The 57671-nt window shown below is 56.9% G+C and carries 50 protein-coding genes (2 of these 50 only partly in view); 38 read left to right on the top strand and 12 right to left on the bottom strand.

Going from position 1 to position 57671, the window contains the following annotated elements; genetic code table 11:
* On the bottom strand, positions 1-321 hold the start of the coding sequence (locus M2407_RS08610; protein ID WP_259217633.1) for a siderophore-interacting protein. Its footprint begins 498 nt before the window's first position; the window shows 321 of its 819 coding nt (coding positions 1-321); the start codon lies at positions 319-321; the stop codon falls past the left edge of the window.
* 129 nt (positions 322-450) lie between these two features.
* Between M2407_RS08610 and chaB the strand changes: the two genes are divergently transcribed.
* From chaB to M2407_RS08555, 11 genes are all read left to right on the top strand, one after another.
* A complete protein-coding gene (chaB, locus tag M2407_RS08605; RefSeq protein ID WP_115060997.1) occupies positions 451-678 on the top strand; it encodes a putative cation transport regulator ChaB in 228 nt (75 codons plus the stop codon).
* Positions 679-934: 256 nt separating this feature from the next.
* Positions 935-1630: a gamma-glutamylcyclotransferase gene (locus M2407_RS08600; protein WP_020827469.1), complete on the top strand. Its 696-nt coding sequence runs from the start codon at positions 935-937 to the stop codon at positions 1628-1630.
* A 300-nt stretch (positions 1631-1930) separates the two neighbouring features.
* On the top strand, positions 1931-2884 hold the full coding sequence (cbl, locus tag M2407_RS08595; RefSeq protein WP_020827468.1) for an HTH-type transcriptional regulator Cbl: 954 nt from the start codon (positions 1931-1933) through the stop codon (positions 2882-2884).
* Positions 2885-2976: 92 nt separating this feature from the next.
* Complete coding sequence (locus M2407_RS08590; RefSeq protein ID WP_259217632.1) at positions 2977-3189, top strand: hypothetical protein; 213 nt, start codon at positions 2977-2979, stop codon at positions 3187-3189.
* Positions 3190-3371: 182 nt separating this feature from the next.
* Positions 3372-4157 carry an ATP-grasp domain-containing protein gene (locus M2407_RS08585; RefSeq protein WP_130016321.1) on the top strand — a complete coding sequence of 262 codons (786 nt, stop codon included), beginning with the start codon at positions 3372-3374 and terminating at the stop codon, positions 4155-4157.
* Positions 4158-4546: 389 nt separating this feature from the next.
* Entirely contained in the window at positions 4547-6115 is a 1569-nt protein-coding gene (locus tag M2407_RS08580; RefSeq protein WP_149572757.1) for an ABC transporter substrate-binding protein, read from the top strand.
* The gene (locus tag M2407_RS08575; protein WP_048760232.1) at positions 6115-7167 is read left to right on the top strand and encodes an ABC transporter permease; all 1053 of its coding nucleotides are present in this window, start codon (positions 6115-6117) and stop codon (positions 7165-7167) included. The genes M2407_RS08580 and M2407_RS08575 overlap by 1 nt, the downstream gene beginning before the upstream one ends.
* Positions 7164-8033, top strand: coding sequence for an ABC transporter permease (locus M2407_RS08570; RefSeq protein WP_020827463.1), 870 nt, complete (start codon positions 7164-7166; stop codon positions 8031-8033). Before M2407_RS08575 ends, M2407_RS08570 begins: the two co-directional genes overlap by 4 nt.
* Positions 8023-8859, top strand: a complete 837-nt coding sequence (locus tag M2407_RS08565; RefSeq protein WP_020827462.1) for an ABC transporter ATP-binding protein — start codon at positions 8023-8025, stop codon at positions 8857-8859. The genes M2407_RS08570 and M2407_RS08565 overlap by 11 nt, the downstream gene beginning before the upstream one ends.
* Positions 8856-9527, top strand: a complete 672-nt coding sequence (locus M2407_RS08560; protein ID WP_142815054.1) for an ABC transporter ATP-binding protein — start codon at positions 8856-8858, stop codon at positions 9525-9527. The genes M2407_RS08565 and M2407_RS08560 overlap by 4 nt, the downstream gene beginning before the upstream one ends.
* 134 nt (positions 9528-9661) lie before the next feature.
* Positions 9662-11236: an ABC transporter substrate-binding protein gene (locus tag M2407_RS08555; RefSeq protein ID WP_259217625.1), complete on the top strand. Its 1575-nt coding sequence runs from the start codon at positions 9662-9664 to the stop codon at positions 11234-11236.
* Positions 11237-11252: 16 nt separating this feature from the next.
* Here the strand turns inward: M2407_RS08555 and M2407_RS08550 are convergent, their stop codons facing one another.
* Both M2407_RS08550 and M2407_RS08545 read right to left on the bottom strand, forming a co-directional pair.
* The gene (locus M2407_RS08550; protein ID WP_020827459.1) at positions 11253-11819 is read right to left on the bottom strand and encodes a YbhB/YbcL family Raf kinase inhibitor-like protein; all 567 of its coding nucleotides are present in this window, start codon (positions 11817-11819) and stop codon (positions 11253-11255) included.
* A gap of 100 nt (positions 11820-11919) precedes the next feature.
* Positions 11920-12549 carry an A24 family peptidase gene (locus tag M2407_RS08545; protein WP_244995227.1) on the bottom strand — a complete coding sequence of 210 codons (630 nt, stop codon included), beginning with the start codon at positions 12547-12549 and terminating at the stop codon, positions 11920-11922.
* Between the two features lie 612 nt (positions 12550-13161).
* On the opposite strand from M2407_RS08545, the gene M2407_RS08540 reads away from it, so the two are divergent.
* Positions 13162-14667, top strand: coding sequence for a YchO/YchP family invasin (locus M2407_RS08540; protein ID WP_122079680.1), 1506 nt, complete (start codon positions 13162-13164; stop codon positions 14665-14667).
* Here M2407_RS08540 and narL read toward each other — a convergent pair.
* Positions 14664-15314: a two-component system response regulator NarL gene (gene narL / locus M2407_RS08535; protein ID WP_020827456.1), complete on the bottom strand. Its 651-nt coding sequence runs from the start codon at positions 15312-15314 to the stop codon at positions 14664-14666. The two genes, M2407_RS08540 and narL, sit on opposite strands and share 4 nt — an antisense overlap.
* An 11-nt stretch (positions 15315-15325) precedes the next feature.
* Positions 15326-17110 (bottom strand): nitrate/nitrite two-component system sensor histidine kinase NarX, encoded by a 1785-nt coding sequence (narX, locus tag M2407_RS08530; protein WP_259217618.1) that lies wholly within the window; start codon positions 17108-17110, stop codon positions 15326-15328.
* A gap of 363 nt (positions 17111-17473) precedes the next feature.
* On the opposite strand from narX, the gene M2407_RS08525 reads away from it, so the two are divergent.
* The 19 genes from M2407_RS08525 (at position 17474) to narI (ending at position 43791) form a co-directional block, all read left to right on the top strand.
* On the top strand, positions 17474-18868 hold the full coding sequence (locus tag M2407_RS08525) for a NarK family nitrate/nitrite MFS transporter (RefSeq protein WP_122079679.1): 1395 nt from the start codon (positions 17474-17476) through the stop codon (positions 18866-18868).
* A gap of 781 nt (positions 18869-19649) precedes the next feature.
* Positions 19650-20549, top strand: coding sequence for a winged helix-turn-helix domain-containing protein (locus M2407_RS08520; protein ID WP_142815058.1), 900 nt, complete (start codon positions 19650-19652; stop codon positions 20547-20549).
* A gap of 183 nt (positions 20550-20732) precedes the next feature.
* Positions 20733-21689 (top strand): NAD(P)-dependent oxidoreductase, encoded by a 957-nt coding sequence (locus tag M2407_RS08515; protein ID WP_122079677.1) that lies wholly within the window; start codon positions 20733-20735, stop codon positions 21687-21689.
* A 180-nt stretch (positions 21690-21869) separates the two neighbouring features.
* Positions 21870-22919, top strand: coding sequence for a UDP-N-acetylglucosamine--undecaprenyl-phosphate N-acetylglucosaminephosphotransferase (wecA, locus tag M2407_RS08510; protein ID WP_122079676.1), 1050 nt, complete (start codon positions 21870-21872; stop codon positions 22917-22919).
* Between the two features lie 45 nt (positions 22920-22964).
* Positions 22965-24098, top strand: a complete 1134-nt coding sequence (locus tag M2407_RS08505) for a polysaccharide export protein (RefSeq protein ID WP_122079675.1) — start codon at positions 22965-22967, stop codon at positions 24096-24098.
* A 28-nt stretch (positions 24099-24126) separates the two neighbouring features.
* Positions 24127-26307: a polysaccharide biosynthesis tyrosine autokinase gene (locus tag M2407_RS08500; RefSeq protein WP_259217613.1), complete on the top strand. Its 2181-nt coding sequence runs from the start codon at positions 24127-24129 to the stop codon at positions 26305-26307.
* 4 nt (positions 26308-26311) lie between these two features.
* Positions 26312-27601: a flippase gene (locus M2407_RS08495; RefSeq protein WP_259217611.1), complete on the top strand. Its 1290-nt coding sequence runs from the start codon at positions 26312-26314 to the stop codon at positions 27599-27601.
* Positions 27591-28439, top strand: coding sequence for an ATP-grasp fold amidoligase family protein (locus tag M2407_RS08490; protein ID WP_122079672.1), 849 nt, complete (start codon positions 27591-27593; stop codon positions 28437-28439). The genes M2407_RS08495 and M2407_RS08490 overlap by 11 nt, the downstream gene beginning before the upstream one ends.
* Before the next feature lie 139 nt (positions 28440-28578).
* Positions 28579-29484, top strand: coding sequence for a glycosyltransferase (locus M2407_RS08485; RefSeq protein WP_259217609.1), 906 nt, complete (start codon positions 28579-28581; stop codon positions 29482-29484).
* Between the two features lies 1 nt (position 29485).
* A complete protein-coding gene (locus M2407_RS08480; protein WP_259217607.1) occupies positions 29486-30547 on the top strand; it encodes a glycosyltransferase family 4 protein in 1062 nt (353 codons plus the stop codon).
* Position 30548: 1 nt separating this feature from the next.
* Positions 30549-31292 (top strand): glycosyltransferase family 2 protein, encoded by a 744-nt coding sequence (locus tag M2407_RS08475; protein ID WP_044551994.1) that lies wholly within the window; start codon positions 30549-30551, stop codon positions 31290-31292.
* Positions 31289-33175 carry a carbohydrate-binding protein CenC gene (locus tag M2407_RS08470; RefSeq protein ID WP_142815062.1) on the top strand — a complete coding sequence of 629 codons (1887 nt, stop codon included), beginning with the start codon at positions 31289-31291 and terminating at the stop codon, positions 33173-33175. The genes M2407_RS08475 and M2407_RS08470 overlap by 4 nt, the downstream gene beginning before the upstream one ends.
* Positions 33176-33181: 6 nt before the next feature.
* Entirely contained in the window at positions 33182-34168 is a 987-nt protein-coding gene (locus M2407_RS08465; protein ID WP_259217601.1) for a glycosyltransferase family A protein, read from the top strand.
* A gap of 103 nt (positions 34169-34271) precedes the next feature.
* Complete coding sequence (locus M2407_RS08460) at positions 34272-35174, top strand: glycosyltransferase family 2 protein (RefSeq protein WP_259217600.1); 903 nt, start codon at positions 34272-34274, stop codon at positions 35172-35174.
* Between the two features lie 56 nt (positions 35175-35230).
* Positions 35231-36484, top strand: a complete 1254-nt coding sequence (locus tag M2407_RS08455; RefSeq protein WP_048760199.1) for a hypothetical protein — start codon at positions 35231-35233, stop codon at positions 36482-36484.
* Between the two features lie 575 nt (positions 36485-37059).
* Positions 37060-40836, top strand: a complete 3777-nt coding sequence (locus tag M2407_RS08450; RefSeq protein WP_259217597.1) for a nitrate reductase subunit alpha — start codon at positions 37060-37062, stop codon at positions 40834-40836.
* A complete protein-coding gene (narH, locus tag M2407_RS08445) occupies positions 40833-42377 on the top strand; it encodes a nitrate reductase subunit beta (protein ID WP_259217596.1) in 1545 nt (514 codons plus the stop codon). The genes M2407_RS08450 and narH overlap by 4 nt, the downstream gene beginning before the upstream one ends.
* Complete coding sequence (narJ, locus tag M2407_RS08440; protein ID WP_187961563.1) at positions 42374-43111, top strand: nitrate reductase molybdenum cofactor assembly chaperone; 738 nt, start codon at positions 42374-42376, stop codon at positions 43109-43111. The genes narH and narJ overlap by 4 nt, the downstream gene beginning before the upstream one ends.
* Before the next feature lie 2 nt (positions 43112-43113).
* Complete coding sequence (narI, locus tag M2407_RS08435; protein ID WP_020827435.1) at positions 43114-43791, top strand: respiratory nitrate reductase subunit gamma; 678 nt, start codon at positions 43114-43116, stop codon at positions 43789-43791.
* 74 nt (positions 43792-43865) lie between these two features.
* On the opposite strand, the gene M2407_RS08430 is transcribed toward narI, so the two are convergent.
* The 7 genes from M2407_RS08430 to M2407_RS08400 form a co-directional block, all read right to left on the bottom strand.
* A complete protein-coding gene (locus M2407_RS08430) occupies positions 43866-44366 on the bottom strand; it encodes a fimbrial protein (RefSeq protein ID WP_259217594.1) in 501 nt (166 codons plus the stop codon).
* Between the two features lie 22 nt (positions 44367-44388).
* Positions 44389-44904, bottom strand: a complete 516-nt coding sequence (locus M2407_RS08425; RefSeq protein WP_259217593.1) for a fimbrial protein — start codon at positions 44902-44904, stop codon at positions 44389-44391.
* Between the two features lie 36 nt (positions 44905-44940).
* Positions 44941-45864: a fimbrial protein gene (locus M2407_RS08420; protein ID WP_259217592.1), complete on the bottom strand. Its 924-nt coding sequence runs from the start codon at positions 45862-45864 to the stop codon at positions 44941-44943.
* A gap of 98 nt (positions 45865-45962) precedes the next feature.
* On the bottom strand, positions 45963-48488 hold the full coding sequence (locus tag M2407_RS08415) for a fimbria/pilus outer membrane usher protein (protein WP_259217591.1): 2526 nt from the start codon (positions 48486-48488) through the stop codon (positions 45963-45965).
* Positions 48489-48545: 57 nt separating this feature from the next.
* Positions 48546-49220 carry a molecular chaperone gene (locus M2407_RS08410; protein ID WP_259217590.1) on the bottom strand — a complete coding sequence of 225 codons (675 nt, stop codon included), beginning with the start codon at positions 49218-49220 and terminating at the stop codon, positions 48546-48548.
* Between the two features lie 62 nt (positions 49221-49282).
* A complete protein-coding gene (locus M2407_RS08405; protein WP_259217589.1) occupies positions 49283-49825 on the bottom strand; it encodes a fimbrial protein in 543 nt (180 codons plus the stop codon).
* Positions 49826-50254: 429 nt separating this feature from the next.
* Positions 50255-50866 carry a tyrosine-type DNA invertase gene (locus M2407_RS08400; protein ID WP_259217588.1) on the bottom strand — a complete coding sequence of 204 codons (612 nt, stop codon included), beginning with the start codon at positions 50864-50866 and terminating at the stop codon, positions 50255-50257.
* A 444-nt stretch (positions 50867-51310) separates the two neighbouring features.
* On the opposite strand from M2407_RS08400, the gene M2407_RS08395 reads away from it, so the two are divergent.
* The 7 genes in view from M2407_RS08395 to M2407_RS08365 are tightly spaced (each overlapping or abutting the next) and all read left to right on the top strand, a layout consistent with a single transcriptional unit that may run on beyond the window.
* Positions 51311-52318 carry a 3-oxoacyl-[acyl-carrier-protein] synthase III C-terminal domain-containing protein gene (locus M2407_RS08395; RefSeq protein WP_217331356.1) on the top strand — a complete coding sequence of 336 codons (1008 nt, stop codon included), beginning with the start codon at positions 51311-51313 and terminating at the stop codon, positions 52316-52318.
* Positions 52315-53331 (top strand): NAD(P)-dependent oxidoreductase, encoded by a 1017-nt coding sequence (locus tag M2407_RS08390; RefSeq protein WP_259217584.1) that lies wholly within the window; start codon positions 52315-52317, stop codon positions 53329-53331. The genes M2407_RS08395 and M2407_RS08390 overlap by 4 nt, the downstream gene beginning before the upstream one ends.
* Positions 53324-54130 carry an MBL fold metallo-hydrolase gene (locus M2407_RS08385; protein WP_129940753.1) on the top strand — a complete coding sequence of 269 codons (807 nt, stop codon included), beginning with the start codon at positions 53324-53326 and terminating at the stop codon, positions 54128-54130. The genes M2407_RS08390 and M2407_RS08385 overlap by 8 nt, the downstream gene beginning before the upstream one ends.
* The gene (locus M2407_RS08380) at positions 54127-55413 is read left to right on the top strand and encodes a F390 synthetase-related protein (RefSeq protein ID WP_259217583.1); all 1287 of its coding nucleotides are present in this window, start codon (positions 54127-54129) and stop codon (positions 55411-55413) included. The genes M2407_RS08385 and M2407_RS08380 overlap by 4 nt, the downstream gene beginning before the upstream one ends.
* Positions 55410-56027: a phosphatase PAP2 family protein gene (locus M2407_RS08375; RefSeq protein WP_020827430.1), complete on the top strand. Its 618-nt coding sequence runs from the start codon at positions 55410-55412 to the stop codon at positions 56025-56027. The genes M2407_RS08380 and M2407_RS08375 overlap by 4 nt, the downstream gene beginning before the upstream one ends.
* Entirely contained in the window at positions 56024-57142 is a 1119-nt protein-coding gene (locus M2407_RS08370) for a sterol desaturase family protein (protein WP_259217582.1), read from the top strand. Before M2407_RS08375 ends, M2407_RS08370 begins: the two co-directional genes overlap by 4 nt.
* Positions 57135-57671, top strand: the 5' portion of a protein-coding gene (locus M2407_RS08365; protein ID WP_259217581.1) for an acyl-CoA desaturase. The gene runs 555 nt beyond the window's last position; only the first 537 of its 1092 coding nucleotides appear in the window; it begins with the start codon at positions 57135-57137; the stop codon falls past the right edge of the window. Before M2407_RS08370 ends, M2407_RS08365 begins: the two co-directional genes overlap by 8 nt.

The raw sequence follows: 57671 nt of genomic DNA, 5'->3' as shown, positions 1-57671 counted from the left end.
GCCGCTGTGATCGTGAATGGCGAATTCAATGTCGACTTCCGCCAGCTCCGGACGTACTGCGCGAATCGAATAGGTGCGGACAATCGGACGAACCGCATCGGCCGCCCAGCGAGGGCCGTTTTCGGTCAGCGTCGGCAGATCCGGCTGCGTCTGACCTTCGAGCGGCAGGAAAACCTTGATGTGCGCGGCGGCGGCGTTTGCCGGGTAATAACGCAGGTCCGGGGCGGTGAAAGTGATGCGGCGCAGGTGCGGGGTAACATCGCGAATCGCGCTGACAGCAATCAGGTAGGGTGCGCGTGAGCGTGGGGCTTCGGTAGTCACGGGGTTCTCCTTATGTTCGTTTGGCGAGGAGTATAACATGCCATGTGATAATGAGAATTGTTTGCTAATTGAGGCGGGCGGAGGTGTCATCTAAGCTTAAGGTTCACTGAATATCTGCGGGAGGAAATGATGCCCTACAACAGCACAAATGCCTTGCCGGACAACGTCAAACACGTGTTGCCGGCCCATGCGCAAGAGATCTATAAGGAAGCTTTTAACAGCGCCTGGGATCAATATAGCGATCCGGATGACCGGCGCGGCGACGATAGCCGAGAGGAAACCGCCCACAAGGTAGCTTGGGCGGCGGTGAAGCAAAGCTACCGCAAAGGTGATGACGACCGCTGGCACAAAAAGTAAGGCGCTCCCCGGCGCCTTTGTGCGTCGGTAAATCATGAAATCCGAACCTATTACGCGGGCAATTAATATTATTGCTGCTGAGTACAAATACTTTTTCACTTTAAAGCTCTTTTGAAACTTGATTGCTCACTGAGAAAAGAATAAGGTCATTATTATCGCGGGAAGATTATTGTATTAATATAATTCCGCACTTAATAAATAAGATTGAACAGTGGCGAGGGAGTATGGGCAATCCTATTCCCGGGAGGTTGTTAAGGTGTTAACGCGAGATTTTCTGCAAAATGCGGATTGCAAAACTGCATTCGGCACCATTGAGGAGTCGCTGTTACTGACATCAGAGCAGCGGGCGGCCTCGTTGGATTGTACTTTATCCCGTCGGCCGGATAACAGCCCGGTGTGGGTCTTCGGCTACGGTTCACTGATGTGGAATCCGGTGTTTGAATCCGAAGAGGTGCGGCCGGCCACGCTGCAAGGCTGGCACCGCGCCTTCTGTTTGCGGCTTACCGCCGGGCGCGGCACCTTGCACCAGCCGGGGCGGATGCTGGCGTTAAAAGAAGGCGGCCATACCACCGGTTTGGCGTTTCGCCTGCCGGAAGCCAAGCTGCGCGAAGAGCTGGAACTGCTGTGGAAACGCGAAATGGTCACCGGCTGTTATTTGCCGACCTGGTGCGATCTCACCTTGGCAGACGGCGAAGTGGTGACCGCGCTGGTGTTTGTCATGAACCCGCAGCACCCGCTGTTTGAAGAAGATACCAGCCATCAGGTGATAGCCCCCCTGATCGCCAGCGCCAGCGGGCCGCTGGGAACTAACGCCCAGTACCTGTTCTCGCTGGATAACGAGCTGAAAAACCACGGTATGCAGGACGACTGCATTGGCGATTTGGTCAGCTACGTGCAGCAATGGCTGCAGCAAAATACCTCCGGCCCTATCGGCGGAGAGGCAACTGCCTGATCCCGCTCATATGACGCTTTCGATAGGCTCAGCTTGCTGAGCCTTTTTTGGTTTATATATCTAATGCCTATATTTAATAACTTTATTTTGCATAAGCATTTAATCCACATTTTTAAAGTGGATATATATGTTGTTAATTTTAAAGCTATTCGATAATTTAAGATTAAAAAACAGCTAATTTGCAATGGTGAAAAATTCACTTAGCATGAAAATGCATAACTAAAGGTTATTTCTTATTTGTCCCCTCCCGCCAGACTCCGTATCACTGGTGTTAACAATATTGCTCGTCAGGGGGAGTGGATGAACTTTCAACAATTAAAAATTATTCGGGAATCGGCGCGTTGCAACTACAACCTGACCGAGGTGGCCAATACTTTATTTACCTCGCAGTCTGGGGTCAGTCGTCATATTCGGGAACTGGAAGAAGAACTGGGCATTGAGATATTTATCCGCCGCGGCAAGCGTTTATTGGGCATGACCGAACCGGGTAAAGAGCTGTTGGTGGTGGCGGAACGCATCCTGAACGATGCCAATAATATCCGCCGACTGGCGGATGTGTTCAGCAGCAACGACACCGGCCAGCTGCATATTGCGACCACCCATACGCAGGCGCGTTACAGCCTGCCGGGAGTGATTAAGGAGTTTCGTGCGCTGTACCCGCGGGTAAGGGTGGTGCTGAATCAGGGCAGTCCGGAAGAAATCGTCGCGATGTTGGCCTCGGGCGAAGCCGATATCGGTATTGCCAGTGAACGGCTGATGAGCGATGAATCTCTTGCGGCGTTCCCTTACTACCGCTGGCATCACACCATCCTGGTACCGGAAGGGCACGAACTGACCCGGCAACCGCAGGTGACGCTGGAAATGCTCAGTACCTTACCGTTGATAACCTATCGCCAGGGCATTACCGGTCGCTCACGGCTGGATAGCGCCTTCAAAGCCGCCGGGCTGACGCCGGACATTGCCTTAAGCGCTCAGGATTCCGACGTAATAAAAACCTATGTCGAGCTGGGGTTGGGGGTCGGCGTACTGGCGGACATGTCATATGAGAAAGAGCGCGATCATGGGCTGGTCAGCCTTAACGCCGAGCACCTGTTCGAGCCCAATACCGTGTGGTTAGGTTTGAAACGCAGTCAGTTACAACGTAACTATGCCTGGCAGTTTATCCAGCTGTGCAACCCGACGCTGTCACTGACGGAAATCAAAGACAAGGTGTTCTCTTCACAGCTGGAAACGGTGATCGATTATCAGATTTGAGCATTGCGGCGACGGAAACAGCAGCGCAGATAGCAGGCGGGATACACGTTACGTATTTGCGCTGACCTGTTCTACAGGGGCAGGAGTCTGGCGTGCAGAAGTCAATCGCTGATGGAGGTTCTGCTGTTGTACAGGCCTTTATTTTCGAACCCTTTACTGACACTGCCAATCGCTACTTTCGTCTTTTCATTGATATCAACGCCAGGGATGGCTTGTCCTTTGGCCCTTTCTGGGCGCTGAAAGATTATTTTGTTACCGGGAAAGTACCTACTCTGCATTTTGAGCCTTGCAAGGTGAGGCTCTGACCCCAAACCAGGTGTCTGGATCGTAAAACACTCGGACTTTCACGCTTGATGTCACCGTATGAAAATTTGCTGGTGCCTTCGTCGAAAAATTTATGTTCTACTCATTGGCGTCACCACCATTTTATTCCATAAAATCAGCGTGATTCAGACTGACTGGATTTATTATTCCTATGGGGCCATACATGCAAATTATCTATCCTGATGATTATTCGAATTTGTGCAAACCGGATGAAACTTTTGAACTGGAGTATCTTTGTGCCCGGCAACGTGGGATACATTGCCTGTTACTTGCCTCAGAAGCGGCAGCGATGGGTAAATATCAGTTTTCGGCTCCCTTTGAGTCCGGTAGTCCCGTGGTCTGGCGAGGATGGATGCTGAACGCCGATGAATATCGTCAATTGTACGGTGCTGTGGCTGCACGGGGAGGGAAGATGCTCGAGTCCCCTGAAGAATATATCAGTAATCACTATATAACGGGTTGGTATGACCGCTGTAAGGCCTATACACCGGAAACTATTATAACCACAGCTGATGCTGATTTTGGGCGTCTCGTCAGCCAGCTTCAATGGCCCGCTTATTTTGTTAAGGACTACGTGAAATCCTTGACGACGTCCCGGGGCTCTGTGGCTAAGGATGCTCAGGAAGTCGCAGAAATTCTCAGCCTTATTGCGCATTTTCGAGGGAGTGTAGAAGGAGGGGTTAGCCTGAGGCGCGTTGAGGAATTTGTTAATAACACTGAGCGTCGCTATTTTTCGCTTAACGGGAGAGTGTTTTCATCCGACGATCAAATACCTGAATTTGTTTATGAGATTGCACGCTGCGTGGAGACTCCGTTTTATTCAATAGATATTGTAGAAAATACCCAGGGAGAATTGCGCCTGGTAGAGATTGGAGACGGGCAGGTATCAGATATTAAGGAGTGGGAAGCTGAAAAATTGATTGAGGCATTTTGCTTATCAGGTATTTAATGTATTGAAATGTAATAATTATCTACTCCACTGATACTGTGGCGACGGTGATTTCATTCAACCTGATTGTCGGGGCATGTCCGCTCGCCAACACCTGTAAGGCTCTTGGTTCGTCGTCTGTTACAACCTCAGATTGACGTTGTCAGTAGAATAGTAAGCCTGCCAAACGTGATGGCGCTTTATGAGGAGTGGTTACCGCCTGCATCGAAAAGATATATTTTGCCATAGTCCTTGCACAACTGACGGTATCCTCCCGCCTGCTTAATAATCAAAATCTCAGCTATAGACAGAAAAAGAATATCTATAGTTATTTAAGTACCTTCGCCTGCCGAGAGCTCTCACATACACTCGCGAAATTACTATAAATTCCATCCGCTTGGAGAGTTTTGATGAAAGCGTTCGTTCCCTCTTTGGTGTTTTTGGCCGTGGCGGCCAGTTTCAACGCACAGGCAGCAACCCCGGCAAACACGTTGGTGATTGCCCAGTCCATCGATGACGTGGTCAGTTTTGATCCGGCCCAGGGTTTTGAGTTAACCACGGTGCAGTCGTTCAACAGCCTCTACCAGCGGCTGATCCAGTCCGATCCCAAAAATCCTATCGAACTCAAACCGACGCTGGCCAGCGAATGGCAGGCGGGCAGCGATAACCGCAGCCTGACCTTCACTCTGCGGCCGGATGCCAAATTTTCCAGCGGCAATCCGCTGCGCCCGGAAGACGTGATTTTCTCACTGTCGCGGGTAGTGAAACTGAATCTGGAACCCTCGTTTATCCTCACCCAGTTGGGCTGGGACGCCAAGAACGTCGACCAGCACCTGACCAAGGTGGATGACAGGCGGGTCAAAATAAGCTGGAGCGAAAACGTCAGCCCAGCCTTTGTGCTTAGCCTGCTTTCGGCGCCGGTGTCTTCTATTGTCGATGCCAAAGAAGCCTTGTCGCATCAGCAGGGGGATGACCTGGGTCACCAATGGCTGAACAGCCATTCCGCAGGTAGCGGCCCGTATAAAATTCGCACCTACGTACCGCACGAAGTTGTAGTGCTCGACGCCAACCCAAGTTCACCGGAAGGCGCCCCGACGCTGAAGACTATCCTGATCAAGAACGTGCCGGATCCGGCCGCGCGTCGGTTGCTGATCGAACAGGGCGACGCCGATATCGCGCGTAATCTGGGTGCAGATCAGATGGCGGCGCTGAAAGGCAAGCCGGGCGTCAAGCCGTTGGCCATCCCTTACGCCTCACTTTATTTCCTGCAGTTCAACGCCAAGGCGTCACCGGCGCTGGGCAATCCGGCGTTCTGGGAAGCCGCGCGTTGGTTGTTCGACTATAAAGGCATTGCTGACGATCTGCTGAAGGGCCAGTTCCAGACCCATCAGGCGTTTCTGCCGGAAGGTTATCTGGGCGCACTGAAAGATCGCCCATACAGTTTTAACCCGCAAAAGGCCAAAGAGATCCTGGCGAAGGCCGGCCTGACCAACGTCAGCTTCAAGCTGGACGTCAACAATCAGCCGCCGTACCTGGATATCGCGCAGGCCTTGCAAGCCAGCTTTGCCCAGGGTGGGGTGAAGGTGGAACTGGTGCCGGGCCTCAGCGCGCAGGTTTCCACCAAGGTGAAATCCCTGAACTATGACGCGACCCTGACCTCCTGGGGGCCAGATTATTTTGACCCGAACACCAACGCCGCCGCCTTTGCCTATAACCCGGAAGACGGCAGCAAAACGCTGGCCTGGCGCGCCAACTGGCAGATCCCTGCGCTAAGCAAGCTGACGCTGGCAGCCACGGCGGAAAACGACACCGCCAAACGGGTTGCGGATTATCAACAGCTACAGCAGGCCGTGCAGCAGAGTTCGCCGTTTGTCATCGGCCTGCAGGCTCGCAGCCTGATTGCGGTACGTGACAACCTGAAAGGCTACGAGCAGGGCATCAACCCTGACATGGTGTTCTACAGCAAGGTCAGCAAGTAATGATAAGCCGTACCGCTTCCGCCGGGTTCGCCCGGCGCAGTTGGCGTTGGGGACGCCGGCTGCTTACCGGCTTGCTGTCATTGGCGCTGACGCTGCTTGGGCTACTGCTGTTCACCTTTATGCTCTCGCATCTGGCGCCGATCGATCCTACGTTGCAGATCGCCGGCGATCATGCCAGCGAGGCCACCTACGCACAGGTCCGTCACGACCTGGGGCTGGATCAGCCGTTGCCGGTGCAGTTCTGGCGCTATCTGGTGCACCTGGCGCACGGGGATATGGGGATATCGCGCATTACCGCCCAGCCGGTGCTGAGCGATCTGTTACGTACCTTCCCGGCCACGGTGGAACTGGCGACCTGCGCCATTATCCTCGGTGCGTTCGGCGGCATTACGCTGGCGTTTTTGGCGGTGATAAAACCGGGCAGTTGGCTGGATAACGCCGCGCGCCTGCTGTCGCTGATCGGCTATTCGGTGCCGATTTTCTGGCTCAGTCTGCTGGGGCTGCTGCTGTTTTACGCCACGCTGCACTGGTCGGCGGGGCCGGGGCGGCTGGACGATATCTACCTTTACAGCATGGAACCGCGCAGTGGATTTGTGCTGATCGACACCTGGCTGTCCGGCGATCGCGACATGTTCTACAACGCCATCAGTCACCTGTGGTTACCGGTGGTGGCGTTGGCGCTGTTGTCGATGGCGGGTATCACCCGCTTGCTGCGGGCGGCGATGCTGGAAGAGTGCAATAAAGAGTACGTCACCCTGGCACGATCCAAGGGGGCCAGCCGTACGCGTATTTTGGTGCGACACGTATTTCCCAACGTGCTCGGCACGCTGATCACCGTTCTCTCCCTGTCCTATGCCAGCCTGCTGGAAGGGGCGGTGCTGACCGAAACGGTGTTTGCCTGGCCGGGCGTGGGGCGTTACCTGACCACCGCGCTGTTTGCCGCCGATACCCCGGCCATTCTTGGCGCTACCTTGCTGATTGGCACCTGCTTTGTGGTGTTGAACGCGCTGGCCGATGCGCTGACCTATTTAGTGGACCCGCGAACCCGATGAGCCAATATCTTTCTGAACATGAACCCCAGAGCGAGCCTGCGGTCGGCTACCGCCAGCGCGGCAAACTCACCACGCTGACGCTCGGGGCGACGCTGGTGGCTGTGCTGATCCTGACCGCGCTGCTGGCTCCCTGGCTGGCGCCTTTCGACCCTAACTTGCAACACATCGAACTGCGCCTGTTGCCGCCGTCCTCCGGGCATTGGCTGGGGACCGACGGCTTTGGTCGCGACCTGTTATCGCGCGTGATTTATGGTGCACGGCCAACGTTGATCCTGGTGTCGTTAATCCTGCTGCTGACCATCCCGATTGGGCTGTTGGTGGGCATCAGCGCCGGTTATCTCGGCGGCTGGGTTGAGCGTATTCTGATGCGCGTCACCGATATTTTTCTGTCATTGCCCAGCCTGGTGATTGCGCTGGCCTTTGTCGCGGTATTGGGGCCGGGGCTGATGAACGGCGCACTGGCGCTGGCCTTGACCAGTTGGCCGGCTTTTGCCCGACAAGCCCGGGCGGAAACGCTGGCGCTGCGTCGCAGTGACTATCTGGCGGCGGCGCGTATGCAGGGCATCGGTGGGCTGCGGCTGATGGCGGGGCATATTTTACCCCTGTGCCTGCCAAGCGCAGTGGTGCGTGCGGCGCTGAGTTTGGGCGGGATAATTCTTTCCGCCGCGGGATTGGGTTTTCTCGGCATGGGCGTGGCCCCGCCGACCGCCGAGTGGGGCTCGATGGTGGCTGAGGGCAGCAAAGTGATTTTTGATCAGTGGTGGGTCGCCGCTGCACCGGGCGGGGCTATTCTGTTCGCCAGCCTGGCCTTTAACCTGCTGGGCGATGGCCTGCGCGATAAAATGGATCCTCGTCATGGACATTGATAACCCATTATTGACCGTCGAACGCCTGTCGGTGCTGTTACCGGCCTCGCCACCGTTGGTGAAAGGCATCTCTTTCAGCATGGGGCAGGAGCGGCTGGCGCTGGTGGGGGAGTCCGGTTCCGGCAAATCCCTGACCGCCCGCGCCCTGATGGGGCTGTTGCCACCGCCGTTACAGCTGCAGGCGCAGCGTCTGACGCTGGGCGACGACGATCTGACGCGCTTGAACGAGCGCCAGTGGAACCGGCTGCGCGGGAACAAGGTGGCCATGGTTATGCAGGATCCCAAGCACGCGCTGAATCCAACCCAGCCGATTGGGCGTCAGGTGGAGGAGCCGCTGCTGTTGCATACCCGCCTGGGCCGCGCCGAGCGGCGGGAGAAGGTGCTGGACATGCTGGCGGCGGTTGGCTTGCCCGATCCGCAGGCGCTGAGCCAGCGCTATCCGCATCAGCTGTCCGGCGGCATGGGGCAGCGAGTAATGTTGGCCATCGCATTAATCAACGATCCGCAGCTGTTGATTGCCGACGAACCGACTTCGGCACTGGATCACCAGATGCGCGATCAGGTGTTGCAACTGATCGAAAATCTGGTGGAGCAACGTAATATGGGCCTGATTTTGATCAGTCACGATTTACAGCAGGTGGCGCACTACTGCGAACGGGTGCTGGTGATGTACAAGGGCGAACTGTTGGATCAACTGCCTGCCGATCGTTTGGCCTCCGCCACCCATCCTTACACGCGCACGCTGTGGTCATGTCGGCCAAGCCGCGAGACTCACGGCAAAACGCTGCCGGTCCTGGATCGCGCACTGCTGGAGTCACTGAAATGAGCCTGATTACCCTGGAAAACCTCAGCGTCAGCCACCGCCAGGGCTATGAGATACGCACCGTGGTGCATGATGTCAATCTGCACATCGAACCGGGCGAGTGCTTCGGCCTGGTTGGCCCGTCCGGCTGCGGCAAGTCATCGCTGCTGTGGGTGTTGGCCGGGCTGAATGAAAACTGGAGCGGCGGTTTTCAACTGCTCGGCCGTGATTTGCAACCGGGCCGTCCTTTTACCGGTGATCTGCGGCGTGAGGTCCAGATGGTATTCCAGGACCCCTATGCCTCGTTACATCCCAAGCACCGATTGCTGCGCACGCTGGCGGAACCCCTAAAGTTGCTGAAAGAGCGCAATATCGAGCAGAAAATCAGCGCCGGTTTTCGCCAGGTGGGGCTGGATCCCAGGCTGTTGGACCGTTATCCGCACCAGCTTTCCGGTGGGCAACGTCAGCGGGTGGCGATCGTGCGCGCGCTGTTGCTGAAACCAAAGCTGTTGTTGCTGGATGAGCCGACTTCGGCACTGGACATGTCGGTGCAGGCGGAAATCCTCAACCTGCTGAACGAGCTGAAGCAGGCGGGCGATCTGACAATGATCCTGGTCAGCCATGATGCCGACGTGATTGACCACATGTGCGATCGTTCGGTGGCGATGGCGCATGGCCGGTTGGTGAACTGAAATCAGCCTGCCGTTCACTCGGCGGGCTTATTCATCTGCGTAATAAATAAAGCAATTTATAGTCGTTCTTCTGCTAAGCCGCTGCCCCTACACTCGCCAAATAACGCATCCGCGTGACTCTGGAGAGTGCATCAATGAAACGGCTAATCCCAACGTTATTGTTCAGTGCCCTGGCGGCGAGCTTCGGCGCACAGGCCGCCACCCCGAAAGACACGCTGGTGGTGGTCAGTTCGCTGGAAGGCATCATCAGTCTTGATCCTGCCGAAAGCTTTGAAACCGTCAGTTCGGCCAACCTGGTCAATCTGTATCAGCGCCTGCTGACACCGGATCGGACCACGCCGGAAAAGCTGGCGCCGGAGCTGGCCAGCAGCTGGCAAACGGGGGCAGACGGCCACAGTTTGATATTTACCCTGAACGCCAACCAACGGTTTGCCTCCGGCAACCCGGTACGCCCGGAGGATGTGATCTTCTCACTGGTGCGGGCGGTGAAACTGAACAAGGCACCGTCGTTTATCCTTGGTGAATTCGGCTGGACGCCGGAAAACGTCGAGAGTCAGTTGAAGAAACTGGGCGATAACCAGGTGCAGCTAAGCTGGTCGGCCAATATCGGCAGTGGGCTGGCACTGCGGCTGTTAACCGCGCCGGTGGCGTCGATAGTCGATGAAAAGCTGCTCAGCCAGCACGGTCTGCAGGGGGACTTCGGCAATGCCTGGCTGCGTTCGAACTCAGCCGGTGCCGGCCCTTATCGCGTCAGCAACTATGTACCGCACGAGGCGCTGTTGTTCAGCCGCAATGATTACGCTCAACCGCAGGCCAAGCTGAAAACGGTGCTGCTGAAAAACGTCAGCGATGCCGGCACCCGCCGTTTATTGCTGCTGAAAGGGGATGCTGACGTGGCCTACGATCTGGGGGCCGATCAATTCAACTCGCTGCGTAATGAAAAGGGCATCAGGATTGAGCAGCGCGATTCGGCCAAAGTCTATTACCTGGGGTTCAATACCGGCAGCAAGCAGGTACCGGCTTTGAGTAATCCGGCCTTGTGGCAGGCGGCACGCTGGCTGGTGGATTACCAGACGATTGCCGACAACCTGTTGAAGGGGCAGTATCGCGTACACCAGGCATTCCTGCCGCAGGGGTTGGATGGCGCCTTGGATAATCAACCTTTTAAGCTCGACGTGGCCAAAGCCAAACAGATTCTGCATGACGCGGGTATCGCCGAAGGAACGCGTATTGATCTGATCGTCATCAATCAGCCGCCGTATACCGATATCGCCCAGGCGCTGCAGGCCAGCTTTGCCAAGGCCGGTTTGCAGTTGGACATTCATCCGGTAGTGGAGAGCGATCTGTGGGGCAAAATGCGCGGCCGTGATTTCCAGGCCATCTTCACCTACTGGGGGGCCGACTATCTGGATCCTAACACCAACGCCAGCGCCTTCGCTTACAACGTGCCGAATGGGCCGAAAACCCTGGCCTGGCGTACGCAATGGAACATCCCGACATTGAGTGCGGAAACCCGTGCAGCCGCGGCAGAGGGGGATGCTGCAAGCCGCGCCGCGCGTTACGTCACGTTGCAGCGCGAACTGCAGACCAGTTCCCCTTACGTTGTGGCCTTACAGGGGCAAACCCTGGTGGCGCTGCGCGATAATGTTAAAGATGCGCATGTGGATATCGCCAACAGCATGCTGTATCTGGATCGCGTGAGTAAGTAGGCCACCCCGGCACCGGTTATTGACCGAAACGACCGATAATACCCGCACCGCCCTTGGCGTGGCCCTGCAATTTTTCCAACAGCTGTTCGCGGGTTAACCCTGGCCCCAGCGCATGGGGCGGGAGATCGGTGGCGATCAGCACGAAGGTATAGTGGTGCAACCCAGAGCCTGCCGGTGGGCATGGGCCGTGATACACCGCGGTACCCGGTGAGTTCTTGCCGCCGACAAAGCCTTTGCCCTGGGTAAGATCGCCTTCAGCGAAACCCTGAGCCGTGGCTGGAATACCGTAGGCCACCAAGTGGCTGGCGCCCAATCCGGCACGGCCCTCGGGATCGGACACCAGCAAGGCGAAGCTGGTAGTGCCCGCCGGCGGGTTGGCCCAGTTCAGCGCAGGTGAAACATTGTCGCCGGTGCAACTGGCGTTGCCCGGGGTGGCCCCGGCATATTTCTGGGCCAGCATGCCGCCATCCTGAAACGCCGATGAGCTGAGGGTAAAGGTACCGGCAGCCTGCGCCGCGAACGACAGCGAACCGGAAAGTAATGCCGCGCTGAGCGCGAGAGCAGATAAACCACGACCGATCATACAGCCTCCTGTGTTTGGTTAAATAAAGCATAGTGGTGCAGAGACAGGCTCGCTATAACAGCCTGGCCAACAGTCGGCTATAACAGCGCCAACCACGGCATTAATCCGCCATGGGGGTGAAATAAGCTGAAATGAGAGAATTTCCCTTGATGAAGGGCGTGATATCCATGTCGGCCATCGTAAGCAGGGTAAACCAGCCGGAAAGCGCCAGATAAAGGCCGAACGGCAGCGGGGCATCTCTGCCGGTGCTGCGGCGTAACTGGGCCACAATCGCAACGCATAAGCCTGCCGTGGCTGCGCCGGTCACCAACATGGGCAGGGCAGACCAGCCACTCCAGGCCCCCAGGGCCGCCAGCAATTTAAAGTCGCCCTGGCCGATACCCTCCGTTTTCCGCCGAAGGCGATAAAGGGCGTTAAGCCACCATAGCGACAGATAGCCGGCGACGGCCCCGATCACTGCTTCGTCGAGCGAGGTAAAGCAGCCTTGCTGATTGGCCAGCAGTCCGGCCCATAACAGCGGTTGCGTCAGGCGATCCGGTAACAGCCTGTGCCGCCAGTCGATAAGCGCCAGCGCGAGCAGCAGGGTCGCCACCGGCAGCAAGCTGATTCGCTGTAGCGGCGATAGGCTAAAAGGCAATGCCGCCAGTCCGGCGCAGGCGGCTATCAACATCAGAGTGCGGGTTTTTAGCGGCGGCAGGCGTTGCCCCACGTCCTGAGGCACGGAATGCATAAGCCATCTGGCGAGGACCGCCGACAGTAACATGGCCATAATAAACAGGCCGCGAAACCAGAGGTCCCCCTGCGGTTCGTTAAACATAAGCATCCTTGCTGAACTGAAATTAACGTTCAAAATAGCGGCAAAATGGGTTTTACAGCAGAGCAGGTGCCAGGTAATGACGCGCTTTGCGCAGGCGATCGCAAAGCATTGTTTATAGCCAGGTAAAATACGTTGAAAATGAGGGTTTCCGCGCATAATCAACGCATTACTGCGTTTTATGAAAAGATGAATGCCGATTAATCAGGCAAAATCTGCGATGAAATTTAGTGAATTTATCCTGACCGACGGCGAGTGTTCGGCGCGTTCGGGAATGACCACGCTTTGCAAGGCAATATCAACCGCAATTGTGACGTTGTCACATAATAAACTGAGGTTTATCTGATGGTTTATCATCAGAAACCGATTAGAATTTGGGGTTCATGATGCACTTTGGCGCCCCGGTACCCGACAGGGGCAATACCCCGGTTGTTCGCTGTGCAAAGGTCGTTGTTCTGCTGCCTGGAGTGGCCGCAGCAAAAAAGGTTTTTCCGCCCACTCTCGGGATGAGGGAACGGCGGTGGTGTAATGACTGACGTTATTCTTAAAGCGCGTAACAGATTGAAAAAAGCCGTTGATTTCCTCTCACTCCCTGCCCGTTTACCGGCGGTGGGTTTGGCGTGGCTGTTGGGCAGCTTGCCCGCCGGTGCCGAATCTCCCCCTGCGCCGCCCTCGGTTAGCCATCAAGCGAACGCAAACGACAACTTGCCCGAGCTGGGGGGCAACGCCTCGAATGACGCAGAGCGAGAGAAAGAGTGGGCCACCATGGCCAAACAGCTGGGTGAGCGTAACCTGAATAATGTCTCCGGCCAGCAGGTGCGAACCCGCGCCGAGAGTTACGCGGTAGGGCAAGCCGGTGAGGTGCTGCAACAACAGGCACAAGAGCTGCTGTCACCGCTAGGCACCGCCAAACTGTCGCTGGTGATGTCCGACCAGGGGGATTTTTCCGGCAGCAGCGGCCAGCTGTTCAGCCCTCTGTATGACGTTAATGGCTTGCTGACCTACAGCCAGCTCGGTCTGCTGCAGCAAAGCCAAGGTTCATTGGGTAACTTTGGCCTTGGGCAGCGTTGGGTCGCCGGTGATTGGCTGCTGGGGTATAACACGGTGCTCGACAGCGATTTCAAGCGCAATCAAAACCGCGCCAGCCTGGGGGCCGAAGCCTGGGGTGACTTCCTGCGTTTTTCCGCCAATTATTACTATCCGTTATCGGCACTGGCGCAACAGAAGGATAACGCCGAATTTCTCAGTCGTCCGGCAAGCGGTTACGACATCACCACCCAGGGCTACCTGCCGTTTTACCGCCAGATCGGCGGCTCTCTCAGCTACGAGCAGTACTGGGGGGAGAACGTCAACCTGTTTGGCAGTGGTAAAAAACAAAACGACCCGCGCGCCATGCAACTGGGGGTGAATTACACGCCGGTGCCGCTGGTGACGGTGAAAGCACTGCACAAGATGGGGGAAGGCGGGGTGAGCCAGGATCAGGTCGAACTGGCGCTGAGCTATCGCCTTGGTGTACCGCTGGTAAAGCAGATATCCCCGGAGTATGTGGCCCAGGCCAAATCGCTGCGCGGCAGCCGCTATGACAATATCGAACGGAAAAATGTCCCGGTAATGGAATTCCGCCAGCGTAAAACGCTGCAGGTCTTCCTGGCCACGCCGCCCTGGAGCCTGCAACCGGGGGAAACGCTGCCGTTGAAGCTGGAGATTAAAACCACCAATAAAATCACCCGCGTCAGTTGGCAGGGGGATACCCAGGCACTGAGCCTGACGTCGTCGCAAAACAGCAACGATCCACACGGCTGGAGCCTGATTGTGCCGCAGTGGGATGACACGCCGGGGGCGGAAAACCGCTACCGTTTATCGGTCACGTTGGAAGATGACAAGCAGCAATTGGTGACGTCCAACTGGATCCAACTGCAGGTGACGCCGCCGCTGACCGCCTCTTCCGGGGAGGGCGAGGGTTTGCCGCCGCCAAAAACGCTGCAAACGCCCACCATTCCGGCAGAGACCGGGCCGTTGAACGGCGCTGACTAGCCGTTTTTGCCCTGCAGTACCCACACGGCGGCCTCAACGCGCGATTTCAGCTTCATTTTTTTCAACAGGTGTTTGACGTGCACCTTGACAGTACTTTCGGTGATGGTCAGCCTGCGTGCGATCATCTTGTTCGGCAGACCCTGGGCAATCAGTTTGAGAATATCGCGCTCGCGCGGTGTCAGTTGCTGAATATCCCGTTCGGCGCTCGGGCGGTTTTCACGCAGGCTGGCGGCCAGAATGGGGGTTAACGCCTCGCTCAATACCATCTGGCCTGCTGCAGCCTGGTGCAGCGCCTTCAAAAGTTCCTCTGGCTCCATGTCTTTTAGCAGGTAGCCGTCTGCGCCGCGTTTTAGCGCGCTGACCACGTCATCTTCGTGATTCGACACGCTAAACACCACAATGCGGCCAGAAAGCGCGGTCATGCGCAGGCGATCCAACGTTTCCAGCCCGTTGATGCCAGGCATATTCAGATCGAGCAGGATCAGGTCAGGATCGTGCTCCTCGGCCAGCGAAACACCTTGTTCACCGTTGCCGGCTTCGGCAATCACCTGCAGGCGCGGGTCCATGCCGATAAGCTGTTTTACGCCGTTGCGCAGCATCGGGTGATCGTCAATCAATAAAATGGTGGCGGCAGTTTCGGTCGTCATGGTTTCTCCCATTAGTCGATGGCGTGGTTGTCCGGCTTGAATACCACCCGGACTTCGGTGCCGCCGCCGTTGCGGGGCAAAATTTCGCAGCGGCCGTGCAGGCTTTTGGCGCGATCGCGCATGATGATCAGGCCATAGTGATCGGGGCGAAGAGTATCTTGAGGCAGGCCGCAGCCGTTATCGCAGACGCTCAGGGTGACTTCGCCCCGTTGATTGATCACCTGAATGCTCACCTGGCTGGCCTGGGCGTGTTTATGGATATTGCTGAGCGCTTCACGGGCAATCTGTAGCAGGTGGATAGCCTGATAAGTGGGCACGGTGCGCGGCGTCAACTGATAGTCGAGGCTGATGGGAATGCCCAGCCGTTGGCTGAACTCCTGCACCGTTGATTGCAGCGCCGCCAGCAGCCCCGGTTCTGTCAACCTCAGGCGGAAGGTGGTCAGCAGCTCGCGCAGTTGGCGATAGGCAATGTTAAGTTCCTCTCGCATCTGTTGCACCAGCCCCAGGTTGGCGGGGGAAAGTTCCGCGCCCTGCATTTGCAGGCAACTGAGTTGCATCTTCAGGCACGACAGCGACTGGGCGATAGAGTCATGCAGTTCACGCGCTATCGCCGCACGCTCTTCCATCAGCATCAGTTGCTGCTGGTGATCAACCTGGCGTTCAATCGCCAGCACGCTGGTCAACTGCTCCACCAGGGTGTTCATCAACTGTTTATGGTCGTCATTCAGCGGGCGCTGTGGCGGATGTTGCGCGACAATCACCCCATAATCTCCCAGCTTGTCGCTCAGGCTCCAGCTCAGCGATGGGTGGCTGGCATGCTGTTGCTCGTCGTCGTTCAGGCAGGCGCTGCACACCGGATTATTGCAGTACTCCGGTCGCAGAGGCTGGTTGCCGCTCAACTGCACAAACTGCTCCTGGCTGTTGTTTTCATACAGCCGCACCTGAATGGCGCGCAATGGCGTCAGGGTTTGCAATTGATTGAGTATTGGCGTCAGGCGGCTGCACAGCGGTTCATTGGCGTGCAGTTGCCGGCTGGCGCGGTACAAAAAGCTCAATACCTGATTTTTTTGCTGCAGATCGGCAGTTTTCTCCGCCACCCGTTGCTCCAGCCCGCTGTACATGGTGGCCAGTTCGTCGGACATGGTGTTTAACGCGCCACCCAGTGAGGCCATTTCATCCTGGTGGCCACGTTGGGTGAAGCGGCGGCTGAAATCGCCGCGGCCCACCGACAGCGCCATCGCCACCAATTGCCGCCAGGGATGCAGCAGGCGCCGGCGCAGGTAACAAATGGTACCTACCAACAGCAGCAGCGTCAGGGCAATAAACACCGCCTGCACCAGCGTCACCGTCAACAACCGACGTTCGGTATGACGGTCGATGTCCGAGACCAGCGCGTCCAGCAGGGTGACGAAATGTGCTACCTGCGGCGCAGCGTCGGCGGGTTGGCGGGCCTGGTGCAATTGCGGCAGCAGCGTCAGTCGCCAGTAGTCGTGCAGCGCCTGAAACTGTTCGGTTAAGCCTTCTTGTTCCAGCGGGCGTTGCAGGTCGGGGCTGTTGGCATCCTGATCCAGTTCGCGTATCAGGATTTCGCTGCGCGCATCCAGCGGCACCTGTGCCAGCAGGCGATAGCTCTGCATCCGCAGTGAACCGGCTTTGTTGATGGCGTGGGCGTTGCCCTGAATGCTTTGTGACATCCAGGCGGAAATGCTCATGCCAGCCACGCCCAGTATGCCGAGCAGCAACATCAAAATGGCCACCTGGTTAACGATGGAAAGCGGAGCTAACAGGCGTTTCATAGGCTTTGGATCCCCGGCGCATAGCAAAACAACGGCTGGAAACCAGAGGGCGAAAGCGGGTGGTGCCAGCGAAGGTGGTAACGATTCCGCGTTATTTTTCATCATACCCAGGCATAACCCCATACCTCTAACGAAGTACCCATTAGTTTCCGCTCGGCAATATGGCATCGTGGCAGCGGTATGGGGTGATTTTCAATCGCTTGATTTGTTTTGCTTTTAGCGGCGTTAGCGGCTTACTCATAAAGGGATGGCGAGCATTTTCCGGCAACTGGCTACCTGCATCCGGGTTGATTTACATCAACTTTGCCGTAGGGAGCGCCGCCTAGGGTGAGCGAAGTTATCACCCTGTGTCTGAGGTTTTTTATGTCGCAATCAGCAACGTCATTATCAAAATCAAAAAAAACAGGCGCGGTTATTCAGGACTGGCAGCCTGAGGATGCCGCATTTTGGCAGCAACGTGGCCAACGTATCGCTAACCGCAACCTGTGGATTTCCATTCCTTGCCTGCTATTGGCCTTCTGCGTCTGGATGCTGTTTAGCGCGGTGGCGGTCAATTTGAACAAGGTAGGTTTCAATTTCACTACCGATCAGCTGTTCCTGCTTACCGCGTTACCTTCCGTTTCGGGTGCCATCCTGCGAGTGCCTTATTCATTTGTGATCCCGATGTTCGGCGGGCGTCGCTGGACGGCCATCAGTACCTGCTTCCTGCTGGTACCCTGCCTGTGGCTGGGCTTCGCGGTACAGGATGCCACTACCCCATATGGCGTGTTTGTCATTATCTCATTGCTGTGTGGTTTTGCCGGTGCCAACTTTGCTTCCAGCATGGCCAATATCAGTTTCTTCTTTCCCAAGGCTAAACAAGGCGGTGCTTTAGGCCTAAACGGAGGGTTAGGCAACCTGGGCGTGAGTGTGATGCAGTTGGTGGCCCCACTGGTCATATCCGTCGCTGTCTTTGGCGCGTTTGGCGGGACGGCACAGCAGCAGCCGGACGGCAGTTCACTGTGGTTGGAGAATGCGGCCTGGATCTGGGTACCGTTCTTGTTGGTCGGCACGCTGGCAGCCTGGTTCGGCATGAACGACCTGGCGGCCTCTAAAGCGTCGTTGCGTCAGCAACTGCCGGTACTCAAACGGGGTCACCTGTGGGTACTGAGCCTGCTGTACCTCGCCACCTTTGGTTCCTTCATCGGCTTTTCCGCCGGTTTCGCCATGCTGTCTAAAACCCAGTTCCCGGACGTGGTCATTCTGCACTATGCCTTCTTTGGGCCATTCCTGGGGGCGCTGGCCCGGCCGGTAGGCGGCGCGTTATCTGACCGCTTTGGCGGTATCCGCGTCACGCTGATTAACTTTGTGCTGATGGCGGTGTTCGCCGCCATGTTGTTCCTCACTTTGCCGGGGGCAGGGCACGCAGGATCGTTTATCGCGTTTTACAGCGTCTTTATGCTGTTGTTCCTCACCGCCGGGTTGGGCAGCGGTTCTACCTTCCAGATGATTGCGGTTATCTTTCGCAAAATCACCGTCGATCGGGTTAAGGCGGCCGGGGGCAGTGACGAAAGTGCTCAGCGCGAGGCCGTCACTGATTCTGCCGCGGCATTGGGCTTCATCTCAGCGATTGGCGCCGCCGGTGGCTTCTTTATTCCACAGGCCTTCGGTACCTCATTGGCGCTGACCGGTTCGCCGGCGGGCGCGATGAAAATCTTCCTGGTGTTTTATGTGGTGTGCGTGTTGGTGACCTGGTTCGTTTATGGCCGTAAAAGATAGCCAGCTACTGACAACTTCTGCGCCTGCTCGTCAGGGGAGGCGCTTTTTATCCCTCGCTTTAAGTGAAGCTTTTTACTTCCCCAGTGAAATCCTCGTAGTTTTAGGTAATATTCTTATTATCACGCACTGCTTTTTCCTTTGTTTATAGATGTATCTCTCCCACTTTGATTTTTTTTCTGTCTTTGCGAAAAATGTTATTCCGACATTATTTTTTCATTTTTACGTCGAATTCCTTACGAAAATAACGCACCGTGAATGCTGCCTTGTACGGCAATGAAATTCTGTTTCTTCAGGCTGGCAGAGATTCATTTCATCAAGTTAACAATACGCCTTTGTATTTGATGATATATTTTAACCAAGCATTCGGAGAGAGGCTAAATCAGATAACTCTCATTCTGTTTTAGCAGGCTTTTTGTAGGCTATCTGACAATCAGATTAGGTGGAAAAACAGATGATATTGTTTGATGACAGGATGAAATTTCATAATTTCATTTAACTAACATTTGTTTAACATTTTTATATTTTTTGTTTTAAAACAATAAGATGGTTGAGTTTTATTGCCGGAAATCATGATGAGAAACCATGTTTCCAACAGGGAAATAAAGTCATTCAAAGAAACATAGCCTCCTTTTGAGCGGTGTTGTAAAAAATGAAATCAGTAATTTTTTATAAAAATAAATATCCCATGAATGCAACCTGTTGAGTTTACATTTAATTTCTTGAACATTTTTTCATATTTCTATACAAAGTGTGCAGGACAGGCACGCTAAGGAAATTAAAAGTGAATCTTGATAAAAGAATAAAGATTAGGAATCTAGATGTTCTGACACCGTCCAGGGAAAAATTCCGCCTACGTTGGAAGGAGTATCAGATACTTTCACTTCTTGTCGCCAGATCCCCAGAACTGGTTAGCCGTACGGAAATTATAGAAAACATTTGGAAAGGAACTTATTGTTCGGATTCAACGATAAATCAAACAATTAAATCAATTCGTCAAAAGATCGGTGATGCCGAGCATACGCTTATCAGAACCATTCCTCGCTTAGGTTATAAGGTGGAAAACAAGGCCGTTTTTCACTTTATTTCTGAAGAGGAAGAATATGCCGACGATGAAATATGGGGTGGCGACACTGACGATAATAAAGATATTCAAGCGGAACTTTCTGAAAGTAACGATAAGCCGGATGAAACTCTTGCTGAAGAAATAGAGCTTAATGATGAAAACATGGCTCCCGTTGATCCTCCTGTCGTACCAGTAACGCTTAAAAATACGTCAATCAGAAAAAAGATACCGGCTTCGGCGGGTTTTTTCTCTGTGCCTGCCGTCAGAGTTGTGAAATACCTGTCAGTATTCGTGTCGTTGCTCATTATTTCACATTTCTCCTACGTGCTGGGGAATCAAACTCGCCCGCCGATTATCAATGATATTCAAAACAATACCCGCGTAGTGCTGACGTTGACGCTGAATAACTCCCGTACCAACAGCCCGCAAACCCTGCTTTGTCTGTATCAGGGCGAAAGTCTGGAGCAGGCAACCATCGAGTGCGTCGACCCTAAGCAAGGAAGGTTGAAACAGCCGGTGAAATACGAAACTTCAGATGCGCAAGGGACGGGTAAGATTAATCTCATACTGCCGAATAAAACCATGGAATATCAGGTCGCTTATGATGTTAAAAATTAGCACGCGATGATATTTCACCTTTGTCGATAATTTTACATTTGGCACATATTTTTATTTCATTATTTGTTATTTGAAAGCCGGGTCCGTTTTGTCCAGTCTGGTTTCCATGTTCTAACGCGAATTAGCGTCCTGCCTCAATGGTGTGGTGGGGAATAATGGATAAACCGGGCTGAGTGACAAATTATGGATAAGCGTAAAGTAGCGATCATCGGGGGTTCCGGCTTTATCGGAACGCGTTTGGTTAAGCGTCTGAGTGCGCGTGACGACCTGGTGTTGACCATCGTGGATAAAAAGCGGAGTGAGCATTTTCCCGAACTTTATCAGTTTGGCGATGTAACCCAGCCCCAGACATTGCAGGAGCCGTTGGCCGGGTGTGACGCCGTGATCAACCTTGCCGCTGAGCATCAGGATAATGTCGATCCTATCTCACTGTATTACCAGGTTAACGTTGATGGGGCGCGCAATGTCTGCATGACGGCATCGGCGCTGAATATCCAACAGATTATCTTTACCTCCTCCGTGGCGGTCTATGGCTTCGTGACACGGGAAACCGGCGAAGAAGGGGTTTTCGAGCCCTTTAACCATTACGGCAAATCCAAATTGGAAGCGGAGTATGTCTACGAAGCCTGGCGTAAAGCCGATGGCAGTAACAAATTAACCATCATTCGCCCGACGGTAGTGTTTGGTGAAAACAATCGCGGCAACGTTTATAACCTGTTCCGCCAAATTGCCAGCGGTCGCTTTGTGATGATCGGCAGCGGCAATAATATGAAGTCCATGGCCTACGTTGAGAATATTGCCGCCAGACTTGAGTATGCACTGGATCAACAGGCCACTTATCAGGTCAGCAATTATGTTGATAAACCCGACTTCACCATGAATCAGCTGGTAGACGTTATTTCTTCTTCATTAGGCAGAAATAATAAGACTATTCGCATTCCTTATCTATTTGGGATCTGCGGGGCAACGGCATTAGATGTGGTGAGTAAAATAAGTCACCGAAAATTTCCTATTAGCCGCGTGCGGGTGCAGAAATTCTGTGCCAGAACACAATTTAAAAGCAATGTTCAATGTGATTTCGTGGCGCCAGTCGAACTTGATTCGGCAATCGAAAAAACAATTAAGCATGAGTTTTCATAGAGATAACTTTATTACGGGTTAGGGTTATTTATTTTTCATCTCTGACAAGCAGATAAATCTGTATTAAACGGGATTGGCTCATGCTGACTTATATCCTGGGACTGTCAATTTTATTTTTGTTAATAGCGCATTGGGAGCTGTAACTCAAGGGCGGTAGCGTGCTTATTCGCTGGAGGAACAATGTTATATCAACTGAGCGTGATATTTATTTTGGCGCTGGTGCTGGTGGTTATTGCCCGCCGCGCTGCGTTGGCGGTGGGGTTAGTGGATAAACCCAATGCGCGCAAGCGTCATCAGGGGCATGTTCCGCTGGTCGGCGGGATCGTCATTTACCTCATTATGACGCTGGTGACCTTTTGGCAGCCCGAATGGTTGCCGCACAGTACCACCTTCTTGCTGAGCATTACGGCGCTGGTATTGCTGGGCGTTCTGGATGACCGCTTTGATCTGCCGGTGACGCCACGCGTCATCGTGCAGGGAGGGATTGCGCTGGCGATGATGCTGGCGGCAGGGATGCAACTCACCTCCTTTGGTTACCTGTGGGGTCATCAAGAACTGCAGCTGGGCTACGCGGCCTTGTTGATCACGCCGCTGGCGGTGTGGGGGGCGATCAACGCCTACAACATGGTTGACGGCATCGACGGCCAACTGGGCGCGCTGTCCTGCGTCACGTTTATGGCGCTGGCCATCCTGTTCGGCCTGGCCGGGCATGAAGAGCAGGCGTTGTGGTGTCTGAGCCTGATTGCGGCCCTGGCGGCCTACCTGTTGTTCAACCTCAGTCTGTTCGGTGCGCGCAACAAGATTTTCATGGGGGATGCCGGCAGCATGGTCATTGGGTTTAGCGTGCTGTGGCTGCTGATAGCCGCCACCCAGGGCGAAGACGCCGTGATGCGACCGGTGACCGCACTGTGGCTGATTGCCATTCCGCTGATGGACATGGTAACGGTGATGACGCGTCGTTTGCTGCGTCGACAGAGTCCTTTCAAGGCTGGGCGCGATCATTTGCATCATATTCTGATGCGTCGTGGCCTCAATGCGCGTCAGGCGCTGAGTATGAGCTGCATGCTGGCGGTGACGCTGGCCTGCGTCGGCATCTGCAGCGAGGTGCTGCAACTGCCCGATCACCTGATGCTGCTGGCCTTTGTATTTTGCTTCTTCGGTTATTTTGCCCTGCTGCACGAACCTCGTCAGGGCAGAGTTTTTACCGATAACCCTACCGCCGATCGTTAATCCTCCCACGGGCCGCAACGGCGGCCCGTTTTTCACGGTACCGTTATGAACCTTCATTTGCCTCATTTGATGCCACTGGTGCTGTCCAGCGTGCTGCTCAGTGGTTGCACCGCCTTTCCGGGTTCACACCTGCCGACCCAGGGCAAAGAAAAAGTGACTCAGCAGGACGAAGATTTCGACCTCAACAAACAGGTTCAGGTGTATCGCGTCACGCCGATGCTGCTGGAAAAAATGCGTCGCATAGAACCGGTAGCGCGACCCAACCTGGCGTTGGATCAGCGGTTGCAAAGCTATCAGTACCGCATCGGCGTTGGCGACGTGCTCAACGTTACCGTCTGGGATCACCCGGAGCTGACCACCCCGGCAGGGCAATACCGCAGCGCCAGCGACACCGGTAACTGGGTGCATGCCGATGGCGCCATCTTCTATCCGTACATTGGTAAGGTGCAGGTGGTGGGCAAAACCGTTACCGAAGTGCGCAACCAGATTGCCAGCCGCCTGGCGACCTATGTGGAAAGCCCGCAGGTGGACGTCAGCATCGCCGCCTTCCGCTCGCAAAAGGTGTATGTCACCGGTGAGGTGAAAACTTCTGGGCAGCAGGCCGTGACCAACGTGCCGCTGACCATTCTGGATGCCATCAACGCCGCCGGCGGGCTGACCGATAACGCCGACTGGCGCAACGTGGTGCTGACGCACCAGGGCAAAGAACAGCCGATTTCGCTGCAGGCATTGATGCAGCGCGGTGACATCAGCCAGAACCATTTGTTGACGCCCGGCGACATCCTCTATGTGCCGCGTAACGATGAACTGAAAGTGTTTGTGATGGGCGAGGTTGGCAAGCAGTCGACGCTGAAAATGGACCGCAGCGGCATGACCCTGACCGAGGCCCTGGGCAGTTCCGAAGGGATCAGCCAGACGGTGGCCGATGCCACCGGGGTGTTCGTGATCCGTCCAAACGGCGGCAAGCAGCCAAAACGGCTGGCGTCGCTGTACCAGTTCGACCTGTCTGATGCCGCCGCACTGGCGATGGGCACCGAATTCCAGTTGGAGCCTTATGACGTGGTGTACGTCACCGCGGCACCGGTCGCACGCTGGAACCGCTTGATTAGCCAGCTGGTACCGACCATTTCCAGCTTCAACGACCTCAGTGAGGCCACGTTGCGGGTACGTAACTGGTAACCCCGTAACGGTGACTAAAGGAAGACCGATGATGAAGAACAATGCATTGCCGATTGTGATGGCCGAGCAGGACGACAAATTGGAGTGGGAGCGCCTGATTGGCCCGCTGTGGGACAACCGCTGGCGCATTCTGCTGGTGACCGGCGTAGCCGGGATCCTGGGCTGTGCCTATGCCCTGATGGCAACGCCAATCTATCAGGCCACGGCTTTGGTGCAGGTGGAAAAACAACTTTCGGGCGACTCGCTGCTGCGCGAAACGCTGGACAGTTCGATCGGCGGAGTCGGTCAGAACTCGGCGACCCAGGACGAGGTCTCGCTGGCGAAATCACGTTACGTAATTGGCAAAACCGTCGACGACCTCGGCCTGACGGTGCGCATCAGCCCGGACTATTTCCCGCTGTTCGGCAAGGGCATCGCTCGCCTGAGTGGCGAAGTGACGCCGGTACTGCGTATTTCTTCCATGAAGGTGCCGGCGGTGATGCAGGGCCAGGAACTGACCCTTACCGTCGATGATCCGCAGCATTACAGCCTGGGTCATGACGGCAAAACCTTGTTCAGCGGCGTTGTGGGGCAAACGCTGCAGCAGGGCGGTTGGTCGGTCAACGTGAGCGAGCTTGAAGCGCAGCCGGGCACCACCTTCACCGTGGTTAACGTACCGCGCCAAAAAGCGGTGGACGATCTGCGCAATATTCTCGATGTCGCGCCTGGCGGCAAGGAAAGTGGCATCATGACCTTCAGCCTGGCGGGGGAGGATCCGCAGCGTGCGGAAGCGGTGCTCAAGAGCATCACCGATAACTACCTGCAGCAGAATGTGGATCGCAAAACGGAAGAAGCTCAGCGCATGCTGGCCTTCCTGCATGAGCAGTTGCCACGGACCCAGACTTCGCTCAATAACGCCGAGAATCAGCTTAATCAATTCCGCCAGCAGAACGACTCGGTAGACCTGTCGCTGGAGGCCAAGTCGGTGCTGGACACCCAGGTGCAACTTGAAGGGCAGCTCAATGAGTTGACCTTCAAAGAGGCGGAAATTTCCAAGCTCTATACCCGGGTACACCCGGCCTACCGTGCTCTGTTGGAAAAGCGCGCCACGCTGGAGGCTGAAAAGGCGCGGCTTGGCAAACAGGTGCAAACCTTGCCGAAAACCCAGCAGGAAATTTTGCGCCTCACCCGCGACGTGCAGGTGGATCAGCAGGTCTACATGCAGTTGATGAACAAGCAGCAGGAGCTGAGCATCAGCAAGGCCGGTACCGTGGGCAACATCCGCATCATCGATGAGGCCGAAACCGGTCTGCGGCCGGTACAGCCACAAAAAGCGATGATCGTGTTCTTCGCTCTGCTGATGGGCGGTGTGCTGTCGGCGTCGGTGGTGGTGTTGCGTGCCGCGCTTCATCGTGGCATCAGCGATACCGATACGCTGGAAAAACGTGGGATCAGCGTGTATGCCACGGTGCCGTTGTCGCCCTGGCAGCAAAAGCGCAATCGAGTTCAGCAGCAGCTGTTGACCAAACACAGCAGCGGCAAACTGCCGATCCTGGCGCAGGAAGAACCGGAAGATCTGTCCGTTGAGGCTATCCGCAGCCTGCGCACCAGCCTGCATTTCGCCATGATGGAGGCCAAGAACAATATTCTGATGGTATCCGGCGCCAGCCCGGCCAGCGGGAAGAGTTTTACCAGCACCAACCTGGCAGTGGTGATCGCTCAGGCAGGGCAGCGGGTATTGCTGATCGACGCCGACATGCGCAAAGGCTTTTTGCACCGTTGGTTGAACAACAGCGCCAAGGCTGGTTTGTCAGATATGCTGTCCGGGCTGATTGCGCCAGAGATGGCGGTGAAGAAGACCGACATTGCCAACCTGGATTTCGTGCCGCGTGGCCAGGTACCGCCCAATCCGTCCGAACTGCTGATGCACCAGCGCTTTGCCGATTTCTTGCGCTGGGCGGGCCAGAATTACGATCTGGTGCTGATCGATACGCCACCGGTGTTGGCGGTGACCGACGCGGCGATTGTTGGGCATCACGCCGGTACGGCACTGATGGTGGTGCGTTTCGAGGTCAACACCGTCAGGCAGATTGAGACCAGCATCCGCCGGTTCGAACAAAATGGCGTCGCTATTAAAGGGGTGATCCTCAACGGCATGGTGAAGAAAACCGCTACCGACGCCGGTTACTATGCCTTTGCTTACCCGAGCCATCAGGAAAAGGTCCAGTAACCCTATGAAAGCGATGCTGATGAACTCCCTGTGGTTAATGTTGGAGCGAGTATCGCTGAGCCTGTCGGGGATTTTCGTTTCGGTTTACGTCGCGCGCTATCTGGGGCCGGCGCAGTACGGGCTGATTAACTATTTGCTGTCGGTGATTGCCATCGCGGTTCCGCTGGTGCAATTGGGGGCCGACGCGGTGTTGTTCAACCGCGTCGCCCGCCAGCGGCAAAGTGGCATTCGGTTGATGCTGGCCTCGATGCGTCTGCGGCGGCAACTCTTTGCGCTGATCGCGGTGCCGCTGATGGCCTGGGCAATGTTAACGCAGGATCGCACCAGCCAGATCATGATGGCACTGATGCTGGTCAGCGCGTATTTCTCGGTGCAGGACGTTTATAAAATCTATTACGACGCCCTGTTGAAATCGAAGCTGAACACGCTGATCAACAATGTGGCGCTGCTGTTGTCGATTGTTGTGCGGCTGGCGCTGGTGCATGCCAAGCTGCCGCTGGAATGGTTTGCGGTGCCCTATGTGCTGAGCAGCCTGATCCCCTACGGGGTACGTTGGCTGCTGTTTCGCCGCGAGCAAGGGGGCATGCGGCCCATCAGCCTGCGTCATCAACGGCGCTATGGCCGCTATCTGCTGAAGGTGGGGCTGCCGCTGGCCGTGTCCGGACTATCGATTGTCATCTATACGCGTATCGATCAGATCATGATCGGTAACTACCTCGGGGAACACAGCGTTGGGCTGTACAGCGCCGCCATCACCCTGAGCCAGGGGTGGGTCTTTGTGCCCATTGCGCTGATTACCTCGATGATGCCGGGGGTGGCCAACGCCGGTTCCGTAAGCGAGCAGGAAGGGCGGATCCGACTGCTGTATCTGGTGGTTCTGCTGCTTTCTATGCCGGTGATATTACTGCTGTCGCTGTTCCCTGGCCCGATAGTGAAGCTGATGTTTGGCGACAGTTACCGTGAAACCGCCACCATTCTGGCGCTGTGCTCGGTGACTTCACTGTTCTCAGTGATGGGCACTGTTTCTTACCGGGCGATCGTGTTGTTTGGCGGTTATCGGTTTATCGCGATAAAAATGCCTTTGGCCGCTTTGGTCAACGTGCTGATGAATCTGGTATTGATCCCGCGTTATGGCATTTTGGGCGCGGCGATATCAACGTTGATTACCGAATTTATTTCATTTTTTGTACTTAATGGCTTTTTTAGAAAAGGACAAATTACCCGGCTGCAGGTCACCTGCTACCGCTGTTTGCCGCAACTAATAGGGAAGGTGCGAGAACTTTATGCTAAATAATCTGGTGAAGGGTTTTTACCGTAATATACCCGACGCATTATATCATCAGCTAAAATACGCTTTGTTTTTTCGCAAGCTACCGCATCTGGCTAAACCGATGGGGTATAGCGAGAAACTGATGCGCAGGAAAGTCTATCCTCTGGCGATGTATACTCAGCTGTCCGATAAGTATCTGGTCAGGGAATATATTGAAAAGCTGTGGGGGAAAGAATACCTGATTGAACTTTATGCTCAGGGTGAGAAATTAACTGAGGAAATGTACCAGTCATTGCCTGACGCCTTTGTGATTAAGGCGAATCACGGCAGCGGTTATAACAAGCTGGTGTTTGATAAAAGCCAGACCAGCTTTAATGAATTGAGGGTGCTGACCAACAGCTGGCTGCGACAGAATTTTTATCAGGTCTATCGCGAGCGTCATTATAAGGATATTTCGCCGTGCATCATGGTGGAAAAAATGTTGCTGGAAGACGGCAAAACCCCGAATGACATCAAGATCCACTGTTTTAATCGCAACGGGGAAGTGCGTTTTTTCATCCAGATTGATTACCAGCGCTTTATCGACCACCGCCGTGATTTTTTCGATGCCCAATGGAATCGCACCGAAATCCGCATGGGGGTGCCCAACAGCGAAGTGCCGATGGAGAAACCCTGTCGCCTGGATCAGATGCTGCAGCTGGCACGCCAGGTGGCAGAACAGTTCTCTTACGTAAGGGTGGATTTTTATCAGGTGCAGGAACGGATCTATTTTGGCGAGTTAACATTTACTCCCGGAGCCGGCCTGCAACGATTCACACCGGAAATTATTGAACAAGAGTGGGGAGGTTATTTCCAGGAGTAGTTGAGTAACCGGTAGGCTGCGCGTATTTACCGCGTCAGGACGGGGGGAAGTAACCGGACAAGGATATTCTGGGATAACAAGCTATTCCGTTGGCATTAGCATTGTTTTGCCAAATGATAATATATTGTTGAGGTAATAAATGGACTTATCGATTGTCATTCCCGTTTTTAATAACTCAGCCAGTTTGGCCACCACATTAGTCAGGATGACTAATGCCTGCTCCGGTTTCGACTACGAAATTATCGTGGTTGATAATGCGTCGAACAAACAAGAGTTGGATAATATGCGCAGCCTGTTGGTCGCCAATCGTCGGGCGCGGCTGCACGAAAGTAAAGTGCGGCGTAATACGGCGGCCTCGTGCAATACCGGGTTTCGTTTAGCGCGCTCGGACGTGGTTTTTTTTCTGGAGCCGGAGGATTCGTTTAATACCAACTATATTATCCGCCGCCTGAAACGTCATCAGGACCCCCGAATAGACATTATCTTCGGCAACTACGTCACGGTTAGTGATAAGAATATTCGCAGTTATCGTTTCGATTATAAAGAGGGTGTGGCGGGAGCGGATTTTTTATTTCTTGATATGGGTGATATTCGCACCTCAACCATCAGCCTGCGCAAAAAGGAAGACCGGCGTTTTTTATTTCCGGAGTTTCTCTACAAGTATCAAGACTGGGGATTTTTGGTCAACGCCACCAATCTGGGGGCCAGGGTGGCCTTCGACGAGGGGCGCGGCGTGTTTATCCGCTGCGGCGATGCCGATACCGATCGTTGCCGGATGAATATCGATGCCAGCGAGCAGTTTATCGATGCTTACCTTCATGCCAGCGGCCGCTATATCAGCGGTTTTGCCTGCAAACACCTGCTGGCCTCGCTGTACAGCGAAAACCTGCAGGCCTTCACCTATTACTCAGCGCGCACCGAGCGCGATGCCCTGAGCAGCAAATTCAGGGCGATCAAACTGTACGGCGACTGTCTGGCCAGACTGGGGCTGTTTCCACTGGGCGGGCGACTGTTGCGTACCGCCCGCGAGGGATTTCGGAGATGACATGCAGCAACGAAAAGTAGCGATTGTGATTGAGAACATCGCCGAAAAAGGCGGTACCGAGCGGGTGGCCAGCAGCCTGGCCAATGCGCTGACGACGCGTTTGGGGCATCAGGTGGATCTGGTGTCGATCAGCGGCGACCGGGCATTTTACCCGCTGGAGGAGTCAGTGAGTTTACGCTTTATGCCTGGCAGAACGCTGTTGTGGCCCTGGCGATTGGCATGGTTTTTACGGCGCGGCCGCTATGACGTAATTATCACCGTTTCGATGGGCAAACTGTCGTCGATCATGGTGCCGTACCTGCGGTTGCTGTGTCCGCACAGCCGGCTGTTGCTGAGTGAGCACGTCAGTTTTCACCAGTATGCCTGGCCGATGAAGTGGCTAAAGGTGCTGGTCTACCGACTCGGTGACCGCACGGTACTGCTGACGAAGAAAGATTTGGCCACCATCAGCCGTTGGGTGCCCGGCCGCAAATGTCGGGTGATTGAGAACGTTTCACCCTTCCCGGTGCAACCGCCGCAACCGGCTCAGCAACAGCCGGTGGCGCTGGCGGTGGGGCGGTTATGCCGACAGAAAGGGTTTGACCGCCTGATCGCCGCCTGGCAGCAGATAGCGCCGCAAGCGCTGGGTTGGCAACTGCATATCGTCGGCGACGGCCCGGACCGGGGGGCACTGCAACAGCAGATTGACGCCGCCGGTCTGGGTGGTCAGGTGAAGCTGTTGCCGGCGACGGCGGATATCGCCAGTCACTACCGTCAGGCCGCGATGCTATTGATGACCTCGCGTTACGAAGGTTTGCCGATGGTGCTGATTGAAGCGATGAGTTTTGGTCTGCCCCTGGTGGCGTATGACTGTCTGACCGGACCGGCTGAGCTGATTGATGACGGTGAGAACGGTTATCTGGTGGCGGAGGACGATATCGAGGCCTTCAGCCAACGAACGCTGGCGCTGATAGGCGACGGCGAGTTGCGTCAGCGCTTCTCTCTGCACTCGTTGGCGCGGGCGCAGCAGTACATTCCCGAGCGTATTTATCCCCAATGGCAACAGCTTATCGCTGGAGGTTAAGATGGAAAAAGTTTCAGTTATCATGCCGGCTTACAACGCAGCGGGCTTTATCAAAGAGTCGATCCTCGGGGTGCTGAACCAGACTTACCAGGATTATCACCTGTATGTGATCGACGATGCTTCCACGGATCATACCGCCGAGGTGGTAAAACCGTTCATCCACGATCGTCTGACTTACATCCGCAACGACACCAATCAGGGCGTGGCCGAGACCCGCAACATCGCGATTGAAGCCGCGCGCGGCGATTATATTGCGTTTTGCGACAGCGATGACGTCTGGCACCCGAACAAGCTGGCGCGTCAGGTCGGTATTCTCAAGACCAACCGCTACGACGTGGTGTGCTCCCATTATTACACCTTCGAAGATGACCCGACGCGGGTGAAAAACTACCGCGGCGCCGGCGAAATCATCGCCTATAAAGACATGTTGAAAAGCAACTGGATCGGCAATCTGACCGGCATGTACAACCAGCGACAGGTCGGCAAGGTGTACCAGAGCAAAGTGGGCCATGAGGACTACGTGATGTGGCTGTCGGTACTGGAGAAGGCGCGTAACCACATGGCTTACTGCATCCCCGAACCCCTGGCCTTTTATCGCCTGTCGGCGCAGTCGCTGTCCGGCAATAAATTCCGCGCGGCCGACTGGCAGTGGCAGATATATCGCCGCCATCTGGGGCTTTCCTATCAGAAGTCCTGTTATCTGTTCTTCTCCTATCTGTACAGCGCGGTGATGAAAAGACAATGAATTTCAGCAAACTAACCTCGGCCTGCCTGCTGGCGAGCGCCGGCTGGGCGGGGCTGGCCAATGCGGCCGGCTGCGACAGCAACCTGCTCAAGGATCCCGGCTTCGAGCAGGGTGGTGCCGGGTGGTCGCTGGCCTCGGCGCAGGTGGTCGCGGGTGGCCACGGCGGTCAGAGCAGCCTGTTTTATCAAAATCACAACCCGGCCAACTACCACAACATGCTGCAAACCCTGTCGGTCAAACCGGGTCAACAGTTGGCTTTTGGTGCCTGGGTACGCGGTGAAAACCTCAGGGGCAAGGGCGAAAATCAGGGTGCCGGCGTGTTTGTCGAAAGCTATGACGACCAGGGACGTTTTTTGGCGGGCAGCTATCCGCAGGGGCTGCTGGGCACCAGCGGCTGGCAGCCGGTGACCGGCGATTTTCGGGTGCCACCACGGGCGGTGAAAGTGGTGCTGGGCGTTTATCTGCGTCAGGGCACCACCGGCAATGCCTGGTTTGACGATGTTTACGCCTGCCTGCAACCCGTTGCGCCGGAGCTGTACCAGATGCGCAGCGGTAACGGCGCGGCCTCCAGCCTGATTGAAGTGGTGGATCCGCAGCAGGTGCAGGTGGACAGTACCCTGGTCGATGACAAAAACACCGCGGTGAAACGTGACAGCCGCCGTTATGCCATCAGCGGGCAGCAAAAGGTGGAATTTCCGCTGCCGGCCGATTTGGCTGCCGGCGAGTATCGTTTGCAGCAGCAGGTGACGGACGTGGCCACGCAACGCAGTCAGCGCAGCGAAATGCCGATCAGCGTCGGTCGCCCTCAGCCCAAGGTAGCGCTGGATGCTCAGGGTTACGTGTTGAAGCAAGGCAAGCGCTTCTTCCCGCTCGGCATCTACATGTACGGCGAGATGGCGACGGACGAGCATCTGGCGCGCATCCGCGATGCCGGTTTCAATACCTTGCTCAATTACAACTACGGCACCGGCCGCGACCCCTATAACTATTTCCGCAAAACCCAGCAGTATGGTTTGCAGGTGATTTTTTCGCTCAAGGATATGTACGCCGGCACCCGCTTTGCGCCGGAAACCAAAATGAGCTATCCGCAGCTGACGGCCAGCTATGTGGAGAAGTTCAAGCATCAACCAAACCTGCTCGCCTGGTACATCAACGACGAACTGGGCCCGGAATATGTGCCGCAGATTGAGCAAAAGCACCTGCAGGTCAAGCAGTTGGATCCGGATCACCTGACGTTCCAGGTGTTGGACAAGACCGGGACGCTCAATGCCTATTTCAACAGTTCGGACGTGTTGGCCAGCGACCCTTATCCGGTCGGCAGAGACGCCGATCTGACGCGAACGCTGGAGTACAGCCGTATTACCAGCCAGGTGGCGCGCCAGGCAAAAGGAGCCTGGTTGGTGATGCAAATTATGGATCATGCCGCTTACGCCCCCGGCCGTAAGCCGCGTCAGCCTACCGAGGCGGAGATCCGCAATCAGGCCTGGTTAGGGCTGATCGGCGGGGCCAGAGGCATCCTGTTTTATTCCTATACCGACTTGTTCTACAAGCGCCAGCGTGGCGGCTTCAGCCAGCAGGAGTTTGACGCTATCTGGCGCGGCGTCGCCGGCGTAGCACAGCAGATTGTCAGCTTTGAGCCTTACCTGCTTTCCGGTGAAAGCCGGTTGTTGCAAGGCAACAATACCGCCATCCCGGCCCGGCTGTTTATCCGCGGCGATCGCGGCCTGGTACTGATAGCCAACCCTTATTACCGTCAAATGTCGGCACGTTTTGATCTGCCTGCCGGTTGGCAGGCTCAGGGGCAACGGCAGATTGAGGCGGAATTGCCTTCGATGGGCAGCCGTGCGGTATGGGTGCAACGTCAAACAGAAGATAAAGGATAACCGGTCATGAATATTACCCTGAGCCTGATTATTCCTGTGTACAAGGTTGAGGCTTATATCGAGGCGTGCCTTGATTCGGTGCTGCAACAGCTGCCTGACTGGGCGGAAGTGATCATCGTGGATGACGGCAGCCCGGACGGTGCCATCGGCATTGCCGAAGAGATGCTGTGTCGCTACCCGCAGCACAAACGGCGGGTCAGCATTTTGCGCCAGGAAAATCAGGGGTTAAGCCAGGCGCGCAACAACGGCATTGACCATGCCGAGGGGAACTACATTGGCTTCCTGGACTCCGACGATGTACTGCTGGAGGGCTACTTCAGCATTTTGGGGCGTTTGTTGGCGGATAATCCGTTGGCCGACATTGTGGCCTTCAACGCCCAGCGCTTTTCGACCTTCAATAACGGCAAGATCCAACCGGACGGAACCATGGCTATCGTGCCCGGTAATGCGGCTCCGCAGCAGCGTGATGAGCATATGGCGCTGCTGGCAGACAGCTTTAACCGCAGCATGTGGTACGCCTGGGCGAGGATTTATCGCAAAACGCTGTTCGATGAGGCTCGCTTCCCGGCGGGGCGCAATTTTGAAGATATTCAGCTGATCCCGCAGCTTTACCTGAAGGCCGAACGCATCGTGGTCTGCGATACGCCGTTGGTGGGATACCGCGCCAACCCGAATGGCATTACGCGCGCGCCCAAGCGACGCGATCTGGACGATCTGGATTACGCACTCGACGGCGCTGACAGCGGGCGACGGCAGGGACTGGGGCATGGACTTTACTCGATTCTCTACGTCACCACCCTGAAAGCGCGCTTGCTGGTGGGGGTGGACTTTTTCGGGCCGCGTGATGCGTTGCGCGAAACCCGCGAGCTGAAGCGCCGTTATTCCGGCCTGCGCGGCGAGGAGCGTAAAATGCTGAGCCGTAAAAACCGGCTGTTTTACCGTAGCCCGCTGGCCTACTACCTGATGGCCCGGCTGTACAACCTGCGCGGCTAGCGGCACAGCATTCGCCTCTTTCCCGTTTTCGTCAAAGCAGCAGCATGCTGCACCCATGTCAATTGGGGCGAGCCCTCTCGCCCCCAACAGGCAGAATAAAACTATGAGTATCACCGTCAGCGTCATCATACCCACCTATGGCCGCAGCGAACTGCTGGCACGCGCCATCGATAGCGTATTGGCACAAACCCATCGCCCGTTGGAAATCATCGTGGTGGATGACAACCCGCAGGGCGACGCCCATCGCCTGGCGACCCGCGAGCGCCTGGCCGACTACATTGAGCGGGGTGAGATTATCTATTACCCGCGCAGGCGCAATGGCGGCGGCGCGCTGGCACGTAACAGCGGGATCCTGCGTTCGAGCGGTCAGTACATCAGCTTTCTGGATGATGACGATTACTACCACTCACAGAAAATCGCCCGTCAACTGGCGTTTATGCAGCAGGGCGATTACGACGTCAGCCTGTGCGATATGGATATTCTGAAAAACGGGCAGATCAGCGCCGAGCATTACTACCGCGCGCGTTGCGAAGGGCTGGAGGACTTTATGCTGGCCGGCGTAGCCTACACGCCGATGATCATGATGCGCCGTAGCACGGCGATTGCGGTACGGGGTTTTTTCAACACTCCTCGCTACCAGGATCATATCTTCCTCTACCGGCTGCTGGCGGCCGGAGCGAAGATCGGTACGCTGCATGAACGACTGGCGGTGCACAACGACCATGACGGCGAACGCATCACCTCCAGTCCGAAGGGCATTATTGGCTACCGCAACAAAATGCAGTTTGAGCAGCGGCTGATGCCGCAGGTATCACCCCGGGCACGCAAGATCATGCGTCTGCGCCATACCTGCATTACTTCGCGCATCATTACCGACGGCAAGAGTCGCCTGGCAGGCGTTTTCTATGGGTTGAAGGGCATTGTTTACGTTAATAGCGGCTTGATGGCGGGGGTGTATATGAAAAATATCATCCGCAATGTGTTTTTCCGAGGCGTGCCGTTCTGAGATGCGTTTCGCGTACTCCGTTACCCTTAAGAGATTCCCCCTTTCAGAGGATGATTATGCGCTTTGAACGTTCGACGCTGATCGGCAGCGTACTGTTGCTGACGGTACCGCTTTTCGCCTTGTTGCACAGCATAGGTACGCTGAGGGCAGGAAAGAAAAACTCGGCGGCTTATGTGCTGATTGCGCTGTGTTTTTTCTTTTTCTTCATCAAAATTCCGCCGCTGGCAGACCTTTACCGCCACTTTGCCAACTACGATGCCATCAATTCGGCGACCCGCCTGAGTGATGTCATTCAGGGCAAGGTGGACGTGGTGCTGTACGCCAATTTCTATATTTTCAAAACGCTGGGGATCCCCTTTTTCATTATTCCGGGGCTGTACGTCGCGCTGTCGGTTTACTGCTATCTCAGCGCGCTGAATATCGTCATGCTGCATTCCGGCAAGGCGTTCACGGCGCGGCAGTTTGTGCTGCTGCATCTGGCGGTGCTGTTTTTGATTAACCCGTTTATCATTGCCATGGGGCTGCGCTTTGGCTTCTCGATGGCGGTGATGACCCTGGCGATGGTGCTGTTTTGCCATAAGCTTAACCGTCCGCTTGCCGCGGGCCTGATGCTGTTCGCCATGTTGACCCATTTTTCCAGCATGCTGCTGGTGGGGGTGTTTCTGTGCAGCCGGGTGATGCGCCTGAACCGCCTGCTGACGGTGGTGTTCAGCGCCATCGCCTTTCTGACCGCCAAGTTTGCGCTGCCGTTTATCGTTTCCCATATTACGATCTCCGGCATCAACAGTTACTCCGACGTCTATACCTCCGGCATGTACGCCAGCGACTACCTGACATCCGGCAACGCCAACGGCATGATTAACTTCCTGATTGTGTTATTCCCGGCGCTGTTTCTCGGCGTGTTTATGCTCGCTCACCCGATGCGCAATCAGGCGGGGGACATCAAAAACTACGCGGCATGGCTGGTGGTGTTTGTGTTCCTGTGTTCCAGCTCGCTGCAGGCGGCCAGCCGCTATGCCAGCGTGGCCTCGGTGTTCTTGCTGTTTTATTACGTGGCTCATCGGGGATCGTTCATCCGCGGCAGATTCAACTACTTCTTCCTGTGCTTTATGCTGATGGCCACCGGTTATAACCTGATAGAGAACATTTACGTTCCGCGTCGCCCGATCATGCTGGGGCAGATGTGGCAGTCGTTCTATAAAACGCCGCTGCTGAACCTGTTCTATGGCGAACAGGAATATGAGCAGTATCTGCAATTTATCAACCGCGACAGCGGCGAGTGGATAGGGCATGAGATGGATTTAGGCTAATGCGCTTTTTTAATCACTTCACCGAATCGGAAGCGGGAATCAGCCCGTTTGAGACCGTTGACAAAGTTTAATGGTAGGGGCGCTGCATGCTGCGCCCAATAGCATCATCAATGGGTTAAATCGGGTCGAACATGTTCGGCCCCTACCGGTTTAGCCCTTTCGCTGGTTTGTCAGCAGTCTGAAGCGGGCATCAGCCCGTTTCTACCCCCAAATACCTCGCCCCGCTCAGCACATCCCGTCATAGAAGTTCCATCTCATAATTTCTATCTTATTTTCAATTAATTAAATCAATTTCACGCACTGATACTTTAGGGGTAGGCTTGCCGTTGCCGCCGTTATTCTCCCCCCGTTCTCTTGATCGCAATCAATTTGCCCAACTTCTGGCCTCAGTAGGCTGGCGGCAGATTGAGCAACGTCATTACCCGCCGTATTTCAAGCCGCAGCGTTGTTACCTGCGTTAGCTCACTCCAGTTACTTACTTGAGTAAGCGCCTGGAGATGAGCGAACTGGCCACCTGGCTGCGACTTGAAATCCATAGGGTAAAAAATATTAAAAAGCCCTCAGGAGAATTCCGGATGAGCAAGTTTCTAGACCGATTCCGCTATTTTAAGCAGTTGGCGGAACCCTTTTCTGGCGATCATGGCCAGACGTTGAACACCAACCGCGACTGGGAAGACGGCTACCGTAGCCGTTGGCAGCATGACAAGATTGTGCGCTCCACCCATGGGGTCAACTGCACCGGCTCCTGCAGCTGGAAAATTTATGTGAAAAACGGCCTGGTCACCTGGGAAACCCAGCAGACCGATTACCCACGTACCCGTCCCGATCTGCCAAACCATGAACCGCGCGGTTGCCCACGTGGCGCCAGCTATTCCTGGTATCTGTACAGCGCCAACCGCCTGAAATACCCGTTGATGCGCAAACGCCTGATCAAACTGTGGCGCGAAGCCAAGGCGTTGCACAGCGATCCCGTCGATGCCTGGGGTTCGATCGTCAGCGATCCTGAAAAAGCCAAAAGCTACAAAGTGGCGCGTGGGCGCGGCGGTTTTGTGCGTTCCAGCTGGCAGGAGGTTAACGAGCTGATCGCCGCTTCCAACGTCTACACCGCCAAAACCTTCGGTCCGGATCGCATCATCGGCTTCTCGCCAATCCCGGCAATGTCGATGGTGTCTTACGCCGCCGGCGCCCGTTATCTGTCGCTGATTGGCGGCACCTGCCTGAGCTTCTACGACTGGTATTGTGACTTGCCGCCGGCCTCGCCAATGACCTGGGGCGAACAGACCGACGTGCCGGAATCCGCCGACTGGTATAACTCTTCCTACATCATCGCCTGGGGTTCCAACGTGCCTCAGACGCGCACCCCGGACGCGCACTTCTTCACTGAAGTCCGTTACAAAGGCACCAAGACCGTGGCGGTCACGCCGGACTACGCCGAAGTCGCCAAGCTGTGCGACCAGTGGCTGAATCCGAAGCAGGGCACCGACAGCGCGATGGCGCTGGCGATGGGCCACGTAATGCTGAAAGAGTTCCACCTGGATCGTGAGGTGGGTTATTTCCGCGATTACGTGCGTCGTTATACCGACATGCCGATGCTGGTCATATTGGAGCCGCGCGAAGAAGGGCATTACGCCGCCGGTCGTCTGCTGCGCGCCGCCGATTTGGTTGACGGCCTGGGGGAAGAAAATAACCCTGAATGGAAAACCGTTGCCATTGATCAACGCAGCGGCGAGCTGGTTGCTCCGCAGGGGTCGATCGGTTTCCGCTGGGGCGAACAGGGCAAATGGAACCTGGAACAACGCGCCGGCCAAGACGCGCAGGAAGTAGAGTTGCAACTCAGCCTGCTGGGCGCACATGACGACGTGGCCGAGGTGGGTTTCCCTTACTTTGGCGGCATCAAAAGCGGCGCTGCCGAGGGCGGGAACTTCAACAGCGTGGCGCTGGACGAGATCCTGCTGCACAAACTGCCGGTCAAACGCCTGCGTCTGGCGGACGGCAGCGAAGCGCTGGTGACCAGCGTGTATGATTTGACCCTGGCCAACTACGGCCTCGAGCGCGGCCTGAACGACGCCAACTGTGCCACCGGCTACGACGATATCAAAGCCTATACCCCGGCCTGGGCCGAGCAAATCACCGGCGTTTCCCGCCACAACATCATCCGCATTGCGCGCGAATTTGCCGACAATGCCGAAAAAACCCATGGTCGTTCGATGATTATCGTCGGTGCCGGTGTCAACCACTGGTACCACATGGACATGACCTACCGTGGGCTGATCAACATGTTGATCTTCTGCGGCTGCGTCGGCCAGAGCGGTGGCGGCTGGGCGCACTACGTCGGCCAGGAAAAGCTGCGGCCGCAGACCGGCTGGCTGCCGCTGGCGTTTGGCCTCGACTGGCAACGTCCGCCGCGTCATATGAACAGCACCTCGTTCTTCTACAACCATTCCAGCCAGTGGCGCTACGAAACCGTAGGCACCGAAGAGCTGTTGTCGCCGATGGCGGACAAATCACGCTTTGGCGGTAGCCTGATCGATCTCAACGTGCGTGCCGAGCGCATGGGCTGGTTGCCGTCCGCACCACAGCTGGGCACTAACCCGCTGCATATTGCGGCGCAGGCACAAGCCGCAGGACAATCGCCGGTGGATTACACCGTCGATGCCTTGAAAAAAGGGACGTTGGGCTTTGCCGCCGAGCAGCCGGACAACCCGCAGAACTTCCCGCGTAACCTGTTCGTTTGGCGCTCCAACCTGCTGGGTTCCTCCGGCAAGGGCCATGAGTACATGCTCAAATACCTGTTGGGCACCGAAAACGGCATTCAGGGCAAGGATCTGGGCCAACAGGGCGGTGCCAAACCGCAGGAAGTGGAATGGCTGGAAAACGGCGGTGAAGGCAAGCTGGATCTGGTGGTGACCCTCGATTTCCGTATGTCCAGCACCTGCCTGTACTCCGACATCGTGCTGCCGACCGCCACCTGGTACGAAAAAGACGACATGAATACTTCGGATATGCATCCGTTTATTCACCCGCTGTCGGCGGCAGTCGATCCGGCCTGGGACTCGAAGAGCGACTGGGAAATCTACAAGGGCATTGCCAAAGCCTTCTCCGAAGTCTGCATCGGGCATTTGGGGCAGGAAACCGACGTGGTGACGCTGCCGATCCAGCATGACTCTGTCGCAGAGCTGGCGCAGCCTTACGGCGTCAAAGACTGGAAAAAAGGCGAATGTGACCTGATCCCGGGCAAAACCGCGCCGCATATTATGGCGGTAGAACGCGATTATCCGGCCACCTATGAGCGTTTCACTTCGCTGGGGCCGCTGCTGGATAAGCTGGGCAACGGCGGTAAAGGCATCGGCTGGAACACCCAGGACGAAGTCGACTTCCTGAAAAAACTCAACTACGTGAAAACCGCCGGCCCGGCAGTGGGCAGGCCGAAGATTGAAAGCGCTATCGATGCGGCCGAAGTGATCCTGGCGTTAGCGCCGGAAACCAACGGGCAGGTGGCGGTCAAGGCGTGGGACGCGCTGGGTAAAATGACCGGTCGCGATCACCGCCACCTGGCGCTGAACAAGGAAGACGAAAAAATTCGCTTCCGTGATATTCAGGCCCAGCCGCGCAAAATCATTTCCAGCCCTACCTGGTCAGGGTTGGAAGACGAACATGTGTCGTATAACGCCTGTTATACCAACGTGCATGAGCTGATCCCATGGCGCACCATCAGCGGCCGCCAGCAGCTGTATCAGGACCACGAGTGGATGCGCGCCTTTGGCGAGAGTTTGTTGGTGTACCGTCCGCCGATCGATACTCGCGCCGCGCAGCCGTTGCTGAACCAGAAGCCGAACGGCAACAGGGAGAAGGCGTTGAACTTCCTGACGCCGCACCAAAAGTGGGGTATCCACTCCACCTACAGCGACAACCTGTTGATGCTGACCCTGTCGCGCGGCGGGCCGATTGTCTGGATGAGTGAAGACGATGCCAAAGAGCTGGGCATTGAGGACAACGACTGGATCGAGGCCTTTAACGCCAACGGCGCACTGACCGCACGGGCGGTGGTCAGCCAGCGTATTCCGGCAGGCATGACCATGATGTACCACGCGCAGGAACGTATCGTGAATATCCCCGGTTCGGAAATCACCAGCCAGCGCGGTGGTATTCACAACTCGGTGACCCGCGTCTGCCCGAAACCGACCCATATGATCGGCGGCTACGCGCAGCTGGCCTACGGTTTCAACTATTACGGCACCGTCGGCTCCAACCGCGACGAGTTTGTGGTGGTACGCAAAATGAACCGCATCGATTGGTTAGACGGTGAAGGCAACGACGACTCGCAGGGCAGCCAGCAGGAGAAAGCAAAATGAAAATTCGTTCACAAGTCGGCATGGTGCTGAACCTGGACAAATGCATCGGTTGCCATACCTGTTCGGTGACCTGCAAGAACGTCTGGACCAGCCGCGAGGGTATGGAGTACGCCTGGTTCAACAACGTTGAAAGCAAACCCGGCGTCGGTTACCCGCACGCCTGGGAAGATCAGGAAAAATGGCAGGGCGGTTGGATCCGTAAAATCAACGGCAAGCTGGAACCGCGCATGGGCAGCCGCGTCGGCCTGTTGTCGAAGATTTTCGCCAACCCGGACGTACCGGCGCTGGACGACTATTACGAGCCTTTCGACTACGACTATCAGAACCTGCATACCGCGCCGCAGGGGAAACATCAGCCGATCGCTCGTCCGCGCTCGCTGATCACCGGCCAGCGCATGAAGAAGATAGAAAGCGGCCCGAACTGGGAAGAGATCCTCGGCGGTGAATTCGAAAAACGCTCGCAGGACAAAAACTTCGACAACATGCAGAAGGCGATGTACGGCCAGTTCGAAAACACCTTCATGATGTATTTGCCGCGCCTGTGCGAACACTGCCTTAACCCGGCCTGTGTCGCCACTTGCCCAAGCGGTGCCATCTACAAGCGTGGCGAAGACGGCATTGTGCTGATCGATCAGGATAAATGCCGCGGCTGGCGCATGTGCCTGACCGGCTGTCCGTACAAGAAAATCTATTTCAACTGGAAGAGCGGCAAGTCCGAGAAGTGTATCTTCTGCTACCCGCGTATCGAATCCGGCCAGCCGACGGTGTGTTCGGAAACCTGCGTTGGCCGTATTCGCTATCTTGGCGTGTTGCTGTATGACGCCGACCGCATTGAGCAGGCCGCCGCCGCCGAAAACGAACAAGACCTCTATCAGCGCCAGTTGGATATCTTCCTGGATCCGCACGACCCGGCGGTGATTGCCCAGGCGTTGCAGGATGGCATTCCACAAGGGGTTATCGAGGCCGCACAGCAGTCACCGGTGTATAAAATGGCGATGGACTGGAAGTTGGCACTGCCGCTGCACCCGGAATACCGCACGCTGCCGATGGTGTGGTACGTGCCACCACTGTCACCGATCCAATCCGCCGCCGATGCCGGTGAGCTGGCACACAACGGCGTATTGCCGGACGTGGAGAGCCTGCGTATTCCGGTGCAATATCTGGCCAACTTGCTGACCGCCGGGGATACCGCGCCGGTGCTGTTGGCGCTTAAACGCATGCTGGCGATGCGCCACTACAAACGGGCGGAAACCGTTGACGGTGTGCTGGACACCAGTGCCCTGGAGCAGGTGGGGTTGAGCGAAGCGCAGGCGCAGGAGATGTACCGTTATCTGGCGATCGCCAACTATGAAGATCGCTTTGTGATCCCGTCCAGCCACCGCGAACTGGCGCGTGAGGCTTTCCCGGAAAGCAAAGGCTGCGGCTTCAGCTTTGGTGACGGCTGCCACGGCAGCGACGGTAAATTCAATCTATTCAACAGCCGCCGTATTGACGCCATCGATGTGACGCAAAAAACCGCCCGTCAGGAGGATGCCTCATGATCAGCCTGAAAGTGATTGCCCGCCTGCTGGATTATCCTGAGCAGGCGTTATTTGACCATCAGCAGGCGCTGGTAGAGGCACTGGAGCCGGCCAGCGAACTGGATTTGCACCACAGCGCGCAGTTGATCTTGTTTATTCGTCGATTTTGCGCTCGCCCGTTGCTGGACGTGCAGGCCGAATACTGCGAACTGTTTGACCGTGGTCGCGCCACCTCGCTGCTGCTGTTTGAGCACGTGCATGGCGAATCACGCGATCGCGGCCAGGCGATGGTCGATTTGATGGCGCAATACCGTGAAGCGGGGCTGGAGATCGACAGCCGTGAACTGCCGGATTTCCTGCCGCTGTATCTGGAATACCTGGCCAGCCGCAGCCCGGCGGAGGCGCGCGGTGGCTTGCAGGACATCGCGCCGATCCTGGCGCTGTTGGGAGCCCGGTTGCAGCAGAGAGAAAGCCCGTATGCGGTTTTGTTTGACCTGTTGCTGACGCTGTCCGGTACCGAGGTGAAAAGCGCCAGCCTGGAAAGCCAGGTGGCGGGAGAAGCCAGGGACGACACGCCGCAGGCGCTGGACGCGGTCTGGGAAGAGGAGCAGATACGATTCACTTCCCAGGGCGGTCCCGGTGAGCAAGGCTGCGCTTCGGCACAGCAAACGGCGCATCAGCGGCGTTTTGCCGGCGCGGTGGCGCCACAGTACCTGGACCTGACGGATGCGCTAACCGGAACCAAAGGACGCTAATCATGCAATTTTTAAATCAATTCTTCTTCGATATTTACCCCTATCTGGCGGGAGCGATTTTCCTGATAGGCAGCTGGTTGCGTTACGATTACGGGCAGTACAGCTGGCGTGCCGGCTCCAGCCAAATGCTGGATAAAAGGGGCATGCGGTTGGCTTCCAACCTGTTCCATATCGGTATTTTGGGTATTTTCGCCGGGCACTTCCTCGGCATGCTGACGCCGCACTGGATGTATGAAGCCTTCCTGCCGATCGACGTGAAACAGAAACTGGCGATGATCGCCGGCGGTGCCTGCGGCGTGATGACGCTGGTGGGCGGGGCGCTGTTGCTGAAACGCCGCCTGACCAACCCACGAGTGCGGGCCACCAGCAGCTTTGCCGACATCATGATCCTGACGCTGTTGGTGGTGCAGGTGTGTCTGGGGCTGCTGACCATTCCGTTCTCCGCCCAGCATATGGACGGCAGCGAGATGATGAAGCTGGTGGCCTGGGCGCAGGCGGTGGTGACCTTCCACGCCGGGGCGTCACAGCATTTGACCGGCGTTGCGTTGATTTTCAAATTGCATATGGTGCTGGGCATGACGCTGTTCGTGCTGTTCCCGTTCTGCCGCCTGGTGCATATCTGGAGCGTGCCGGTGGAATACCTGACCCGTCGCTACCAATTGGTGCGTAACCGCCGCTAAAGGCAATTGGCCCTGAAAAAAAGCCCATCTGGCGAAATGAACTTCACCGATGGGCTTTTTTATGGCTGATGGGATTATTGATAGCTCAGGTTGACCTGCACAACGCTGCTGAATGTGCCGCTGCCGCTCAGGCCCTTGGGGCTGTAGATCCGCGCGGCCAGTGGAAACGCCGCTTTGCGGGCGCTGTCGATAGTCATGGACAGGCTGGCGTTATTGGCCAGTATCAGGCTGCCGTCGGCCTTACTGAGCTGCAAGGCCACGCCGGTTGCGGTTCCGCTGCTGATAAAGGCGTTACTGTCAGCGCTGTCTGGCGTGCCGGTGAAAGTCACGGTGGCCGTGCTGGTGCTGGGGGGGCAACTGCTCAGCGTCAGGCTGAAGGGCTTCCAGGGGCTACCGGTGCCGGCCTGCTGCAGATCTCGCCGTTGAACCTTACCCAAATCCAGCGTCTGGTTGACGCTGGCATCCACCGTGCACGGCATGGCCGTGATTCTGCCGCTGATGGTGACTTCTGCGGCCGGCAACGATGGCCCCCAGACAGCGCTGAGCAACGCCAGCGTAATAATGCGGGTTTTCATCGGATAGCTCCTTGCAACTGAATTATTGGTAGGTGAAGGACACGATGATATTGCCGCTGACGGTGCCGGGCGTCGACGCGCCTATAGCGTAAATCTGAACCTTCTGGGAAAATTTTGCGGTGCGCGCCACGCTATCGACGGCTACTTGCCGGGTGGCGTTAGGCCTAATCTCGACACCGGCGCTATCTAGCAGGTAGAGAACCACCTGGGTCGCGCTGCCGGTATTTTTGAAACTGTTTGCTGACAAGGGCGAAACCTCGCCGCCATAGGTGGCGGTGACTTTGGTGACACCCGCCGAGCAACCTTCCAGTTCCAGGTCAAAATCCACAAACGGGCTGGTGTCGCCATTTTTTGCTAATTTAAGCACATCAATATCCGGTAACAGCACGCTGAATGAGCTGCCGCTTTTCACGGTACAGGAGCTGGCAACGACGTTGCCGCTGATATTGACCGCCACGGAATCGGCCTGCGTCAGCGGGGATATCAGCAGGCCGGTCAGCCCCAGCCAGAGCAGGGTGTTACTCATCATGTTAGGCATATCCATTTCCTTGGGTTCCATACGCTAGACGCACCATTATTGATAGGTGATATTCAGGGTGGCGCTGCTGTTGGCTTTGCCGGGCGTCACCACTTTATTGGTCTGGTAATAGCGCGCGGTGAACTGCAGGGTTTCCTGGCCGCCAGGGGTGGTTTTCAGCACAATATTGTTGTTGATTTTCAGCGGGGTGCCGCCGTACAGCAGCTGTACGCCCATGCCGCCTGCGGTGCCGGCTTGCCCGGTGTTGGTCAGGGCCAGCACGCTGGTGTCGGTGGTGTCGCTGTTCTGGGTGCCGGCCAGGGCAACGTTGATTCTGGCGTCTTTATCGCAGGTCAGGCCGACATCGAAGCTTTTGTCGCCGACGGTGGTGCCGATAGCGGTGAATTTGATGTCAAGAACGTCGCCCAGCGGAACATTGATGCTGGTGCTGTTGAGGGAGCAGGCGACGGAGGTGATGTTATTGACCCCCGTTGCTGTCAGGCTAGTAGCCGTCCAGGGGGCCTCGGCGGCGGGGGTAACGCTGACCTTAGCCCAGGTGCCTGTTGTCAAATGACCGGATGATGTTGGCCCAGTTTTAATTAACTCAATCAGCCAGATAACCTGCGTTACGTACCAAACATTGCCAGTATTAGGACCTGCTGTTTGGTTGGCTATGTACACCAAGTCAGTGAGGGGCGGAGTTTGCCGAAAACTGAGCCGGACTCCGATGCCCGCAACATTGGTGGCGGCAATGCCGTTGAGCGGGATCCAGCCATTGGTATAATTGACTGAGAATATTGACCCCTGACAATAGCCATCCGTTACATTTTCCCTTGAAGTATTGATAGCCACCATTTTACTGGCGAGCACAGTGCCTAAAGGCGTGTCTCGTTGGATGATGACATCGCCAAAACTGACGGTTTGCTGCTTGTCTTTCCAGCCATTAACCGGGCTGCAGGCTGTCACTCGGGTACTGCTCATTCCCCCTAACCCCAGTATGCAGAGAATTAACAAGGACGGGACTGGCCCCCTTTTTTGTTTTGCCCCGTTTTTCCCAGGTAACGTTTTCATTTTTCCTCTCATTGGCATACTCCATTGGTTTGCACTACCCCGCCCGGTTGCGGTGCGCTGGGCAACCGGTAATCCACCCGGCACTGTTCAGCACTGCCATTGCCCCATTTCACCTGCAGGCGGCCCTGCGGACTCAGGCCGCTCAGGTACACCTGGCCGCCGTCGCCGACGATGCTGCCCTGCGTTGCGTTGGGTTCGGCATCGCTCACCGTGGCACCGAACGGCACCGGCTGCCCGTTGGTCCGCAGCAGGGTTATCAACGCCCGCGCGCCGACCCGTGGCCGGAAGTCCGCCCGCACCAGCGCACCGCGCGTTGGCGTCACCCGCTGGCTGCTCTGCGGCAGGTCCACCTCGTCCGGCAGCGTCTCCGGGCTGAGTGCCACTTCGCTGCGCCGGTAGGCGGACAGGTACGGCACCAGCGCATAGCCGCGCCAGTCGGTGCGCACCCCGGTTTGGTTGGTGACTCTCGCCCCCGCCGCCCCCGGTGCCGCCACCAGGACGGCGGTTTCCCCCAGCGGTTGGCCCAGCGTGATGCCGTTGGCGTGTGCCACGAGGCTGCCGCTCAGGCCGTAATTCAGCCGGCGAGTGTTTTTGTCATAGCCGTAACCGCTGGTCATTTCACCGTAGGTGCCGCGATAATTGACAGTGGCGTTGCCGCCATAACCCTGCTCGCGCGTGCCATAGGTTTGCTGCAGGCCCCAGCTCAGGTTGTTGTCCGCCAGCGCCATGCCGCTGACCCCCAGGTTGTGGCTGCTGGCCCCGCCCCGGGTGTTGTTCAGGCTGTAGTTGACCCAGGCGCTGTTGTTGTCAAACAGGCTGAGCGGCACGTTGAGGTTTAGGCTGATTTGCTGGTCGTTGCTGCGGGTCGTCCCCTGGGTATTGCGGTTATAGCTCCAGTTGATGCCGTAGCTGATGCCGCGCCAGCCGTTGCTGTACCCCAACCCCAGCGACGCCAGGCTGCGTTCGCTGTTCCAGTAGTCTTCGCGCACCGCGCTGAACGACAGGGTGCCGCCGTTTTGCCCCAGCTGCTGGTTCATGCTCAGCTCGGCCCGGTTGCGCCGCCGTTCGTTCATCCACAGCGGCGCGGCCCCGCTGCGCCAGCCGTCCAGGACTTCGCTCAGGGAATAAAACCCGGCGGTGGAGTAGCGGTACCCGGCGATGGCAAAGTTGGTGCCGGTCTGCACCAGGTTCTTGCTGTAGCGCACCCGCCAGGACTGGCCGCTGGCACTGGCCTTGCCCTTGGGCTGGCCGCGTGACTGGGTGATATCCAGCGAGAGCGCGCCCCAGTCGCCGAGGTTGTTGCCCACCCCCAGCGCCGCCGACTGATAATGTTGTGCCGCCTGCACCCCGCCATACAGGGTGGTGTTCCACGGCAGGCCGTAGATGGCGGTGCCCTGCACCAGGGCGCTTTTCGCCACGCTGCGGTCATAGCTGCGGTATTGCCCGCCGGTCAGGCTGTATTTCAGCCGGCCTTCACGCTGGAGTACCGGCAGGGAGGCGAAGGGCACCACCAGGTGCTGTTCGCTGCCGTCGGCCTCTTTGATGGTCACCTGCAGGTCACCGCTGCCGCCGGTGGGGTACATGTCGTTGATGACAAAGGCCCCGGGGGCGACAAAGGTGCGGTAGATTTCATAGCCGTTCTGGCGCACCACCACCTGGGCGTTGGTGCGGGCGATACCGCGCACCACCGGCGCGTAGCCGCGCAGGCTGTCGGGCAGCATCTCGTCATCGGAGGCCAGCTGCACGCCGCGAAATGGCACCCCGTCAAACACCTCGGCCGGGGCGGTGCTGTCCCCCAGGGTCAGCTGGCTGCGCAGGCCAATCAGGTTGCGCTGGGCATAGGTGTATACCGTATCCCAGCGGTCCTGGCCGTCGCTGCTGCGGCGCCAGGTGGTGTAGTTGCGCAGCCGCCAGGGGCCGGCATTCAGGCCGGGGCGCAGGTTGGCGTATTGGCTGTTACGGCTGCCGTGGTGGGTATTGTTGTTGTCACCGCTGAGGCTGTAGTTGAGTATCAGCGCGGGAATGCCCTCGTCCCACTGTGACGGTGGCACGTAGCCGCGCGGCGGCTGGGCCAGGGCCGCCTGGGGAATGCTCAGCATCAGCTGCTGGCTGTCGAACCGCAGTTGGGCCCCGGCTTGGGGGATGGCCGCCAGGTTGGTGCAGGCCGCCCCGGGGGCTCCGAGGGCCGGAAACTGGGCCACCCGCACGCCGTAGTGGGCCAGGTCGGCCAGGCTCAGGCAGGGTTGCAGCCCCTGGCCGTCGGCCCCGGCGGTAAAGGTCAGCATCCGGCTGTCGACCTGCCGGTCGTTCACCAGGATATCGACCTGATAGTCGCCCGGCAGCTGTTTGCCGTGCTCTTCGAAGGCCGCCAGGCTGCTGACGTCCCGCTGCGGGCCGTCCAGCTCCAGCAGCGCCGGGTTGAAGTAGTCCCGGGCCTGTGCCGGCAGCACCCCGGCCAGCGCCAGCGCTATCAGCAGCGCCAGCCGGCGGGGGACAGCCGCCTTCCGTTTATTCCGTTGATGTTGTCTGCTCACGTCACTTCCTTGTTAATTGGGCCCTGCTGCGCCCCGTGGGTGAGGTCTCCCGGTCGCTTACCCTTGCAGCCGGCCCTGTTTCAGCGTGCCGGGGCCGCCAAAGTCATTGATGACCCGCCAGCTCACGGCGCTGCCCGCCGCCGCCGGCAGGGTGAAGGTGGCGGTGCTGTACGGCGCGACATAGGTGGCGTCCTTCACCTCCTGGCCGTTGACCTTGAGGCTCTGGAAGTTCATGTAAAACGGCGTGGGGTTGTTGACCGCCAGCCCGGTGCCCTGGCGACGCCAGGTCAGCTGGTCGGCCTGGCTTTCCGGCACGCCCTTCAGGCCGGCCGGGCGGTAAATCAGCTTGATGCGGGTCTTGACGGCAATTTGCAGGGTATTGTCGCGCCGCTCGGTGGAGGGGATGGTTTTGACATTCAGCCAGTACAGGCTTTCGCGGTCCTCGGGCAGGGCCCCGCCGACGCGCACCACGCGCAGCACGTTCTGGCGGCCCGCATCCAGGCGGAACAGCGGCGGGGTGAGGATAAAGGGGGCCTTTTCCGTGCGGCCCGCCGGCGGCTCGACCCAGGACTGGATGAGGTACGGCATCGCATCCGGGTTATTGACGCTGAGGGAGGACTCTTTCTTGTCCCCCTCGTACACCAGCCGGGTGGCACCGACCACCACGCCGGCCTGCGCCAGGCTGCTGACCATCATCACGCCGCTGCACAGCGCGGCAAACCGGTATTTCATGCTGGAGTCTCCAGAAGGGGGAAGGTCAAGCCAGGACGGCCGGGGCCGCCCTGGCAGAACAATCAGTTGTAAACGATGGTGAAGTTGGTGGTGGCGTCGGCCGTACCCGGACCGACGGTGGCGGCGGTGGAGATATAGCGGGCGGTGAAGTCCAGATTGTTGGTGATGTCTTTAGTGACATCCGCTGAGTCGCCCTTGGCCAGGGCATAGCTGCCGGACAGGCCGCGAATAGGCACCGCTTTGCCGTCCTTGTCAGAGATTTGGATCCCGACCCCGGTGGCCGTGGCGCCGGCGGTCAGGGCCAGCACCTTGTCATCGCCGCTGCTGGGGATACCGTCGAAGTTGACGCTGGCGCTCAGGGCTGACGGGCAGGATTTGACCTTCAGGGTGAATTTGGTGGCCGGGGCGGTGGTGCCGGCGGCGCTGAAGGATGTGGCGCTGATTTTACCCAGCGGCACCGTCAGGGCGGCACCGCCCATGTCGACCACGCAGGCGGTAGCGGTGATGGAGCCGGTGAAGTTGATGACGCCGTCGGCGGCGAAGGCCGCAGAGGCGGACAGGAAGGTGGTAGCAGCCAGGGTGGTGACCAACAATGTTTTTTTCATGAGCATAATTCCTTAATGCCTGTGACTCAGCACAGCGTTTCCATTAACCCATTGACCGGGTTCCCTTTTTTGTCGTTTGGCCGACCTGTTTTTCCCTGATAAAAAGGAGACATTTTGAACCAAAGTGTTGCATTAAGTGTTTCATGTGGTAAGTGGCGTCATTACACTCAACGGACAGCATGAAACACCACTAACGTCGAATATTTGGCATAGATGGCCGGGTCTTGACTATGGGGGCGGGGTGGTGTCGACATAAGAGGCAGCAGGGGCTGGTGCTTAAATATTCATTAGGGGAATTGAATGAGTGGTAAATATCATGGTAACTGATTGATACTGGGTAATTTGAGGGTATGACTCACAGGAAGGGAAAACAGATATTGACTTTTTTTCAGGGGATGAATAGCTTATGTGTCAGTTTGGTTCAAAAAGTTACATTTTTTCCTCGTTTTTCCCCGGTTTTTCCTCTGGTTTTTCCTCCGGCCACAAATGTTTAAATCGTCCGGCATTGGCGGCGGTATACAGCACCGTATGCTGAATATTGCGGTGGCCCAGATAGTCTTGAATCACCCGCGTGTCGGCGCCGTTATCGGCCAGGGCATAGCCACAGGCATGGCGCAGCATATGGGGATGGGCGGCGACGCTCAGCCCGGCCTGCTTGCCGTAGGCCTGCAGCATGCGGTAAATGCGCTGGCGTGACAGGCGGTAGCCCTTTTGCGACAGGAACAGCCACTCCTGGTCCTCCAGGTTGCGGTACGACTGACGTTTTTCCAGCCAGCGGACCAGCAGGGTTTTCTCGGTGGCTTCCAGCGGGTGGATGGTGGAAAGGCCGTTTTTAAGGCGGTTCATGTAGAGGCTGCCGCTGTCCATGTCCAGGTCGTTGATGCGCAGGCTATTAAGTTCGCTGACGCGGCAGCCGTGGATGAAACCCATCCAAATCAGGCAGCTGTCACGTTCGGGCGCGCGGCCAAGGGCGGCCTGTTGCAACAGGCGGTCGACCTCGGTGCGGGTCAGGTGTTTACGGTGAGCGTGGTTTTTTTGCACGGTGTGTTCTCCAAAAGACAGGGACGAGCAAGAGGCCGGCCCCTGGCGAGGCCAGTTAATAACAGATGATGCGCAGGGAGTATAGTGCAAGTTGAGTCAACGGAGGCTATCGGGGATGCGCTGAAACCCCCTGTTTTTAACGATTTTTACGATGTCTTATCCGCTTTTGGGCTCCCCGGTTGTTTTCCACCTATTCTTAATTCATCGCCCCCTGAGTGAGTTCCTGTAGATCTCCGTTCGACCTTGCTCTAGGCTGTGGCCGGATAAACAGACGTGATTTATCGGCTCAGTTAAATGAACGGAATCAATCAGTAAGAATGCCACTTAGGTTTTTCTTTATACTGATGTCAAACAAGGGTGTGGCTGAGGATAGCGGGGTTTGAATCATTAACCGCGCTTGAGAGTCGGCCAACGGAATAATGGACCACAGGCTGAACAACGATAATGACCCTAAATAGCCTTTCCCAAAGCTTATTGCCTCTTAAAATTATTGCGACTGGCGTGGCGTTGCCGCCGAAGTGCGTCGAATCCTCGGCGCTGGATCGTCGCTTGAACAAGTCGGCCGGTTACGTAGAAAAACGTTCGGGCATTATTCATCGTTTCCATGCCGACAATGATGCCAGCCAGGCCGAACTGGCCGTTGCCGCGCTGGATGATGCTCTTGCCCGCCATGCGATCCCGCGAGATTCCATCGATCTGCTGATCTCTGCCTCGGCCATCGCGGTGCAGGCATTGCCTTTCAGCGCCGCCCATATTCTTAAACTGGCACGACTGCGGCCGGGTATTGCAGGTTTTGATATCAACACCAGCTGCGTGAGCTTTATTTCCGCATTGCAGGTGGCGGCGGGGTTACTCAATACGGGCGTTTATCGGCGTATTGCCATTGTCTCTGCCGATATTGCTTCGCGCGGTATCGACTGGGAAGACGAAGAGTCTTCATTGATCTTCGGTGATGGCGCGGCCTGTGCCATTGTCGAACGCGGTGACGGGCGTAGCGGTATTTTGTCCTACCTGATGGAAACCCACCCGGAAGGCAGCGATCTGTGTGAAATCAGGGCCGGGGGGACGCGCTGTAATCCGCGCGCCGGCATGAACGACAGTGACTTTCTGTTCCATATGAAGGGCAAGCAGCTGTTCCGCCAGGCGTCGGCGCTGATCGAAAGTTTCCTTGGCCGCTTGTTGTCGGCTGCGGGGCTAAACCTGGCGCAAATCGCCACCGTGGTACCGCATCAGGCCAGCCATCTCTCTTTGGAACATATGCGCAAGCGGCTGCACGTTTCCCCGCAGGCCCTGGTGGATATCTATCGGTACCGGGGCAATCAGGTGGCGGCTTCGATCCCTTCGACCCTGCACCAAGCGGCGATCACCGGCAGGCTGCATGCCGGACGTCCGGTGATGCTGATCGGCACCGCCGCCGGTTTAACGCTGGGCGGCATGGTACTGCTGCCATGAGAGTGTTGATCACCGGAGCGACCAGCGGGCTGGGGCGCAACGCCGCCGAGTGGCTGTTGGCCGCCGGGCATCAGGTGCATGCCACCGGGCGTGATATCGCCGTGGGGCGGCAGTTGGCGGCACGGGGCGCCAAGTTTACCGCGCTGGATCTGACCCTCGCCGACGACGGGCAGTGTGAGCAGTTAATGGCGGGCTACGATATTGTCTGGCACTGCGCCGCAAAATCTTCTCCCTGGGGGAGTCGCCAGGCATTTTATCAAGCCAATACCTGCGTGACGGAAAAACTGGCCCATGCCGCCGGACGTTGCGCAGTGCAGCGGTTCATTCATATTTCGACGCCGGCGGTTTATTTCGATTTCAGTCATCGTCACAACGTGACCGAAGCGGATGTTTCCCCACGCTTTGCCAATCACTATGCCGCCAGCAAGTTTGCTGCCGAGCAACGTATTGCGGCGCTGCTGCCTGATTATCCGCAAACCACTTACCTGATCTTGCGCCCTCGCGGCCTGTTCGGCCCTCATGACCGGGTGATTGTGCCCAGGATACTGGCGCAGCTGCAGGGCGATAAAGGCCTGCTGCGTTTGCCGGGCGGCGGTTCGGCTTATCTGGACCTTACCTTTGTGCTCAACGTGGTGCATGCGATGGATCTCGCCAGCCGTCAACCGGGTTTGTCGTCCGGCAGCATTTTCAATATCACCAACCAACAGCCGCAGCGGCTGGCCGATATGTTGCACCAGTTGCTCAACCGGCAGCTCGGCTGGCAATACGCCGTCAAAGCGGTGCCTTATCCCTTATTGTCGGGCGTTGCGGCGGGGATGGAGCTGTTGGCGCACGTCACCCGTAAAGAACCGATGCTGACCCGCTATAGCGTTGCGGCAGCTTATTTCGACATGACGCTGGATAACACCCAGGCGATAGAGGTGCTGGGTTACCGGCCGCGCTACAACCTGGAGCAGGGGATCGAACTGACGGCGCAATGGTTAAAGCAGCAGGGGATGAGCGCAGATGGCTAATATCACGACCTTTGAAATCGGTTATTGCACTCATCTGGGCTGCATGGCACTGCGCGGTTCGGCGATGCGCACCTGTAAATTTCCTTCACGGGCCTATCTGCTGGAAGTCGGCGAGCGCCGCTGGCTGTGGGATACCGGTTATGCCAGCCATTTTGAGCATTACACCGCCAGCGGCATTTTTCGGCTTTATCGCCAGGTGACGCCGGTTTATTTCAGTCCGCAGCAGGCACTGTTGGAACAGTTGCGCAGTCTGGGGCTGAACCCAGGTGATATCGAGGCGGTGATCATTTCGCACTTTCATGCGGACCACATTGCCGGTCTGCGAGACTTCAGCAGCCTGAAGATGATTTGCTCCGGCGAAGGGTGGCAGCAAACCCGAGAGCTGCGCGGTTTTGCCGCGTTGAAAAGGGCGTTTGTGCCAGGATTGATCCCGGAAGGTTTTGAATCTGCGCTGCAGTTCGTCGAGGCATTTCCGCAGCAAAGCCTGCCTGCCGCATTGGCCCCCTTCCAACAGGGCTATGTGCTGCCGGGCAGCGGCGGAGAAATTGTTATCGTGCCGCTGCCGGGGCACGCCGCCGGGCACCTTGGGGCCTTTGTCCTGACCGATGCAGGTTGGACGCTGCTGGCCAGCGATGCCGCCTGGTCGCCGCTGAACTATCAGCAACTGCGTGGCCCTTCGCGGTTGGCTAACCTGATCATGGACAATCCGCGCAGCTATTACGACACCCTGGGCGCGCTCAACCAGCTCTATCTTGGCGGCGCTGCGGAGATCCGCCTGTGTCATGAGGGGGATTTATGATCCCGCTGATGACGCTATGGCACTATCTGCGCGCACGGCGACTGCGCTTTACCCAACGGGCGGTGCTGGAGGCCTATCAGGCGCGCCAACTGAAGCGGTTTGCCCAGCGCGTATTGGCGAACAGTCCCTATTTTCAGCCCTATAGTTCATTGCCTCTGACCGCGTGGCCAACGATGGACAAGGCGGTGATGATGGCCAATTTCGATCGGATGAACACCGCCGGTCTGCGATTGGAGGCGCTTTTGGCCTGTGCCCGACGCAGCGAAAGCGATCGCGATTTCAGCCCTAAAGTGGGCAACTACAGCGTCGGTTTATCTACCGGTACCTCTGGGCGGCGCGGCGTGTTCGTCGTCAGCCCGCAGGAGCAGCAGATTTGGGCCGGGGGCATGCTGGCAAAAATGTTGCCGCAGGGGGTGTTTGCCGGGGAGAAGGTCGCGCTGTTCCTGCGGGCCGACAACAACCTGTACCACAGCGTCAATAACCGTTGGCTGAGCCTGTCGTTTTACGATCTGTTCGCTCCCTTTGCAGAACATTTGCCGCAGATTGAACGTGAACAGCCGACGATTATCGTGGCCCCGGCCCAGGTATTGTGCGCCCTGGCTGATGCCGTTGAACGCGGTGAACTCAAGCTCAGCGTCAAAAAAGTGATTTCAGTGGCCGAAGTGCTGGAACCGCAGGATCGCCAGCGCCTGCAGCGGGTGTTTGCGCAGGTGGGAGAAGTGTATCAAGCCACCGAAGGTTTTTTGGCCGCGACCTGCAGCCACGGCACTTTGCATCTGAATGAAGAGTTTATTCATGTCGAACCGCAGTGGATCGACGAGCGGCGTTTTACCCCGTTGATTACCGATTTTACCCGCCGTACCCAACCGATAGTGCGTTATCGGCTGGACGATATTCTGCTGATGAGCGAACAGCCCTGTCCCTGCGGGCTGGCGACCATGGCATTGGATCGTATCGAAGGACGCTGCGATGACCAACTGCTGTTACCGGCCAGGCAGGGCGCCATGCAGCCGGTCTTCGCCGACCTGTGTCGCCGCGTGATAGCCAATGCGTTGCCGGCGGTGGCGGATTATCGGCTGACGCAACGGGGCGACAGCGAGCTGCATCTGAGGGCCGATTGCAGCCCGGAGGCGTTGGCGAATTGCCAACGGCAATTGATCGCGCTGTTCGAACAGCAAGGTATTGCCACGGAGCAACTGGCGTGGCGCCTGCAAACGCAGGCGATCATGCCGCAGTTCGATGCCAAGCGCCGCCGCATTGTTCGCATGCCGGAGGCCGGATGAAACTCGTTGTTTATCGCCTATGGCAGATGCTGCTGGGGTGGGGATTTGTCGGGGTCATCTACCACGGTAGCGATCGCTGGCAAGGTGCCGGCCACCTGCTGACGCCAGGTTGGGTCGACCGGGCGATTCCGTTCAGCCCGCACGCCATCTGGCTGTATCTGTCGTTTTTCCTGATTATCCCGCTGTGCTATCTGCTTTGCCCGTTAAACCGGCTAAAATGGCTCAGAAGTACCATGCAGCTTAGCGCCTTGCTGGCGGGAGCCATTTATCTGCTGTGGCCGACGACGATGAACTACCCGATCGTTCCTTCCGATTCGGTGAGCGGCGATTTACTGGCGAGGTTGATCAGCGTCGATTCGTCGCAAAACTGCCTGCCTTCACTGCATATCGCCCTGACGGTATTGGCGGTGTGGGCGGCGGCGGAAAGCCGCAAAAAACTGCGCAGCGCGTTGCTGATCGTCTGGGGGCTGGCGATTGCCTTTTCTATCTTGCAACTGCGTCGACACCTGTTTGTGGATTTGCTCAGTGGGGCGGCGTTGGCATGGGGCGTGGGCTACGTCTGCCAGCGAGTTCAAGGGATTGGCTGGGGCGTACGGCAGGGGGAAGAGTCATGATCGATCTGGTGATACCTATCGTGTTTATGCTGTTGGTGGTGCTGGGGGAAGCCCTGTGGCTACAGTGGCGGCGCAAGGGCAGCGTGGATTGGCATGACGTGATTTTCAACCTCAACTCCGGGCATATCATGCTGTGGCTGTTTCGCGGCTTGGAAATAGCCTGCTACGGCTACGTGGCCACGCATTTTAATCAAGGCTGGCTGGACGGTTGGCCGCCGGTGCTGATGTGGCTGTTTGCGATACTGGCGTGGGATTTCGGCTTTTACTGGCTGCACCGGTTACACCACCGTTTCCGCCTGCTGTGGGCGGTGCATGTGGTGCATCACCAGGGCGAGCATTTCAATCTGTCGCTGGGCGTGCGCAACTCGTGGTATTCGTCACTGACTTCGATCCCGTTCTTTATGCTGTTGGCATTGGCGGGCGTCCCGCTGTCGGTGTTCATCACCGTTTCTATCCTGCATTACAGCATTCAGCTGTTTAACCATAATTCGGTGACCCCAAAACTCGGTTTTCTGGAGCACATCCTGGTGACACCGGCGCATCATCGGGTGCACCACGTTAAAGATTTTGCCTATTCCAACCGGAATTTTGGCGGCAGCTTTATCTTCTGGGACAAGCTGTTTGGCACCTTTTGCCCGGCGCTGCCGACGGAGCCCTTTACCTATGGCGTGCGTGGCGACAAATCTTCCGCCAACCCGTTTTGGGCCAGTAACCTGCCGTTTATGCGCTACTTCAAGCTGCCTTTCCAGCCTTCGAGCAAGGGCGGGCATTTCCGCTGTTCCGCCGGCTGCCTGGTAAGCGGGGCGATGCTACTGTTCGCTCTGGTGTTGGGTTATGTTTATCGTTTTGGTTACGGGTATGGCGGGGTGACCGGCGAGCAGGCGGCGTTGTTTGTGTTGTTGGCGGCCGGGGTGATAGCCTTGGGTGGGATGGCTGAAGGTCGCCGCTGGGGCGTAGGCGTTTGGCTGTTGGTGACGTTGGCATTCCCCCTGTGGTTATTGAGCGTGCCCGATGGGCAGTCTGCTCTCTGGTGGGGCGTAGCCGGTGCCATGGTGTTGCACGGTTGCGCTGTCGCGGTCGGTTGGGGACGCCAAAAGGAGGCCGCATATGGCTGATTTGCCGCCGCTGAGTTTCCCCGTTGCGGGGGAACAGGCGTTTCATCGGGAATTGAAACGACGGGCGCATGCTTATCTAAGCGCTCGCGACGATCACCGGTTTGCCGATGCGGCCCGTTGGGCCAAGGCCACGATTTTGTTGCTGCTTTGCGTTGGCTCCTACCTGCTCAGTTTGATGCAGCACCAGGCTCTGGCCTTTATGCTGAGTTACTTCGCTTTTGTCATGATGGGCATGTTGCTCAACGTCAACGTCAATCACGATGCTTCACACAACGCTTTCGCCCGCACGCCGTGGGTCAATCGTCTGGCCGGGCGGCTGGTGACTTTGCCGCTGGGCGTCGATCCGGATTACTGGCGAACCCGGCACGTCAGCTATCACCATGTGTATGCCAACGTCGAACATTACGATCTGGATACGGAAGAGAACGGCTTTTTCCGCCAAACCCCGTTCCAACGTTGGCGGGCTTATATGCGCTATCAACATCTTTACTGGCCGCTGATTGCCGCGCTGTCGTTGCCGTACATTGCG

The organism is Serratia sp. BIGb0234, assembly GCF_024809915.1.
GTDB classification, from domain to species: Bacteria; Pseudomonadota; Gammaproteobacteria; order Enterobacterales; family Enterobacteriaceae; genus Serratia; species Serratia liquefaciens.
This window is presented reverse-complemented; position numbering and strand designations above follow the sequence as displayed.

What these genes read in the sequence shown, in the direction of transcription:
- chaB (WP_115060997.1), top strand. Translation starts at nt 451, where the DNA reads ATGCCCTACAACAGCACAAATGCCTTGCCGGACAACGTCAAACACGTG.
- cbl (WP_020827468.1), top strand. Translation starts at nt 1,931, where the DNA reads ATGAACTTTCAACAATTAAAAATTATTCGGGAATCGGCGCGTTGCAAC.
- M2407_RS08585 (WP_130016321.1), top strand. Translation starts at nt 3,372, where the DNA reads ATGCAAATTATCTATCCTGATGATTATTCGAATTTGTGCAAACCGGAT.
- M2407_RS08580 (WP_149572757.1), top strand. Translation starts at nt 4,547, where the DNA reads ATGAAAGCGTTCGTTCCCTCTTTGGTGTTTTTGGCCGTGGCGGCCAGT.
- M2407_RS08575 (WP_048760232.1), top strand. Translation starts at nt 6,115, where the DNA reads ATGATAAGCCGTACCGCTTCCGCCGGGTTCGCCCGGCGCAGTTGGCGT.
- M2407_RS08570 (WP_020827463.1), top strand. Translation starts at nt 7,164, where the DNA reads ATGAGCCAATATCTTTCTGAACATGAACCCCAGAGCGAGCCTGCGGTC.
- M2407_RS08565 (WP_020827462.1), top strand. Translation starts at nt 8,023, where the DNA reads ATGGACATTGATAACCCATTATTGACCGTCGAACGCCTGTCGGTGCTG.
- M2407_RS08560 (WP_142815054.1), top strand. Translation starts at nt 8,856, where the DNA reads ATGAGCCTGATTACCCTGGAAAACCTCAGCGTCAGCCACCGCCAGGGC.
- M2407_RS08555 (WP_259217625.1), top strand. Translation starts at nt 9,662, where the DNA reads ATGAAACGGCTAATCCCAACGTTATTGTTCAGTGCCCTGGCGGCGAGC.
- M2407_RS08550 (WP_020827459.1), bottom strand. Translation starts at nt 11,819, where the DNA reads ATGATCGGTCGTGGTTTATCTGCTCTCGCGCTCAGCGCGGCATTACTT.
- M2407_RS08545 (WP_244995227.1), bottom strand. Translation starts at nt 12,549, where the DNA reads ATGCATTCCGTGCCTCAGGACGTGGGGCAACGCCTGCCGCCGCTAAAA.
- M2407_RS08540 (WP_122079680.1), top strand. Translation starts at nt 13,162, where the DNA reads ATGACTGACGTTATTCTTAAAGCGCGTAACAGATTGAAAAAAGCCGTT.
- narL (WP_020827456.1), bottom strand. Translation starts at nt 15,314, where the DNA reads ATGACGACCGAAACTGCCGCCACCATTTTATTGATTGACGATCACCCG.
- narX (WP_259217618.1), bottom strand. Translation starts at nt 17,110, where the DNA reads ATGAAACGCCTGTTAGCTCCGCTTTCCATCGTTAACCAGGTGGCCATT.
- M2407_RS08525 (WP_122079679.1), top strand. Translation starts at nt 17,474, where the DNA reads ATGTCGCAATCAGCAACGTCATTATCAAAATCAAAAAAAACAGGCGCG.
- M2407_RS08515 (WP_122079677.1), top strand. Translation starts at nt 20,733, where the DNA reads ATGGATAAGCGTAAAGTAGCGATCATCGGGGGTTCCGGCTTTATCGGA.
- wecA (WP_122079676.1), top strand. Translation starts at nt 21,870, where the DNA reads ATGTTATATCAACTGAGCGTGATATTTATTTTGGCGCTGGTGCTGGTG.
- M2407_RS08505 (WP_122079675.1), top strand. Translation starts at nt 22,965, where the DNA reads ATGAACCTTCATTTGCCTCATTTGATGCCACTGGTGCTGTCCAGCGTG.
- M2407_RS08500 (WP_259217613.1), top strand. Translation starts at nt 24,127, where the DNA reads ATGATGAAGAACAATGCATTGCCGATTGTGATGGCCGAGCAGGACGAC.
- M2407_RS08495 (WP_259217611.1), top strand. Translation starts at nt 26,312, where the DNA reads ATGAAAGCGATGCTGATGAACTCCCTGTGGTTAATGTTGGAGCGAGTA.
- M2407_RS08490 (WP_122079672.1), top strand. Translation starts at nt 27,591, where the DNA reads ATGCTAAATAATCTGGTGAAGGGTTTTTACCGTAATATACCCGACGCA.
- M2407_RS08485 (WP_259217609.1), top strand. Translation starts at nt 28,579, where the DNA reads ATGGACTTATCGATTGTCATTCCCGTTTTTAATAACTCAGCCAGTTTG.
- M2407_RS08480 (WP_259217607.1), top strand. Translation starts at nt 29,486, where the DNA reads ATGCAGCAACGAAAAGTAGCGATTGTGATTGAGAACATCGCCGAAAAA.
- M2407_RS08475 (WP_044551994.1), top strand. Translation starts at nt 30,549, where the DNA reads ATGGAAAAAGTTTCAGTTATCATGCCGGCTTACAACGCAGCGGGCTTT.
- M2407_RS08470 (WP_142815062.1), top strand. Translation starts at nt 31,289, where the DNA reads ATGAATTTCAGCAAACTAACCTCGGCCTGCCTGCTGGCGAGCGCCGGC.
- M2407_RS08465 (WP_259217601.1), top strand. Translation starts at nt 33,182, where the DNA reads ATGAATATTACCCTGAGCCTGATTATTCCTGTGTACAAGGTTGAGGCT.
- M2407_RS08460 (WP_259217600.1), top strand. Translation starts at nt 34,272, where the DNA reads ATGAGTATCACCGTCAGCGTCATCATACCCACCTATGGCCGCAGCGAA.
- M2407_RS08455 (WP_048760199.1), top strand. Translation starts at nt 35,231, where the DNA reads ATGCGCTTTGAACGTTCGACGCTGATCGGCAGCGTACTGTTGCTGACG.
- M2407_RS08450 (WP_259217597.1), top strand. Translation starts at nt 37,060, where the DNA reads ATGAGCAAGTTTCTAGACCGATTCCGCTATTTTAAGCAGTTGGCGGAA.
- narH (WP_259217596.1), top strand. Translation starts at nt 40,833, where the DNA reads ATGAAAATTCGTTCACAAGTCGGCATGGTGCTGAACCTGGACAAATGC.
- narJ (WP_187961563.1), top strand. Translation starts at nt 42,374, where the DNA reads ATGATCAGCCTGAAAGTGATTGCCCGCCTGCTGGATTATCCTGAGCAG.
- narI (WP_020827435.1), top strand. Translation starts at nt 43,114, where the DNA reads ATGCAATTTTTAAATCAATTCTTCTTCGATATTTACCCCTATCTGGCG.
- M2407_RS08430 (WP_259217594.1), bottom strand. Translation starts at nt 44,366, where the DNA reads ATGAAAACCCGCATTATTACGCTGGCGTTGCTCAGCGCTGTCTGGGGG.
- M2407_RS08425 (WP_259217593.1), bottom strand. Translation starts at nt 44,904, where the DNA reads ATGCCTAACATGATGAGTAACACCCTGCTCTGGCTGGGGCTGACCGGC.
- M2407_RS08420 (WP_259217592.1), bottom strand. Translation starts at nt 45,864, where the DNA reads ATGAGCAGTACCCGAGTGACAGCCTGCAGCCCGGTTAATGGCTGGAAA.
- M2407_RS08410 (WP_259217590.1), bottom strand. Translation starts at nt 49,220, where the DNA reads ATGAAATACCGGTTTGCCGCGCTGTGCAGCGGCGTGATGATGGTCAGC.
- M2407_RS08405 (WP_259217589.1), bottom strand. Translation starts at nt 49,825, where the DNA reads ATGAAAAAAACATTGTTGGTCACCACCCTGGCTGCTACCACCTTCCTG.
- M2407_RS08395 (WP_217331356.1), top strand. Translation starts at nt 51,311, where the DNA reads ATGACCCTAAATAGCCTTTCCCAAAGCTTATTGCCTCTTAAAATTATT.
- M2407_RS08390 (WP_259217584.1), top strand. Translation starts at nt 52,315, where the DNA reads ATGAGAGTGTTGATCACCGGAGCGACCAGCGGGCTGGGGCGCAACGCC.
- M2407_RS08385 (WP_129940753.1), top strand. Translation starts at nt 53,324, where the DNA reads ATGGCTAATATCACGACCTTTGAAATCGGTTATTGCACTCATCTGGGC.
- M2407_RS08380 (WP_259217583.1), top strand. Translation starts at nt 54,127, where the DNA reads ATGATCCCGCTGATGACGCTATGGCACTATCTGCGCGCACGGCGACTG.
- M2407_RS08375 (WP_020827430.1), top strand. Translation starts at nt 55,410, where the DNA reads ATGAAACTCGTTGTTTATCGCCTATGGCAGATGCTGCTGGGGTGGGGA.
- M2407_RS08370 (WP_259217582.1), top strand. Translation starts at nt 56,024, where the DNA reads ATGATCGATCTGGTGATACCTATCGTGTTTATGCTGTTGGTGGTGCTG.